Origin of the sequence: Streptomyces sp. WG7 (assembly GCF_049975785.1) — a bacterium.
GTDB lineage: Bacteria > Actinomycetota > Actinomycetes > Streptomycetales > Streptomycetaceae > Streptomyces.
Genome location: NZ_JBNGGE010000008.1, coordinates 1 through 54,826, shown reverse-complemented (window position 1 = coordinate 54,826; position 54,826 = coordinate 1). Strand labels below are relative to the sequence as shown.

Genomic DNA, 54,826 nt, shown 5'->3' with positions numbered 1-54,826 from the left:
GGCTGGTGCGCGAGGCGCGAGGCCGTGGACTGCTCATCGGCATCGAGTTCGCCGAGGAACAGGCGGTCGGTGAACTTCTGCTGGAGCTGATCTCCCGCGGAGTTCTCGTCAACCACTCCCTCAACTCGACCCGGGTGCTGCGGCTGACCCCGCCGGCCGTGGTCGAGGACTCCGCGCTCGACCTGTTCCTCACCGTCCTCGCCGAGGCCCTGCGCAGCACGGCCGACCGCATGGCCGGCTGAACACCGGCTCCTGCCGCCGGCCCGTCACCACCGGCCCGTCGCCCCCCCCGTCACCAGCTTTCTGGCACCTGCTTTTGACACCAGCGTCCGGAAACCTCCGGGAAGGAACCGAACGACCCATGCGCCATGTGGTCCTGCACGCCCTCGCCGACGGTCTGGCACCCGCCGACGTCTACCGACGCATCACCGACTTCCGCCGCTACCCCGAGTACAGCGACACCTTCCGCGAGGTGCACGTCGAGCCTCCGCTGCCCGACGGCTCGACGGTCTCGGACTGGACCGTCGAGTTCCGGGGCGGCCTGATGCGGTGGCGGGAACGCGACACCTACGCGCCAGAGACCTGCTCCCTCGCCTTCGAGCAGCTCAGCGGCGACTTCCAGACTTTCGAGGGGAGCTGGCGCTGCGAACCCGGGGACGGTGGCACGCTCGTCGTCTTCACCGCCGCCTTCGACCTCGGCATCCCCTCCCTGGCAGAGATCCTCGACCCGGTGGCCGAGTCGACCGTGCGGACCAACATCGCCCGCGTGCTCCGGGGCCTGGCGAACGCGGAGGTGATCGATGAACGCGCGGCTGCGGCTCGTGGCTGACCGGGCGACGACCGCCGGGGCCCCGCCTCCGGCCGCCTGTCCACCGCGGGAGGAACCGCCGCACGAGCGACCGCTGCTCGCGGAACCGCCGCACGAGCGCCCGTTGAACGGGGAACCGCTGCACGCGGAACCGGGACCGGGTGCCGCCCGCTGCCTCGGCCTCTACGCCAAGCTGGCCGCCGGGGTGACCGTCGTGACCGCCCGCGGCGAGGACGGCCCCCTCGGCATGACGGTCTCCGCCGTCACCTCGCTCTCCGCACGCCCGCCGCTGCTCCTGGTCTGCCTGCGCGACGGCTCCCGCACCCTCGCCGCCGTCCGCGCCCGCCGGGCCTTCGCCGTGCACCTGCTGCGTGAGGAACAACAGGAGCTGGCGGGCCGGTTCGCGTCCCCCACGACGACCGCGGCCGAGCGGTTCGCCGGGACCGGCACCCGGCAGGTGCTGGGCGCACCCGTGCTGGCCGGGGCGCTCGCCTGGTCGGTGTGCCTCACCGAGGACGTACGCCGCTACGGTGACCACCACCTCGTCGTCGGCCGGGTCGCCGCCGTGCACGTGGGCGGCGGACGGCCCCTGCTGTGGCACGACCGCCGGTTCGGCGCGCTGACCGAGCCGGTGACGGACGCCGCCGGATGAACAGCTCGCCGGCCGGAACGCCGTACTGGGACCCGGCGGAACTGCCGCCGCACCCCCAGCTGCACGGCGTGGTCACCGCGGACGTGGCCGTCGTCGGGGCCGGTCTGGCCGGGCTGTCCTGCGCCTACCACCTGGCGGAACGCGCCCCCGGGCTCGACATCGCCGTGGTGGACGCCGAACACCCGGCCGCGGGGGCCAGCGGCCGGGGCACCGGTCTGCTGGGCCCCCGGGCCGGCCCCGCCGTCGACCGGGCGGTGCGCCGCTTCGGCCCGCGGACGGCGCGCCGGATGCACCGGGCCAGTGAGCGGGCGGTACAGGACGTCCTCGACCTGTGCGCCCGGCTCGACGTGCCCTGCGGGCTGCGAACCGGCGACCAGCTCATGGTCACGCGCTCGTCCGCGGGCCTGGTGGCACTGGCCCGCCGGGCCCGCGCCTGCCGCGAACTGGGCCTGGACGTCCCCGTCCTCACCGAGGCCGGCATCCGAGACCGCGTGGGTGTGCCGTTCCGGGCCGCTCTCCTGTACCGCCCCGCCGCCACCCTGGACCCGGCCGCCCTGACCCGTGCCCTCGCCCGCGCCTGCGCCGACAAGGGCGTGCGGTTCTACGGCCACAGCCCGCTGCTGGCGCTGCGCCCCGGCGACCTGGTCGGACCGGAACTGGTCCTCCCGCACGGCCGGCTCTACGCCCGCCAGGCGGTGCTGGCCGTCAACTCCGCCGCACGGTCACTGGACCTGCCGGTCGGCACGATCCTGCCGCTGGAGGTGTACGCCGTCGCCACCGAACCGCTGAGCGCTCCGGCGTACGAGGTGCTGGGCGGGCGCGCGGGGTACTCCGTCGTCGACGCCGTGCCGATGGCGCCGTACTTCCGACTGCTCCCGGACCGCGGCCTGGTGGCGGGCGGCGGCACCGCCACGGTCCCGGCCGGGCTCGGCGCTCCCCGGCTCCAGTCCCTCCGGGAGCGCGCCTGGACCCGGCTGGAGGCATGGCTGCGGTCCCTGCACCCCGACCTCGCCCGGGTACGGGTCACCCACCGCTGGTCCGGCCGCATCGGCATGACCGGCGACGACCTGCCGGTGGTCGGGCCGGTCCACGGATTCCCCGACGTCTGGTATGTCGGCGGCTGCTGCGGACACGGCCTCGCCCTGTCCGTGGCGCACGGCGCGTACGTGGCCGCTGCCCTGCTGGGTGAGCCGGACCCCGGCGAACCGCTGCCCTGGCACCGCTCCAGGGCCCCGCGCCTGCCCGTACGCGGACCCGCCCGGCCCCTGCTGCGCGCGTACGTGGACGTACTCGGGCGCGCCGCGCGCCACGCGTGCTGACGGCCGCCCGGGACGGCGGCCGTCTCCTCCAACCGACAGAGAGGTTCCTGATGCGCCCACCCCACCCCGGCGGCGACGGCGGTCTGCCGGCGTCCCTGCCCATGGGCACCGCCGACGTCGCCTACCACCTGGCGATGGGGGGCAGACCGCTGCCGGCCGGTTTCCTGTTCGGATTCTCGGGCCCCGCCCCCACCCTGGACTCGGTACGCGCCCGCGTCGCCGAACGCGCGCCCCGCATCCCCGCGTTGCGCTACCGCATCGACAGGAGGAGCCGGACGTTCTCCCGTGTCGGACGGATCGACGTGGAGCAGCACGTGCACGAGGCCTGGCTGCCCGGGGACGACGACGGCTCGGGCGCCGGTCGGCTGATGCTGTCCCGTCCCATGGGCGGGGACACCCGGCCGCCCTGGGACGTGTGGCTGGTGCACGGGCCCACCGGCGGCCACAGCCTGTGCTACCGCACCGACCACACCTTCCAGGACGGCGTGGGAGCCGCGCACACCGCGCGGGCCCTGCTCGACGACGACCCCGGCGGCGGGCCGCCCCCGCACCGCCGCGGCCGGCCGGCCCTCGGGGGCCTCGCCGGCGCCGTCGGCGACGTGGCCGCCTCCTTCCGGCGGAGCGACAAACCGGCCTTCGACGTACCGCTCGGCGGGCGGACGGACATGTGTCAGGCGGTCGTCCCGGTGGCGCGGCTGCGGGCCGTCGGCCGAGCCCACGGCGCCACGGTGAACGACGTCTTCCTCGCAGCGCTCGCCCACGCGGTGGGCACCTGGCACCGGAAGAGCACCGGCTCCGCCCATCCGCCGCTGCCGGTCGCGGTCCCGATGTCGGTGCGCGGGCCCGGCGAGGAGTACGCCCCGGGCAACCGGCTCGTCGTCGCACGTGTCCTGCTGCCCTGCGACGCCCCGTCCCCGCAGCACGCCCTGCGGCGCGTGGTGGCCCGCACCGGGTCGCTGCGCACCGGCCGTCAGCGCGATGCCCTGCGCCTGCTGCTGATGGCAGGGCCGCGGGCGGTCGGCGCCCGGGTCGGCACCCGGATGGTGAACGGCCGGTCCGTCGCCGGGCCGGTGAGCAGCGTGAACTTCGGCAGCGCCCTCGTCCACCGGGGCAACGCCGCCCGCCGGGCCGTCGTCTACTCCGGACTCGGCGCCGGCATCCGCTGCCTGACCACGCTGACGAGCCAGCACGACACCGCCTGCCTCGCCGTGATCCACGACGAGGCCCTGCACACCGCCGGCGAACTCCCCGGCCTGTGGCTCGCGGCGCTGCTGGAACTGGAACGGCCGTAGCGGGTACGAGACACGGCAGGGCCCCGGGCGTCACCATGAGCCCGGGGCCTGCCGTGCCGTCCCGTCCCTCAGCGGCAGGAGCCGCGTACGGTCCCCGTCGCCAGGAACACGCACTTCGCCGCCGCCTCGCCGACCAGCGGCAGATACGGGGCCAGACGATCCACCGCGTACGGCAGCGTGAACAGGTCGGCCACCCGCGCGTCCCAGCCGTGCTCCCCCCACCAGCCCTCCGGCTCGGCGAGCTGCCAGTGCCAGGAGATCCCGGTCGCCGACAGCGCCTCCAGGAACGGGGCCACGAACGACGAGGAGGCGGCCCCGGCGTTCACGCACTCGGCACCGAAGGCGCTGCCCGGCGCGGAGAGATCCGTCATCGCGGCGACGATGTCCTCCACCGCGTGCGGCTGGAGGTGGTACAGACGCGTCTCGCACAGCCACGCGGTGGGCCGGCCCGGGTCCATCCCGGCGGCGAGCAGGTCCCCGCCCCAGGAGCCGGCCGGATCGGCGCCGACGGTGGTGCGCCGCCCGCAGGACGGCGGCGCCCCGTCCAGCACGTGCTCCTTGAAGGACAGCAGCGCCGGATCCTCGACCTCGAAGACATGCACGTCGGCCGGCCAGTCGAGCCGGAAGGCGCGGGTGTCGAGACCGGCCCCGAGCAGAACCACCTGGCGGCAGCCCGAACGAGCCGCTGACATCAGGTACTGGTCGTAGAAACGGGTGCGCACCACGGCCCAGTCGGGCAGCAGCCGCTGGAGGGGGCCGTCGCCCGGGGGAGCCCCGGTGAAGTCCGCCGCGCGCACGAACGCGGCGGCCCATGGATCGCGGACGTACGGCGCCGGCCTGCCGTGCTCCGCGGCGTGCGCGGACGCCGTCCAGAGGGCGACCCGGGACAGTCCGTCCGGCACGAGAACGCCAGGTCCGGGCGGGGGAGTGGGCCGTGCGGTCTCCTGCATGAGAACCCTCCGTGTCGGTGGTGTCGGTGGTGTCGGTGGTGTCGGTGGCGGCTGTGGTGTCGGTGGCGTCGAGGTGGTGGCAGTGGTGCCCGGTGATGTCGGTCCGTCGGCCGCCGGGCCCGGCTCAGGGGGATCGGCGACGGCTGAGCAGGATCGCCAGCGCGCCCAGCGCCAGCAGTCCGCCGGAGGGACGGGAGGGCCGCTGGCCGCCCATCGCGGCGGGGGTCCGCGGCTCGTGGACGTTCAGCGCGAACTGGCGGTTGGCGATGTCGGACAGCACCCCTCGGACCTGCTCGGGGCTGGTGACGGCGGTCAGCAGCAGCTCCATGGAGTTGCGGGCGAACTGGTTGCGGCCGAGGAACTCCCGGCCCAGCGCGAAGAGGATCTTCGGCACCTCGCCCTGGAACACCTCCGGCAGCGTGATCTCGGGAGCCAGACAGCGCACCGAGCCGTCGAGGTTCGCGAACGACTTGCCGAGCAGCGACACCGCCGGCGGCGAACCGATGCCCCGTTTGGTCGCCTTGGCCAGCACGGTGGTGAGCGCGACACCGAAGTTCATGTCCTCCAGGGACAGATGCGAGACCTTGGGGACGAAGGCGGCCATGTCGGCGGCGAACGCCGGCATGTTGGCCCACGGCGTCATCCGGCCCATCTCCGCCCAGTGCTGTGCCAGCCCGATGCCGTCGTTCTGTGCCAACGTCATGAAGAGGGGCAGCAGTTGCAGGCTGGTACGCCGGTCCAGGCGGCCGACCATGCCCCAGTCGATCAGCGTCGCGGGTCCGCCGGGCGCGGCGAAGACGTTGCCCGCGTGCGGGTCGGCGTGGAAGAAGCGGTGGACGAAGTACCCGTGGTACATGAAGCGCAGGAGGTCCTTGCCGATCTCGACGCGCTCGTCGTCCGTGAAGTGGCTCCGGTGGATGTGCCGTACCGACTTCCCGCCGGCGAGCGACTGGACGAGGACCCGGGGACTGGCGTGCAGCACCCGGGGCACCTCCAGCGAGCGGAACTGCCGGACGTGCTCGCGGGCCTCGTCCATGTTCTGGGCCTCGCCGTTGAAGTCCAGCTCCGGCTCCATCGCGTCGAAGACGGAGCCGAGCATCGCCTCGATGTCGATGACCTCGTTGAACCGGGGTGCGACGCGGGCCACGATCTTCGACGCCCGGCGCATCAGGGCCATGTCCGCGAGCACGCCCTCCCGGATGCCGGGGCGCTGGATCTTGACCACGGCCGGGCGTCCGCCGGGCAGCGTCACCCGGTAGACCTGGGCGAGGGACGCCGCCCCGAGCGGGGCGACGGTCTCGACGTCGTCGAAGCGCAGCTTCCAGTCCGGACCGAGGTCCCGCGCCAGCACCGGCTCGAACACCGAGAACGGCTGGACGTCCACCTGGTCGTGCAGGTTCTGCAGCTCGTCCCGGATCGACTGCGGGACCATGTCCGGCCGGGTGGACAGGATCTGCCCGAGCTTCACGTAGAAGGGCCCGAGGCTCTCCAAGGCCTGCCGCACCGCCTTGGCACGACGCTGTTCCGCCCCGGTGAACCGGCCCGGGCCGGAGCCGTCGGCGGACCCGGCGGAGGCGGGGTCGTCCTCCGCCGGGGACCGCGTGTCCCGTCCCGCACGTCTCCGCGTCCGGGCCGCCTGTCCCACCTCGTCGGCCACGAGGCCGCCCAGCACCTTGACCACGAGACGCAGCCGATCGCCGACGACAGACGCCATCGCGTGTCATCCTCCTCAGGACGGGATCCGGGACGGGCGGGCGGTCGGCGTGCCCGTCCCGGCCGGCCGGCCGGGACGACGGCACGACCGGTCAGCCCGAGGACGCGGACTGACTGCCCTGGGCCGGCGGGCCGGCCAGGTTCTGCAGGCCCTGGAGCGCCTCGATGAGCTTGGGCAGCACCTGGAGCAGCTGGGTGAGCTGGGACGGGAGCGACATGAGGTCGCCGACCCCGCCGGCGGCCTGTCCGAGGCCTCCGGCCAGCTGCCCGAGCCCGCCGAGGGCGCCGGCCGCACCGCCGACGGCGGCGAGGGGGTTGGCGGCGCCGCCCAGGACGGCGAGGGGGTTGCCCGCCCCGCTGAGCGCGGCGAGCGGGTTGGCCCCTCCCGCGGCGCCGGCGAGCGCGGCCAAGGGGTTCTGTGCGCCGCCGGCGAGCGCGGCCAGGGGGTTCTGTGCGCCGCCGGCGATGTTCCCCAGCTGGCTCGCGGCTCCTCCGGCGAGGCCCGCGAGCGGGTTGCCGCCGCCGACTGCGCCCAGCGCGGCCAGGGGGTTGCCCGCGAGGGCCGCCAGAGGGTTCGCGGCGCCCGCGAGTGCGGCAGCCGGGTTGACCGTGCCGGCCAGGGCACCGAGCACGTTCGCCGGCAGCCCGGCCAGTGTGTCGACGGGGTTGCCGGACCCGGACGACCCGGGCCTGTCGGACCGGTTGAGGATGTCGTCGAAGGCTTCCTTGCTGCTGTCGGCCATATTGCCGACCAGGTCCTTGAAAATATCCTGGATGTTTTTGTTGTTGGACATGAGTGGAATCCCTTTCCGTTTTCCTGCGATGAGATGCGATGAGAGTGGGGATGGCATCGAACGGGGATCGGTGAGGAGAGGGAGGAGGATTCGCCCCGTTATTGGGTGCAGCCTTCCAAGGCTTTCGCGCACGCGTTTTTGAGTCGGGCGCGGCCTCTGGTGAAGGCGGCCTCGGCCGCCTTGACGGAAATGTTGTGCATGCGGGCGAATTCCGCAGTGGAAATCCCCTCGGAGCGAGCGAGTATGACCTCCTGTTCCCGCCCGCGCAGGTGTTGTACCTGGCCCAGCAGCCATCTGCCGAAGTCCTCGTCGCAGACGTCCTCCTCGGTCGTCCCGGAGGCGTCCATGGGTGCCGCACGCTGCAGAAGTCTGCTGCGACGCTCCATGTCACGGTAGAAGTCGATGCAGAGGCGAAGTGCCACGGACGTCAGAAAGGAACCGAGTCGATTCTTGTCCAGCGCGGCGTGGGCGGCTGCGCGGGCCATCGTTTCCTGAACGCAGTCCTCGGCGTCCTGAAAGCTGGGCAGTCTTCGTCGAACCAACCGCATGAGGCGGTCCTGATGCTGGAAGATGTCTTCCCAGGAGCATTCAGCGGGCGATTGGCAGGTGGAATGTCTCGCCATCGTGGTTTGCAGCCCGTTGTCTCTCGTATTGAGGAGGGAGAACCGCGGCCGGCTTTCTATTTGTCGGCCATGTGGTTTTCCTACCCGAGGCCTTCGAGCGGCAAACCGGAATGTGTACCTCCCGCGGTCGGCAGGAATGATTCTTCGCGGTCATTTCCGCGGAGCCGGGCGCCGGGTCCAGTCACGGTTCCAGTTGAACCACATGTCCCGTACGGTCTGGTGCACTTGGGAGCCGCCGGCGCGCAGTTCGGTGGTGTACGCCTGGACGGCCTCCCTGCCCACCATCCGGGCGCCGCCGGTGAAGTAGGACCCGCGTACGTGCCGCGGTGAGCGGAACCTGCCCCACAGCAGGATCCTCATCAGCGGCCACAGGGTGAACACACCGGAGGGGCAGCGGTCTTCGGGATCGAGGGTGCCCCACACCGCGGGGCACAGCTCGCTCTCGCGCAGCAGCTCGTAGATGCGCGCGATGGTCCGTTCCTTCGTGGATGTCCCCGCCCGGTAAGCCAGTACGGCGTCCCGCGCCTGGTCGAACAGTCGCTCCACCCACGGGTTGTCGACTCCCTGGAGGCCCCGGTACGGGGGCAGTTCCAGCGCGTCGAAGCAGGTGGGGTCGTGCGTCTTCTCGAACGCCACGGCGGCCTGGTTCTGGGCGTTGGTTCCGTACAGCGTGGTGATGGTCCACACCCGGTTCCAGGCGTTCCACAGGTCGAAGTCGTCGAACGAGACGTAGCTGCAGGAGACCAGGTCGTCGTAGAACCGGAACATGCGCTTGGTCCAGTGGTCCAGGTACGCGAACCGGGCGGTGTCGAAGTCGTCCTGGCGCACCGCCTCGATGAGCCGGTGGCCCAGCGCGTTGAGCGCCATCACGGTGACCGCGAGGCCGCTGGAGAAGAGCGGGTCGATGAAGTCACTGGCGTGCGGCAGCAGGCACCACCGGTCGCCGACGACCTTCTGCGAGGCGAACTGCGTGCGATCGGTCGACACGTACGGCCGCACCGCCCGCGCCCGCTCGAACTGCCGCGCCACACTGGGGAACCGGCGCACATGGTGCCAGAACTCCTCCTCCGCCGAGACGTCGTCCGGACGCGGGTACCGGTCCAGATCCAGGTTGACGCCGACGCTGCACAGCTCGCTGGTGCTCGTCGACTGGTTGTCGAAGGGGATCACCCACAACCAGCCGCCCCGGAACATGTGGTGGAGCGTCCCCTGGCTGAACGGACTGGGCATTCCGTGCTGCTCGCGCGGCGGTGCCACGGTGTCGAAGGGGCGCACGTCCACCATGTGCGTGAAGATCGTGCGCGACCGGGTGCGGTACGGCGGCTCCTGCCGCAGCCCGAGCCGCTCGGGCAGCACGGCCCGCATCCCGCCGGCGTCGACCACGTACGACGCCCGGAAGGTGCCCCGGTCCCGGGTGACCAGGGTGGCGCCGTCCTCCTCGAACTTCACGTCGTCGACGAGCGTGTGGGTGTACGCGGTGACGCCGTAGGACACGGCGACGTGGAACATGTACGCGTCCACGTCCTGCCGGAAGTAGTGCGAGTCGGGACCCAGCGGCGGGCCCCAGGTGGGGTACTGGGTGCACTCGTCGGGCCGGGTCGGCTCGCCCTCGCGGTGGTAGACGAAGCTGAAGTTCCGTTTGACTCCGCAGTTCGACGACACGTGACGGCGCAGCGTCCCGTTGGTCGCCAGGTGCTCGATCTCCGGGACGCCGTAGCGGCGGGCCAGCACCCGCAGGCCGAACGTGGTCTCGGGGACGGTGGACTCTCCGATGGCGAAGCGGGGGTGTCCGCTGCCCTCCAGCAGCAGCACGCGCACACCGTGGCGTGCGAGCACGGCCCCCAGCATCGTCCCGCCGATGCCGCCACCGACGATGGCGACATCGAAAACACGCTGGTCCTCTTGCATGTCTGCGGTTCCTTTCGCGACGGGAGAAGCGAGTTGTCCGGCTCCGCGGTCACCGGCGGGCGACCACGGACGCGGGCAGCACCCGGCGCAGCCCGCAGGCCGCCACCCGGGCGGAGAAGGAGACGGCGAACCAGGGAGTGGGCGCCAGCCCGGACAGCCGGCGCCGGTCTCCCGGCACCAGGTGCTCGCCGCGCCCGGTGACGTCGAGCCACGCACCGAAGTGCAGCAGCCGCGCCTCGGGCCCGGCGTCGCGCGCGGGGAACGGCCGCATGTGCTCGCGCACCGCGCGGGTCAGGGTCCTGCGCCGTTCGGCGCCCACCGCGTGCCCGGCCAGGAAGAGGTCGAGCAACTCCGCGGAACGACCCGGGAACCCGCCGTGCCCGAGCGGGGCGCGCCCCACCAGTCCGGCGTCGTGGAACGCCGCGGCGGCCAGCAGCCCGACCCGGTCGTAGACCGTCCCCCGGGTGCGCGCACAGGCGTCCGCCAGCAGGAAAGTACGCAGGGAGTGCACGGCCACGCGGGGCGGCAGCCGGCACATCTCCGTCAGCGCGGCACCCGCGAGAGGATGCCCGAGCAGCTCCGCCAGGCCGGGCCGGCCGAGCAGGGGCTGCCACGACCCGGGCAACGCCGCCGGTGGGACGGAGGCCCGGCGCGCGCCCTCGCCACCGGACCCGGGTAACTCGGACCCTTCCTCCATGACCGACTTCCCCTCGCTGTGAGCCGTGCCGACTGTGTCCGTCTCATCTGTCCTTACGCTCGGGCCCCGCCGCACCCCCCACGCACAACAGCCCTCTCCCGACAGCGCGTTGACGCGTGGACGACGGCGCACGGCCCGGAACGCGCGCTCCGGGCGTGCTTTTGGGATGCCCTTTCGGGGGACCTCCGGACGGATGCGTGCTGGCAGTCTGGATTCCGTGATCGCCGTGCTCAACGTTCATGAACGCTCCCTGCCCGCTCCCCCCGAAGAGGTCGGCGTACTGATCGACTCGCTGGGCAGCGAGGACGACCGCCTCTGGCCGCCGGACTGGCCGCCCGTACGCTTCGAGGGGCCTCTCGCCGTGGGCGTTCCCGGCGGCCACGGACCGGTGCGGTATGTGGTGAGCCACTACGTGCCGGGTCGGTGGGTGCGGTTCCGTTTCACCGGTCCGCGGGGGTTCGAGGGCTTCCACGAGTTCAGCGTCGAATGCCTCGACGGGCGGCGGACCGTGCTGCGGAACACCCTCGTGGTCCGTCCGCGGGGGGTGCGCTGGCTGGGCTGGGTCCTGGTCGTCCGGCCGCTGCACGACGCGGCGTTCCGGCGCAGCCTGGACTGCGCCGAGCGGGCCCTGACGGGGCGGGTGGCCCGCCCGGTCAGGGAGAGCCGGTACGTGCGCCTGCTGCGCGCGGCCGCCGCACGACTGGCCGTGTGACTCATGCGAATCTGCGGCGCACGGGCGCACGGCAGGTCGTCGATGACCCTCGTCGGCTTCTCGCAGGGCGGCACGATGCCGCGCTGTCACCTGAACGCCCTGGGCGGAGGCCCCGAGGCGCACACGTTCGCCGGCATCGCGCTCGGCAACCACGGGTCACCGCCCAGGGCCTGTCGAACCTCGCGCGCCAGATCCCTGGAGCGGTCGGACTCCTCGAAGGCCGAGGGCCGCTACGTCGACACCACCTTCCGGCGGGACTTCGCCCCGGACGACCGCACGCCGCATGTGGGCATGCCCTACGACCCGGCCGTGCTGAAGGAGGTCCTCGGGGCTCGCACCTCCTGAGCGCGGCTGCCGTCCAGGAGGACGCGGGCGACCAGCGCCGGGTCGTCGTTCATCGGGACGTGACCGCAGCCGGGCAGTCGCACCAGCCGGGCCCGCGGAATGGTGCGCTTGGCGCGTATGCCCTGCCGGGGCAGGAGCAACCGGTCCCGGTTGCCCCACGCCACCGTGACGGGGATGCCGGGGACGTCGTCGGTGAACAGCACGCTCCGTCCGGCCCGGAGCGTCTCGTCGAACCCCTCGGCACGCGCGAGCGCGAGCGTCTCGGCGACCACGGCCTCGGGGGAGCGGCGGCCGGGACGGGCGTAGATCGTACTCGTCAGGGCGGTGCGGCCGATCGCCGTGCGGGAGAGCCGCTCGACGAGGGGCAGGGGCAGATTCCGGGCGGTCCGGCGCATCCCCGTCAGCACGCCGAAGGCGTAGCGCCGCTCGGCCTGCGTCCAGAACCCGGCCGGCGACAGGGCCGTCACCGAACGCGCCAGGTTCTGGCGGCCGAGTTCCAGGGCCAGCAGGCCGCCCAGCGAGTTGCCGGCCACGTGCGGCCGGTCGACTCCCAGGGCCGCGCAGAAGGCGTGGAGCAGGGCGGTCGTCGTCGGCAGATCGTGCGGCAGTCCGTGGGGCAGTGCGGCCGACTGCCCGAATCCGGGCAGATCCACGGCTATCACCTCGCGCTCGGTCGCGAGGATGTCGACCACCGGGTCCCAGGCCTGCCGGTGATGGCCGATGCCGTGCAGCACGAGCAGCGGCTCGCCGGTGCCCACGCGCGCGTAGGCGAGGGTGATGTCCCGTGGGCCGTGCTCGGTGGGGGCCGTGAAGGAGAGCGTCGCGGACATGTGGCTCCTTGTCGGGAACGCGTGTTCGTGTGACATGTGTCGTAGGGAACGTGCGTCTTGGGGAACGCGTGGACGATGGCGGCGTTGCATAGACAGAGTGTCAGCAAGAGCTACCGACGGGTAGCCCCCCGTCGCCGGCCTTCGCCGGCAGGGTGGCGGGTACGGGCGGCTCCGCCTGGACACGGCCGGACGAGTCCGCTGGGATGGGGCGGTGACCACCGACACCGCGACCGACGTCTTCGAAGAGCACCGCCCCGTCCTCCTGGGAGTCGCCTACCGCATGCTGGGCCGGCTGGCCGACGCGGAGGACGTGGTCCAGGAGGCCTGGCTGCGCTGGTCCGGTGCCGACCGGTCCGGCGTCCGCGAACCGCGCGGCTACCTGGTGCGCGTCACCACCCGCCTCGCCATCGACCGGCTGCGCCAGATCAAGTCGCGGGGCGAGACGTACGTCGGCCCGTGGCTGCCCGAGCCCTACGTCACCGACTTCGGGGACACCGTGCCGGACTCCGCGGAGCGGGCCGTCCTCGCCGACTCCGTGTCCTTCGCCGTCCTCGTCGTCCTGGAGTCGCTGTCGCCGCTGGAGCGGGCGGTGTTCGTCCTGAGGGAGGCGTTCGGATACCCGTACGCCGAGATCGCCGCCATGCTGGAGCGCGGGGAGGCCGCGGTGCGCCAGCTCGCCGGGCGGGCCCGCAAGCACGTCGACGAGCGGCGGCCCCGCTACGACGTCGATCCCGCGCAGCGCCGGGACCTCACCGAACGCTTCCTCGCCGCCGCGGCCGACGGCGACCTCGAAGGGCTGATGGCGCTGCTCGCTCCGGACGTCCGCCTGGTGGGCGACAGCGGTGGCAAGTCCAGGGCGCCGCTGCGCGTGGTGGAGAGCGCGGACAAGGTGGGCCGCTTCCTGCTCGGCGCCGCGCAGAAGGGGATTCCGGACGTCTCCTTCCGCCCCGTGGAACTCAACGGCGGCCCGGCCCTGCTGGTCCTGTCCGCGGGCACGCCCGACTCCGTGTTCCAGCTGGACGTGGCCGACGGCCGGATCCAGGCGGTGTACATCGTCCGCAACCCCGACAAACTGCGTTCCCTGGCCGCCCTCGCCTGACCGGAGCGCCTCCCCGCCGCGGCCCGAGCCCCCGCCCTGTGACGGGGGCCTCGTCGCCCTGCCGCCGGGTTGGTCTTGACCAAGGGTGTGGGCCGTTTTATCGTCGCAGAGAACTACAACAACCTTTAATAAACAAGGGCGTCAAAACGCCGCCGGACCACGGCGATTGCGGAGGACAGGGTGGGGACCACGCAGTTGGGATCGGTGGCGGAACCGAAGTACTGGCACCTCAGGACCGTCCTCAGCGAAGCCCTGGACTCGGAGTTCTCGGTGGGTGAGATCCTGCCCAACGAGCGGGATCTCGCCGCCCGCTTCGGGGTCGCCCGCGCCACGCTCCGCCAGGCCCTGGAACAGCTCGAACTGGAAGGCAGGCTCCAGCGCCGACGCGGCGTCGGCACGACCGTCGCCCCGCCACGTGTCGGCGTGGCCGTCGGCACCCGGCAGCACGTCTGGCCCGGGACCTCCGACGACGCCTGGCGTTCGGTCGACTGCACCCTGGCGGCTCCGCCGGCGGCCGTCGCCGACGCGCTGGACACCGGCCGGGACGAGCCCGTGCACACCGTGCGCCGCTCCCGCGTGACGCACGGCCAGCCCGTCGCGGCGGAGCTTCTGTACATCCCACCGGCCTCGGTGCCCGACCTCACCTCCATCGACGCGCCCTCCGGCGCCGCACGCGCGCGTGCCGTGCTCCGCGAGCTGCGGCGCGGAGAACTGGAGCGGCAGGAGAGCGCCGTGGAGCTGGGATCGGCCGGTGCGGAGGACGCGAAGGAACTGGACCGCCTTCCGGGGGCACCCGTCCTCGTGGTCACCACCCGCTACCTCGCCAAGGGCCGCACCGCCGCGCTCTCCGTCGCCACGTACCGCGCGGACACCTGCCGGCTGACGTTCGGGGACTCCGGCGACGTGGAGATCCACCACGGCCCCGAGACCAGGGCCTCCTGACCGCCCCGGACCGGGCATCGGCGGGTCAGCGGCGTGCCGTCGCGCCCTCTACCGCGAACAGCTGCTCTTCCACGTGGTCGAGGGCCAGTCGCAGCGAACCCGTCGCAACGGCGGCCTCGCCCAGGAGCGACAGGGTCACCCGCGGCGGGCGCAGGCAGTAGCGGGCCAGCTCCCGCCGCAACGGTTCCAGTACGCCGTCCAGCCCGGCCGCCCAGCCGCCGATGACGACCAGTTCCGGGTCGAGGGCCAGCACCAGCGCCGCCACGTCGTGCACCAGACGCTGGATGAAACGCTCGACGGCCGCGCGGGCCCGCTGGTCGCCCTCGCGGGCCTCGGCGAACACCTTGGCCACCGCCTGCTCGTCCAGGGGATGCAGCGGCTGGTCCGTGGTGGACAGCAGTGTCTCCGGCGTCACCTCCCGGCCCAGCAGATGCAGCGCGCCGATCTCGCCGGCCGCCCCGCCGTACCCCCGGTGCAGCCGCCCGCCGATCAGCGCCCCGGCCCCCGGACTCAGCCCGGCCAGCACGAACACGACGTCGTCGGACTCGGTGGCGGCGCCCTTCCAGTGCTCGGCGACCGCCGCCGCGTTCGCGTCGTTCTCGACCAGCACCGGGCACTTGAAGGAACGGCTCAGCCGCTCGCCCAGGCGCAGCCCCGTCCACTCGGGCAGCGCGGTGCTCAGCCGCACCGTGCCGTCCGCCTCCACGATCCCGGGCGTGGCCGCCCCCACGGCACGCAACGAGCCGCGCGCGACACCGGCCCGGCGCAGCAACTCGGCGACGGCGGTGCGCAGCCGCTCCAGCCGCTCGTCGGCCGAGGCGGTCTCGTCGACGTCCTTGGCCTGAGCGCCGATCACCCGGCCGTCCAGGCCGGACAGGAGCGCGGCGACGCGGTGCGGCCCGATCTCGAGACCCAGCAGATGCCCGGCCTCCGCCCGGAACCGGAACCGTCGCGCGGGCCGCCCCTGCCGCCGGGCCGCACCCTCGTCGGCGGCCGCCTCGACGACGAGACCCGCCTCGATGAGCCCCTCGACGACACCCTCGACGGTCGGCCGGGACAGTCCCGTCACCCGGGTGATCTCGGTCAGCGTCGCGCAGTCCGTGGCACGCAACGCGTGCAGTACCACAGCGGAGTTGATCCTCCGCAGCAGCGACGGATCCCCGCCGGTCAGCCCGCCCAACGTCAGTCCTCCCAGCTCGTGCGCGTGTTGGCCGGATCGTACTCGGCCCGCTCCGCCCCGGCGAGTGCCGGTCCGCCCCTTCCCGGAATGCCGCGGTGCCTCACCCCGGCGCCACGAAACCCGACTCGTACGCCGTGATCACCGCCTGTGTGCGATCCCGCGCCCCCAGCTTCGACAGTACGGCGCTGACATGCGACTTCACCGTCTCCGTACCCACGGTCAGCCGGGCGGCGATCTCCGCGTTCGACAGCCCGCGCGCCATCAGCCGCAGCACCTCGCCCTCCCGCTCGGTCAGCTGCGCCCGCTCCAACTCCGCGCGGGCCGCGCGGTTACCGCCGTCGTCACCGTACTCGGCGGCGAGCTGCCGCACCGAGGCCGGGAACAGCAGGGAATCGCCCTCGGCGATCAGCCGTACCGCGTGCACGATCTCGGCCGGCCGGGCCCGCTTCAGCAGGAACCCGTCGGCGCCCGCGCGCAGTGCCTCGTACACGTACTCGTCGTTCTCGAAGGTCGTCACCACGAGGATCTTCGGCGGGTCGGTCATCGTCCGCAGCAGCGCGCGCGTGGCCTCGATGCCGTCCATCAGGGGCATCCGGACGTCCATGGCGACCACGTCCGGCCGTACCTGCCGAACCAGCGGGATGACCGCCGCCCCGTCGGCGGCCTCACCGACCACCTCGATGTCGGGCTGCGCCTCCAGCACGGCCCGCAGACCTGCGCGTACGAGGGGTTCGTCATCGACGAGGAGCACTCTGACCGGCATCCGGCCAGGGTAGATCAGCTCGGCGGCAGCTCGACGCGCACCTGCCAATCGCCGGCGTCGTCGGGTCCCGTGTGCGCCCGGCCGCCCAGCAGCGCGGCACGCTCGCGTATACCGCGCAGGCCGCTGCCGCGTCCGGGGGTGACCCTCCCGTCCGGCAGCGGATTGCGCACCTCCAGGGTGAGCGCACCGTCTCTCACCTCGACGCGGACCCGCGCCGGTACGGCACCCGCGTGCCGCAGCACATTGGTCAGCGACTCCTGGAGGATGCGGTAGCCCTCCCGGGAGACGGGGCCGGGCAGGGTCTCCACGGGGCCCGTGACCTCGGCGTCGACCTTCGCCCCGGAGGCGCGGGCGGACTCCAGGAGACGGTCGGCGTCCGCGAGCGTCGGCCGGCCGCTCGCGGGTCCCTTGGTCTCCCGCAGGACACCGAGCACCCGCTCCAGGTCCTCCAGGGCCGCCCTGCCGGTCTCCTCGATCGCGGTCAGGGCCCGGTCGGTGAACTCGGGACTGTTCGCCGTGCGCGCGGCCCCCGCCTGCACGACGGCGACGGTCAGCGCGTGACCGATGGAGTCGTGCAGCTCGCGGGCGATGCGGTTGCGCTCCAGGAGCTGCTCGGTGCGTTCCTCGAGGGCGCTCAGCCGTTCGGCGGCGGACGGTCCGAGGAGCGCGCGGGCCGCCGCCGTCACCAGGACGCCGAGGCCGACCACGGCGCCGTACAGCGCGAGGAGGGGGAGCACCGCGAGGAGCGCCCACACCCAGTGCGGGTCGGTGTCCCGCAGGACCGGTATGTCGTCGACGCGGTACCCCAGGGAGTGCCGGACCATCTCGACGGAGATGAGCGGCAGCCACACGCAGACCATCGAGGTCGCGCCGCCCAGCAGCATGCGCAGCTCCAGCCACGCCACCGTGCGCAGCCGGTCGCTGCGGCTCGCCGAGGGGGTGACCGAGAACGCCGAGTCCTCGTGGCCGGGGGTGAGGAGCAGGCGCGCCTGCACCCCCTCGCCGGTCCGCACGGCCGGGATCAGGCCGACCGGGACCAGCACGAGCAGGGGCACCCAGGGCAGGTGCGGCAGGACGAACATATACACACTGAAGGCCGCCATCGGCACCCACAGGTGCAGCAGGCGTGTGTACGTCGTCCCGCGAACCAGCGGGCGCAGCAGGCGGACCATCCCGTCATCGTGCCACGCGGCACCGACAGCCCGGCTCCCCCGCACGGGGGAGAGGCTCCCCGCCCGTGGGGGAGGCCACGACCCGGTACCAACCGCCACGCTGCTTCCATGACCAGCATCGACGTCCAGAACCTCACCAAGGAGTACGGCACCCGACGAGCCGTCGACGACCTCACCTTCACCGTGCGCCCCGGCCGCGTCACCGGCTTCCTCGGCCCCAACGGCGCCGGGAAGTCCACCACCATGCGGCTCGTCCTGGGCCTCGACCGGCCCACCTCCGGGACCGCGACCGTCGGCGGACGCCCCTACGCCACCCTGCACGAGCCGTTGCGGCACGTCGGCGCCCTGCTCGACGCGCAGGCCGCGCACGGCGCGCGCACCGCCCGGGACCACCTGCGCGTCCTCGCGGCGAGCAACCGCGTCCCGTCGCGCCGGGTCGACGAGGTGATGGAGGAGACGGGCATCGCGTCGGTGGCCCGCCGCCGGGTGCGGACGTACTCGCTGGGCATGCGCCAGCGGCTGGGCATCGCCGCCGCCCTGCTGGGCGATCCCGAAGTGGTCATGCTGGACGAGCCCTCCAACGGGCTGGACCCCGAGGGCATCATCTGGATCCGCGGACTGCTGCGCGGGCTCGCGGCCGAGGGACGCACGGTCCTGGTCTCCAGCCACCTGATGAACGAGACCGCGTCCTTCGCCGACCACCTGGTCGTCCTCGGCCGGGGCCGCCTGCTCGCCGACACCCCGATGCGGGAGTTCATCGACGCGCGCGTGCAGCCGCGCGTCCGCATCCGCACCTCGGACGCCACCGCCCTGAAGGCCGCCCTGGCCCGGCACGGCCACGACGCCGTGGAACACGACGACGGGTACTGGACCGTGCACGACGCGCGCGTGGACGACATCGGTCGCGCCATGTCCGGCGCGGGAGTCCCGATCCTCGAACTGTCCTCGGACGAAGGCACGTTGGAGCAGGCGTACCTCGACCTGACGGCCGCCGAGACCGAGTTCACCGCACAGCCCCAGGAGGTCTGACCATGTCGTTCACGCCCGTACTCCGCTCGGAGGCGCTCAAGGTCCGCACCCTGCGCTCGCTGTGCGGCACCCTGCTGGCGGTGTTCGCGGTCACCACCGCCTTCTCCGCGCTGGCCGGAGTCTCCGACACCTCCCAGCCCGAGTTCGATCCGCTGTTCATGGCGCTCTCCGGTGTCATACCCGGCCAGATCGCCGCCGTCGCCTTCGGGGCCATGGCCGTCTCCTCCGAGTACCACGGCAACGGGATCCGGCTCTCGCTGGCCGCCGTTCCGCGGCGCGGACGGTGGTTCGCGGCGAAGCTCGTGGTCGTCGCCGTACCCGCGCTCGTCGTGGGGCTGTTCACCGCGCTCGCCGCCCTCGTCGCGGCCCGGGCGGGCCTCGGCCCGGCTGCGGACGGGCTCACCACCGGCGAGCAGGTGCGCGGCGTCGTGGGCTGCGGGATCTACCTCATGCTGATGGCGCTGCTCGCGGCCGGCCTCACCGCGCTGTTCCGCAGCGGCGTGGCCACCCTGTCCGTCCTGATCCCGTTCGTCCTCATCGTCTCCTTCGTGGTCGGGGACGCGGTGGGCGGCGTCACCGACTTCCTGCCGGACAAGGCGGGGCAGGTCGTCCTGTACCAGACGCACGAGGGAACTCTGGGGCCCTGGACCGGACTTGCGGTGACCGCGCTGTGGACGGCGGCAGCCCTGCTGGCGGGAGCCTGGCGGCTGCGCAGCCGGGACGCCTGACAACCCGGCCGCCGGTACCGGCCGCCGCCCGGCAGCACCGGCCGCCTGACGCCCCGCCAATTGTCAGTGGCGGCCGGTTTACTGGAGGACATGGACATCGCGCGGCACATCGCCCTCATCGACGAGCTGTGCTTCCGGCCGTTCCCGGCGGAGCACGGCCCGTCGGACGCGGGCACCGGGGGCCCCGGCCACTTCGTGGCGGTCCTGGAGAGCAGCCACGGCCTGCGCGGCGGCAACCGGGCGGAGCGGGCCGTGACGGTGGAGCAGTACGAGAAGGAACGGGACGCCCTCCACGAGCTGCTCGCCGCACGCTGGGGCCGGACGGACCCCTGGAACCTGCAGACCGTCCTGCTGCGGACCGAGCGGGAGGAGATACCCGAGCCGTGGGCCGAACTCAGCACCCGCGCGCGCGTGGCGTATCTATGGGAGGCGGAGGGCACCGGCCGCTGGGTGGGGGTGGCGGTCGCCGACCGGGACGACGAGGCGGACGAGGTACAGCTGCTGGCCGTCGTCACGGAGCAGGCACCACCGTGACGCCCGCCCGCGCCTACGCCTGGTGCTCCGCCTCCGCCGCGACCCGCAGCCGCGCGAACTCCTCCGCCATCGTCTGCGCCGTCCAGTGCGCGTTGAGCCCACTCGGATTGGGCAGCACCCACACGCGCGCGCCCCCGATCGTCCGCGCCTGCGGGCCCACGCGGGCCTTCGGCTCGTCGAACGCCGCCCGGTACGCGGTCACACCGACCACGGCCAGCCAGCCGGGACGCAACCGCGCGACCTTCAGCGCCAGCACCCGACCGCCCTCCCGGTACTCCTCCGCGGTCAGTTCGTCCGCCCGCGCGCTGGCCCGCGCGACGACGTTCGTGATGCCGAGTCCGTACGACGGCAGCTCACCCTGCTCCGACGGCTTCAGCAGCCGTGGCGTGAAACCGGACAGGTGCAGCACCGGCCAGAAGCGGTTGCCGGGACGGGCGAAGTGGTGGCCCGTCGCCGCCGTCATCAGCCCGGGGTTGATGCCGCAGAACAGCACGCGGAGACCGTCCGCGACGACGTCCGGTACGAGACGGTCGCGGGCGGCCTCCAGCTCCGCCGGGGTGAAGCGCGTCAGAGGATCGCTCCGGGGGTGTAGCCCGCGGCGGCCGGGTGCTGCTTGACGATCTCCTCGATCCGGGCGACGACGACGCCGACCTGGTCGGCGGCGGCGCCCGTGAAGGACAGCTTGTCGGCCATCAGCGCGTCCAGCCCGGCGCGGTCCAGGGGGATGCGCTCGTCGGCGGCCAGCTTGTCGAGCAGTTCGTTGCGCTCGGCGCCCTGCTCGCGCATGGCCAGCGCGGAGGCGACGGCGTTCTCCTTGATCGCCTCGTGCGCGACCTCGCGGCCCACACCGGCCCGCACCGCGCCCATCAGGACCTTGGTGGTGGCCAGGAACGGCAGGTAGCGGTCCAGTTCCCGGGCCACGACGGCCGGGAACGCGCCGAACTCGTCGAGCACGGTCAGGAACGTCTCCAGCAGCCCGTCGAGGGCGAAGAAGGCGTCGGGGAGAGCCACCCGGCGCACCACCGAGCAGGACACGTCGCCCTCGTTCCACTGGTCGCCCGCCAGCTCGCCGGTCATCGAGGCGTAGCCGCGCAGGATCACCATCAGGCCGTTGACGCGCTCGCAGGAGCGGGTGTTCATCTTGTGCGGCATCGCGGAGGAGCCGACCTGGCCGGGCTTGAAGCCCTCGGTGACCAGCTCGTGGCCGGCCATCAGCCGGATGGTCTTCGCCAGCGACGACGGCGCCGCCGCCAGCTGCACCAGCGCGGTGACGACCTCGTAGTCCAGCGAGCGCGGGTAGACCTGGCCGACCGAGGTGAACGCCTGCGAGAAGCCCAGGTGCCCGGCGATCCGCTGCTCCAGCTCCGCCAGCTTGCCCGCGTCCCCGCCGAGCAGGTCCAGCATGTCCTGAGCGGTGCCGACCGGGCCCTTGATGCCGCGCAGCGGGTAGCGGCCGAGCAGCTCCTCCACCCGGCCGTACGCGACGAGCAGCTCGTCGGCGGCGGTGGCGAACCGCTTGCCGAGCGTCGTGGCCTGCGCGGCGACGTTGTGGGAGCGGCCGGCCATGACCAGCTCGCCGTACTCGCCGGCCAGCTTGCCCAGCCGGGCCAGCACGGCCACCGAGCGGTCGCGGATCAGCTCCAGGGAGAGCCGGACCTGGAGCTGCTCGACGTTCTCCGTCAGGTCGCGGGAGGTCATGCCCTTGTGCACGTGCTCGTGCCCGGCGAGGTCGTTGAACTCCTCGATCCGCGCCTTCACGTCGTGCCGCGTGACCTTCTCGCGCTCGGCGATCGAGGCCAGGTCGACCTGGTCGAGGACGCGCTCGTAGTCGGCGATCGCGGCGTCGGGCACCTCGATGCCGAGGTCCTTCTGGGCCCGCAGCACGGCGAGCCAGAGCTGCCGCTCGAGCTTCACCTTCTGCTCGGGCGACCAGAGCGTGGCGAGCTCGGCGGAGGCGTAGCGTCCGGCGAGGACGTTCGGGATGCGGGGCTTGGCGGGAGCGGAAGTCACGTAAACGGATTCTACTGGCGATTCCTGCAGGCCAGCTCCCCGGGGCTCTTCGTCGGAACCTACGAAGGGTGCGTGGGTGCGGGGATCACGGAGTGAGGTCCTCGTACGGCAGCAGCTCCGGGCGCTTGGGCGGCAGGCCGTCCCCGGACGACCGGCCCGTCAGCCTGCGGCCGATCCAGGGCAGCAGGTACTGCCGGGCGAAACGGACGTCCGCGGTCCGGCGCACGACCCAGCCCGGCGGCGGCGTCGCCGGGATCGGCGCGTGCCACTCGGGGTCCTCGGGCTCGTAACCGAGCGTCTGCCACACGGCCTCCGCGACCCGGCGGTGCCCCTCGGCGGTCAGATGCAGCCGGTCCACGTCCCACAGGCGGGGGTCGGCCAGCGACTGGGCCCCGTACAGGTCGACGACCACGGCGCCGTGCCGCTCGGACAGGTCGTCGATGATGGCGAACAACGCCTCCATGCGCGGCCGGAACCGCTCCAGCACCGGACCCTGGCGCCCCGGACTGCGCATCAGCACCAGCTGCTCGCAGTTCGGGGCGAGCCGCTCCACCGCCTGCGTCAGCAGATCCCGTACCCGGGCCATGTCGCACTTGGGCCGCAGCGTGTCGTTGAGCCCGCCGACCAGCGTGATCACGTCGGCTCCCATGGCAGCCGCCACGTCGATCTGCTCGTCGACGATCTGCCCGATCAACTTTCCGCGCACCGCGAGGTTCGCGTACTGGAAACCGGGGGAGCGGGCGGCCATCCGCGCGGCGAGGAGGTCGGCCCAGCCCCGGTAGGAGCCGTCGGGCAGCAGGTCCGACATGCCCTCGGTGAAGGAGTCGCCGACGGCGACGAGACTGGTGTGGGTGGGATTCGTCTGCATGGCGACAGAAATGGTAGCCCCTACACATACCCGCCGGTCGGTCGCCCTTCGGGACCACGCCGCCCTTCGGGTCCGCACCCCTCTCCGAGTCCGCCGGCACCCATCCTCGCCCCCGGCTCGGTACCCGTCCTCGCCGCTCCGGCCGGCACCCGTCCTCCGCCTCCGGCCCGGCACCGCCCTCCGTCCCGCAGGCTCACGTTCGCTGCCCGAACAGTTCCCGGAGTACGTCCTCCATGGTCACCAGCCCCGCCAGCCGCCCGTCGGTCCCCAGCACGGCCGCCACGTGCGTGCGGCTGCGCCGCATCGCGGTGAGCACGTCGTCCAGCGGGGTGCGCTCCCGCACCCGGGCGATGGGCCGCATGTCCCGCAGCCGGAAGGGCAGGTCCCGCGGTGAGGCGTCCAGGGCGTCCTTCACATGCAGGTAGCCGACGATCCGCCGCCCGTCGTCCACCACCGGGAAACGGGAGAACCCGGACTCCGCCGACAGCCGCTCCAACTGCTCCGGAGTGATGCCCACGCGCGCGTGGACGACGCGTTCCAGTGGCAGTACCACGTCCCGCACCGGCCGCCGGCCCAGCTCCAGGGCGTCGTGCAGGCGCTCCTGCGCCCGGTCGTCGATGAGCCCGGCATCACTGGCGTCCTTCACGATCTCGGCCAGCTCCGCATCCGTGAAGGTCGCGGAGACCTCGTCCTTCGTCTCGACCCTGAGCAGTTTGAGTACCGCGTTCGCGAAGGCGTTGATCGTGAAGATCACCGGGCGCAGCGCCCGGGACAGCGCCACCAGCGGCGGCCCGAGCAGCAGCGCACTGCGCACCGGCTCGGCCAGCGCGATGTTCTTCGGCACCATCTCGCCGAGCAGCATGTGCAGATACGTCGCCAGCGCCAGGGCGATCACGAAGGACATCGCGTGCCCCGCGCCGGACGGCACGCCCACCGCGTGGAACACCGGCTCCAGCAGGTGTGCGATCGCCGGCTCCGCGACCACGCCGAGGACCAGTGTGCACAGCGTGATGCCCAGCTGCGCCGCCGCCATCAGCGCCGACACGTGTTCCAGACCCCACAGCACGCTCTTCGCACGCCGGTCGCCCTCCTCGGCGTACGACTCCACCTGGCTGCGGCGCACGGAGATCAGCGCGAACTCGGCGCCCACGAAGAACGCGTTGACGACGAGCGTCGCCAGACCGATCAGCAGCTGTACGGCGGTCACCGGCCGGGCTCCTCTTCGTTCGCGTCGTCGAGCGGAGCGTGCAGCAGCACCCGGGCCGCCCTGCGACCCGTGGCGTCCACGACGTCCAGCCGCCAGCCGGCGACCTCCAGGGTGTCGCCGACGGCGGGGATGTGCCCCAGCCCGGCCGCGACCAGCCCGGCGACCGTCTCGTACGGCCCCTCGGGCACCTTGAGTCCCAGGCGCGTCAGCCGGTCCACGCGGGCCGCGCCGTCGGCCCGGTACAGCGCGCGCCCCTGTTCGTCGGTGCCGGCCGGATCCAGCTCGGGCGTCTCGTGCGGGTCGTGCTCGTCCCGCACCTCGCCGACGACCTCCTCGACGATGTCCTCCAGCGTGGCCACACCGGCCGTCCCGCCGTACTCGTCGATCACGACGGCCATCGTGCGTCGCCCGGAGAGCCGGTCCAGGAGCCGGTCGACGGTCAGTGACTCCGGGACGAGCAGCGGCTCGCGCATCAGCTCGGCGACCGCGATCCGGCCCCGCCGTTCGGCCGGCACCGCGAGGACGTCCTTGACGTGCGCCGTTCCGACCACGGCGTCGAGGGTGTCCCGGTAGACGGGGAACCGGGACAGCCCGGTCGCCCGCGTCGCGTTCGCCACGTCCTCGCACGTCGCCCGGGCGTCGAGGGCGACGACCTGCACGCGCGGGGTCATCACGTTCTGCGCCGTCAGGTCGGCGAGGTTCAGGGTCCGCACGAACAACTCGGCGGTGTCGGCCTCCAGCGCGCCCTCCTTGGCCGAGTGCCGGGCGAGCGCCGCCAGCTCCTGCGGCCCGCGCGCGGACGCGAGTTCCTCGGCCGGCTCCACACCGAAGCGGCGCACGATGCGGTTGGCCGTGTTGTTCAGATGGGTGATGAAGGGACGGAAGGCCGCGCTGAACCAGCGCTGCGGACCGCCCACCCGTCTGGCCACGGCCAGCGGCGAGGAGATCGCCCAGTTCTTCGGCACCAGCTCGCCGACGATCATCAGGAAGACCGTCGACAGCGCCGTGCCCAGCACCAGCGCCAGCGAGGAGGAGGCAGAGCGCGAGATCCCGGCGCTCTCCAGCGGGCCCGCGATCAGCGCCGCGACCGACGGCTCGGCGAGCATGCCGACGACCAGATTGGTGACCGTGATGCCGAGCTGCGCCCCGGACAGCTGGAAGGTCAGGTTCCGTACGGCCTTCAGGGCGCTCGCCGCACCCCGCTCGCCCCGCGCCGCCGCCCGTTCCAGCTCACCGCGCTCGACGGTGGTCAGCGAGAACTCGGCCGCGACGAAGGCGCCGCACGCGAGCGCGAGCAGGATCGCCACCAGCAGCAGGAGCACTTCGGTCATCGGGTCACCTCGGGTCCATGATCGGCCAGGACACGGAGGTTCGCGCGATGTCGTGCGCCGAGGGGACGCGCCGGGCGACGCGCCGGGAGACGCGCCGCGGCAGGCGCCGGGAGAATCGCCGATGGGGACTGGACTCGCTCATGCGCCGGTCGTCACAGCCTTTCAGTCGGGGAGGGGCTTCACCCAGCGTCGCCACTGCTCCTCGGGCGCGTACCCGGCCGCCCGCCAGGCATGCTGGGCCCGTTCGTTGCGCCGCAGCACCATCGCGTCCCCGCGGCGCCCGCCGAGCCGGACGAACCGCTCCTCCGCGGCCGTGAGCAGGGTCGAGCCGATGCCCTGGCGCCGGTGGTCCGGGTGCACCGCCAACCGGTACAGATGGCACCGCCAGCCGTCGAAGCCCGCGATCACCGTGCCCACCAGGTCGCCGCCGCGTTCGGCCAGGATCAGCGCGTCGGGGTCGCGGGACACCAGTCGCTCCACCCCCTCCCGGTCGTCGCTGATGCTCGTCCCCTCGGCGGCCACCTTCCAGAAGGCGAGCACGGCGTCCAGATCCCCGGGCCGCCCGGCGGCCCGTATACGCAGTTCGGTCATGCGGCGATCCCATCACGCCCGCCGGACCGCCACGAGACATTCCGGCATGCGGACCGCCCGGTACGCCGGACGGCCACGCAGGCCGGACGGCCGCGCACGCCGAACGGCCACACACCCCGGACCGCCGTGCACGCTGGGCGGCTCCACCCGCCCGCCGGGGCGCCTGCGGGGCGGCCAGGCGGGCGGACGGCCGTACCCGCCGGACCGCCCCGCAGGTGCCCGGGGCACGCGTACCGGTCGTCAGACGCCGCGCAACGCCCGCATCACCGGAGCGAAAACCTCCATGTACGGCTCCAGCACCGTCAGGTAGGTGAATCCGTACCGTTCGCGCTGCGCCCGTACCTGCGCGGTGATCTGTTCCAGGGTTCCGGCCAGGAAGATGGGCAGCTCCAGCACCTGATCGGCGGTCAGGTGCGGCACGTGCTCCAGGAGGGGCCGGACGGCGGCCTCGCGGTCCTCGGTCACGACGACCATCTGGATGAGCAGGTTCAGCTCAGCCGGTTCCTCGCGGCCCGCCGCCAGCTCCCGGTACCGGGCCACGCGCTCGTCGAGTTCCTCGGCCGTGACCGGGGCGAGCTGCCCCGTCGAACTGCCCCGCACGGTACGTCCGCCGGTGAACGCGGCGATGGCGGCGTGCCGCGCGGTCAGCTCCAGCATCCGGTCGCCGTTGGCGCCGATCAGCAGCGGCACCCCGGGCCGCTGCACCGGCCGCGGCCGGTACTCCTCGTCGCCGAGCAGTCGCTCCAGCTCCTCGACGGTGCGCCGCAGATGGTCCACCCGCTCGCCGGGCGAGCCGAACGGCAGCCCCGCCGCGTCATGCTCCGCCCGTACGTAGCCGGTGCCGAGCCCGAGTTCCAGGCGCCCGCCCGTCAGGGCGTCCGTGGTCGCCACCTCCCGGGCCAGCAGAGCGGGATTCCAGAACCCCGCGTTGAGCACGAACGTGCCGAGCCGAGGCCGCCCCGTGGCCCGGGCCGCCGCGACCAGCGCCGGGAACGGCGCCGGCATGCTGAGATGGTCCGGGACCAGGATCACGTCGTACCCCAGCTCCTCGGCCCGCCGGCACTTCGCGCTCCACTCTTCGGCAGGTGCGGGCGCCATCAGATTGACGCCGAAGCGGAACGGACGCGACATGAAACCTCCTCCACGGCGGGGGACTTCGGGCCACCGGAGTCAATCACTCGTGCGCTATGGCCGCCAGCACATTCATGCGCGAGGCCCGCCACGCGGGCAGCAGCGCAGCCACCACGCCCACCACCGCCGAACCCACCACCACCGCGACGACCGTGCCCCACGGGATCGCGAACGCCGTCAGCCCCTCCAGCGCCAGCACCTGCTGCACGCACACACCCCACACCAGCCCCAGGGCCAGCCCGAGCACCGCGCCGAACACCGCGATCACCACCGACTCCAGCCGGATCATCCGGCGCAACTGACGCCGGGCGAGCCCGATGGCCCGCAGGAGTCCGATCTCACGGGTGCGCTCCACCACCGACAGCGCGAGGGTGTTGACCACGCCGAGCACCGCGATGACGATCGCCAGGCCGAGCAGCGCGTACACGAGGTAGAGCAGGACCGCGATCTGGTCGTGCACCAGCTCCTTGTAGTCGGCCAGGTCGCGCACCTGCACCTGCGGGTACGGGTCGAGCGTCCGTTCCAGGTTCGCGCGCAGTGCGTCGGCGCTCGTCCCCGGCGCGGCATTCACGTACAACGACGAGTCCTGGCCACCGGGCGCGTACCGCTCCAGCGTCTCCAGGCCGAAGAACAGCCCGCCCTCCATTCCGAACCCCTCGGCGGATTCCTGGTCGGTGAGCGCGCCCACCGTCAGGTCGGCGGTGCGCCCGCCCGGGAACTCGACGGGGACCGTGCTGCCGGCGCGTACGCCGTGCTCCCGGGCGAAGTCCGCGTCCATCGCCAGGTGACCTGGCGCGAGCGCCGCCTTCGTGTCCCCGCGCGCGTACGGGATGTTGGCGACGTCGTCGAGGCGCGGGTCGTAGCCCGTGGCGGTCGCCTCCACCCGGTCGCCGTCCGGCAGCCGCACGGCGACCGGCACGAACCGGGACCGTACGACGAGCCCGGCGCCCTCGGTCTGGCGCACCCGCTCACCGACCTCCCGCGGGAACGGCATGAAACCGCCGTTCTGCACGACGAAGTCGGCGCCCATCACCTTGTCGATCTGCCGGTCGAAGGATTCGGTCATCGAGGCGCTGGCCACCGACATCCCGCCGACCAGTGCGATGCCCACCATGAGCGCGGAGGCCGTGGCGCCGGTGCGGCGGGGGTTGCGCAGGGCGTTGCGCCGGCTCATCCGGCCGACGGCACCGAACACCACCGGAAAAACCGCGCCGAGCGCCCGGATCACCGGGCGGACGAGCAGCGGACCGGCGATGACGGTCGCGAGGAGGGTCAGGACGACGCCGAGCCCCAGCAGCGACGCCGCCGACGAGGTCCTGGTCGCCACCGCGCACCCCACGAGCGCGGCCACACCCAGGCCTCCGGCCACGGCGCCGGCCACGGCCCGGGTCCGCAGCGGCCGGCCCACCCCGGCGATCTCCGCGTCCGCGAGGGCCGCCATTGGGGAGACGGCCGCCGCACGGCGTGCCGGGAGACCGGCGGCGAGGAACGTCACCCCGACGCCGACGACGTACGCCGCCACGGGCGTCGCCCAGCCGAGGACCATCTCGCCCGAGTCGATGTTCATGCCGATCGCGTTCATCAGCCCGATCAGTCCCGCGGCCAGCCCGATGCCCGCGGCCAGGCCCAGCGTCGAGGCGACCACGCCGAGCAGCACCGCCTCGGTGAGTACCGAGCGTCGCACCTGACGCCGGTCCGCGCCGAGCGCGCGCAGCAGACCCAGCTCGCGGGTGCGTTGCGCGATCAGCATCGAGAAGGTGTTGACGATCAGGAACACGCCGACCAGGACGGCGATCCCGGCGAAGCCGAGCATGACGTACTTGATGACGTCGAGGAATCCGCCCAGTTGCTCGACGTCCGACTGGGCCTGCTCGGCGGCCGTGCGGTACTGGTAGCTGTCCGCGCCCAGGGCGTCGGCGACGCGCCGCTTGAGCAGGTCGTCGCTGGTCCCGGCCGCCGCCTCGACGGAGATGCCGGTGGCGGCGCGGGGGTCGCCCAGCAGTTTCGCCTGCGCCGTCGGTGTGTCCAGGAAGAGCAGCGCCGCGCCGGGGTTGGTCGTGGTGAACGTGGCGATGCCGACGATCTCGACGTCGAACGAGCCCGGCGGGGCGATCACGGTGAGGGTGTCGCCGATACGTACGTCCGCGCGGTCGGCGGTCTCCGAGTCGAGCAGCGCCTGCTCCGGGCCGCGCGGGGCGTGACCCGAGGTGAGTTCCACGGGGCTGCGGTCGGTCGGGTTCCAGTTGGTGCCGATCGTGGGGGCGCCGGTGGTCGGGCTCACCGACTCGTTCCCGTCGCCGACGACGGTGATGTTCTCGACCTCCGCGTCCACGCGCGCGGCGGCGACCCCGTCGACCTCGGCCAGCCGGTCGGCGAGCGCGGCCGGCACGGTTGCCGTCCTGCCGGAGGGCACCGACTCGTCGAGTCCCTCCCGCGGGCGGACGGTGACATCGGCGGCGGTGGAGGCGAACAGCCGGTCGAAGGTACGGGTGAGGGTGTCGGAGAAGACTAGACTGCCCGCGACGAACGCCACGGACAGCATGACCGCCAGCGCCGAGAGCACCAGCCGTCCCTTGTGCGCGAGGAAGCTCCTGAGCGTCGCCTTCAGCACGGCGTCAGTCCTTGTCGGGTGAGCCGGGCGTGGAGGGTGAGCCGGGCGTGGAGGGTGAGCCGGGCGTGGAGGGTGAGCCGGGCGTGGAGGGTGACCCCGCCCCGGACGGTGACCGCGCCCCGGACGCTGAGTCCGGTCCGCAGAGTGGGGCCGGCCCGGAGGGGGAGTCCGGGGCACCCGGGAAGCCCGCGCCGGTGAACATGCGCATGCGCTCCAGCACCGCCTCCGACGTCGGCCTCTCCATCTCGTCCACGATCCGTCCGTCCCCGAGGAAGAGCACCAGGTCGGAGCGGGCGGCGGCGCCCGGGTCGTGGGTGACCATGACGACGGTCTGACCCAGCTCGTCCACGGCCTCCCGCAGGATGCCGAGCACCTCCAGACCGGCCCGCGAGTCGAGGTTGCCGGTCGGCTCGTCCGCGAAGATCAATTCGGGCCGGGAGACCAGCGCCCGCGCACAGGCCACCCGCTGCTGCTGGCCCCCGGAGAGCTGGGCCGGCCGGTGCCTCAGCCGGTCCCGCAGGCCCAGGGTGTCGATGACCTGGTCGAGCCACTCCGGGTCGGGGCTCCGGCCCGCGATGTTCTGGGGCAGCGTGATGTTCTCCAACGCGTTCAGCGTCGGAATGAGGTTGAAGGACTGGAACATGAACCCGACCCGGTCCCGGCGCAGCCGCGTCAGCTCCCGATCCCTGAGTCCCGTGATCTCGGTGTCGCCGAGCCACACCTGGCCGGCCGAGACGGTGTCGAGGCCCGCCAGGCAGTGCATCAGCGTGGACTTCCCGGAGCCGGACGGGCCCATGACCGCGGTGAAACGGCCGCGCGCGATGTCCACGTCCACCGAGTCCAGGGCGAGCACCGTGGTCTCGCCCGAGCCGTACGCCTTGGTCAGGCCGCGCGCCCGGGCGGCGATGTCGTCGGCCGACGCCCGACCGGGGGCGTGCTTCGCAGCGGGTGTGGACAAGACGGCCTCCTCGGTGCTCTCCGCGGGCCGCCAGAGTAGTGTGACCCGGACCACACCCGGAATCCTCCTGTGGTACCGGTTCGCCGTTATTTCGCGGGGTTTCCGCGGGGTTTCCGCGGGGGTTCCGCGGGAGGCGGCCCTTGCCGCCGCTAGCGTTCCGGCGCTAGCTTCGAGGTATGGCGAAGCCCCAGAAGGCCCAGTTGAACGTGCGGGTGGACGAGGGAACCGCCCGGGCGGCCCGCGAACGGGCCCTGGCCCGGGGAATGAGCGTCAACCGCTACATCGAGGAGCTGGTCCGGCAGGACACCGGCGAGGCCGGCCGCACCTTCGTGGAGGCCGCGGCCGACTTCATGCGGCAGTACGAGAAGGTGTTCGCCGAGGAGGTCGGCGACGGACGCCGCTGAGCCGTCGGACGATCCCGGCCAACGATCCGGACCACACGAACTCGGATGAACGACCTCACCATCGATCTCGCCTGGCTGCTCATGCTCGCCGAACAGCGCACCCCGGGAGATCCCCAGGTCACCGACTGGGGAGCGCTCGTGGCGGCCGTCGCCCGCCACCGGGCCGAAATATTCGACACGCCTGTCTACGAGGGACCTCACGCCCGCGCCGCAGCGCTGCTCCAACTGCTGATCCACGTCCCCGCCCTGGAACGCTCCAACGCCCTGTTCGCCTCCGCGGTCGCCTACGCCTACCTGGTCGCCGGCGGGGTCAAGGTCGCCACCACTCCCGAGCAGGTGCGGGATCTCGCCCTGCTGGTCAAGAGCGGTGAGGCATCGGTCGACGACATCGCGGATGAGCTGCGCCGGTGGAGCGTGTGACTGTGACTGCGACTGCGACTGCGACTGCGACTACGCCTCGGCTTCGGCCGGTCGCCACGCCGTGCCGAGCACGCAGTAAGAACTCGGCAGCGGCGGCCCGTTCTCCGGCATCATCATCCGCCGGTAGGGGCCCAGCGCGAACCCGGCCTCCCGCAGCGCGGCCACCGGCTCGCGGGACACGTGGCAGCCGCCGGACAGCGCGGGCCACAGCGTCCGGTCCAGCGCGCGCTGGGTGAAGGTCATCACCCGGCCGCCGCCCCGGCCGTGCTCGAAGAACCGCACCTCGCCGCCGGGCCGCAGCACCCGCCTCAGCTCCCCGAGCGCCCGCGGCACATCGCGGACGCTGCACAGCACCAGCGAGACCACAGCCGCGTCGAAGGCCTCGCTCTTGACCGGCAGCGCCTCCGCCGCGCCCGGCGCGACGTCGACCGGCACCTGGGCGCGCAGCGCCGCCTCGACGGCCAACCGCCGCAGCGTGCGCTCCGGTTCGATGGCGACGATCTCCGAGACGGTGCCCGGGTAGTGGGCGAAGTTCAGGCCGTTGCCCGCGCCGATCTCGATGACCCGTCCGGACAGCCCGGCAAGCAGCCGCTCGCGCACCGGCCCCATGCCCATCCGGGTTTCGGCCCGCACACTGACCCGGGCGTAGCAGCGGGCGAACAGCGGATGGTGCACGGCGTCCCGCGGCACCCCGCGGGCACGGGTGGGTCGCAGCGCCATGGGACCTCCCTCACGAGGTGGTGCCTTACCACGATTGTCCCCCGTACAAGCGCCGTGCACCCACCGTGCGGGCGGCTCCTTCGCCGGTGCCGGACCGCCCGGAGACCGGGCCGTGCCCCGCGCCGGCGTCCCGCACGGTCCGGGCGGTCGGCCGGGGATGCCGGCCGGGACGGCACGGACCCCTGCCCCCACGGTGCGGACCGGCGGCCGGCCTCGAGCCGTACCGCCGGTCAGGACGCCTCCCGGGCGCGGAGCGTGTCCGGTCCCGGACGCGCTCCACCTGGCTCGCCGGCCAGGAAGGCCACCGGTGAGGGCGGCCGCCGCCCGGGGTGCTCGGGTGGTGGCCGACGTACGGGCGCGCGCCCTGCCGGTCGGAGTGGGTCTGGGGCCGCTCGGAGCGTGTCCGTGGTCCGGGTGCCGCGGTCCGCGCCGGCCAGGGGCTGTGTCGCCCAGGCGTTGACCGGTGTCTGCGGTACTGACCTCCCGCGGTACTGACCCGCCACCGGTCAGGGACCCTCCCGTCGCCGGAACGCGTCCGCGTCCCACGAGCCCCGCAGACAGGGCGCCAACCAGTGCGGGGCCGCCGACCGGAAGGCGGCCGGCGGCAGGGAGCCCGCTCCGGCGGGCACGGCGCCGAGCAGGGGGGCTCCGGCCACCTCCGGCAGATCCGCGAGGTTGCAGCGCGACGCGAGGTCCGGGGACCCCGGCCAGCTGCCGACCACCACACCCGTCAGCTCCAGCCCGCGCGAGAGCAGTTCACGTGCCGTCAGCTCCGTCGTGTTCAGCGTGCCCAGCCCGGCCGACGCCACCAGCAGCACCGGCGCTCCCAGCAGTCCGGCGACGTCCGCCAGCGTCCCGCCGGCCGCGTCGAAGCGTACGAGGAGCCCGCCCGCGCCCTCGACCAGCACGAGGTCGTGCTCGGTGGCCAGCTTGCCCGCGGCCTCCGCCACCTCCTCGGGGCGCACCGGAGCCCGCCCGGCCCGCCGCGCGGCCGTCCACGGCGCCAACGGCTCCGGGTAGCGGGCGACTTCGGCCGCCGTCACGGGACCCGCGAGGCGCGCCACCTCCTGGGCGTCCCCGGACTCGTCCGGCCGTACGCCCGTCTGCGCGGCCTTCAGCACGGCCACCGACCGGCCGCCCGCCAGCGCGGTCGCGGCGACGGCGGCGGTCACGACGGTCTTGCCGACCTCCGTGCCGGTGCCCGTGATCACCAGTACCGGCATGTCATCCCTCCCCTGCCGCCGCGCACACCGCGCGGGCGATCCGTGCCACGTCCGCGTCGTCGGTGACGTACGGCGGCATGGTGTAGACCAGGTCGCGGAACGGCCGCAGCCACACGCCCTCGCGCACGGCCGCCGCCGTCGCCGCCCGCATGTCGACGGCGTGGTCGAGCTGCACCACGCCGATCGCGCCGAGTACCCGTACGTCCCGCACGCCCGGCGTTCCGGCGGCGGGCGCGAGGCCCTCCCGCAGGCCCGCCTCGATCCGCTTGACCTCCGCGAGCCAGTCCTGGCCGAGCAGCAGCCCGATCGACGCGCACGCCACGGCAGCCGCCAGCGGATTGCCCATGAACGTCGGCCCGTGGGCCAGCACCGGCACCTCGCCCCGCGCGATGCCGTCGGCCACCTCCGACGTGCACAGCGTGGCCGCCATGGTCAGATAGCCGCCGGTCAGCGCCTTGCCCACGCACATCACGTCCGGCGTCACCGCCGCGTGCTCCGCCGCGAACAACGCGCCCGTACGCCCGAACCCGGTCGCGATCTCGTCGAACACCAGCAGCACGCCGTGCGCGTCGCACGCCTGGCGCAGCACCCGCAGATACGCGGGGGAGTGGAACCGCATCCCCCCGGCGCCCTGCACCACCGGCTCGACGATCACCGCGGCCAGTTCGTCGGCGTGCCGCTCGATCAGGGCGCGCAGGTGATCGGCGTACGACTCCTCGTACTCCGCCGGCGGCGCGTCCGCGAAGACCTGGCGCGGCAGGACGCCCGTCCACAGCTCGTGCATCCCGCCCTCGGGGTCGCACACCGACATGGGCTGCCACGTGTCGCCGTGGTAGCCGCCGCGCCAGGTCAGCAGACGCCGCTTGGCCGGGCGGCCCAGCGACCGCCAGTACTGCAGGCACATCTTGACCGCGACCTCGACCGACACCGACCCGGAGTCGGCGAGGAAGACGTGCTCCAGGCCATCGGGTGACATGTCGACAAGGAGCTTCGCCAGTCGTACGGCGGGCTCGTGGGTGAGACCGCCGAACATCACGTGGCTCATCCGGTCCAGCTGGTCGCGCGCGGCCTCGTTCAGCACCGGGTGGTTGTAGCCGTGGATCGCCGACCACCAGGAGGACATCCCGTCGACGAGCTCGGCGGAGCCGTCGGCCGGCCGCAGCCGCACCCCGCTCGCCGACTCCACGACGAGCGGGTCCTGCCGGCCGGGCATGGGGCCGTACGGATGCCAGACGTGCCGCCGGTCGAGCGCCAGCAACTCGTCCACGGTCAGCGCGGGCTCAGGCATTGGGCGCGAGGTCCGTTCCGGCACCACGGCGGCGTACGGCGACCAGGTCCGTACGGGCTTCGCCGGCCACCACCGGTTCGGCGGTCGCGGCGGATCCGCGGCCTCCCGCGGCCGGGGCGGAGCCACAGCCTCCCTCCGCCGGGGCGGAACCACAGCCTTCCTCCGCCGGGGCGGAACCGCAGGCCCCGCCGCCCTCGTGCGACCCGCAGCCGCCCCGGCCCGCCGCCCGGTGCTCCGGCAGGGTCTCCCGGCCGGCGCCCTCCACCTCGAAACCGGCGTCCGCGATCATCTCCAGATCCGCCTGGCCGGCCTGGCCCTCGCTGGTGAGGTAGTCGCCGAGGAAGATGGAGTTCGCCAGGTGCAGCGCGAGCGGCTGCATCGTGCGCAGGTGGACCTCGCGCCCGCCCGCGATGCGCACCTCGGCGTCCGGGCAGACGAACCGCGTCATCGCCAGGATGCGCAGGCAGCGCTGCGGGGTGAGGTGCCACTCCGTGGCCAGCGGCGTGCCCTCCATCGGGATCAGGAAGTTCACCGGCACCGAGTCGGGGTCCAGCTCGCGCAGCGAGAAGACCACGTCGACCAGGTCCTCGTCGCTCTCGCCCATGCCCGCGATCAGTCCCGAGCAGGCGGACAGCCCGGCCGCGTGCGCCTTGCGCACCGTGTCCACCCGGTCGGCGTACGTGTGCGTGGTCGTGATGTCCCCGTACGTCGCCTCGGACGTGTTGAGGTTGTGGTTGTAGGCGTCGGCGCCCGCCTCGCGCAGCCGTTCCGCCTGGCCGTCGGAGAGCAGGCCCAGGCAGGCGCACACCTCGACCGCCTCGTTCTGCTCCTTGATGGCCTTGATGGTGTCCGAGACCCGGTCCACGTCCCGGTCGGTCGGACCGCGTCCGCTGGCCACCAGGCACACCCGCTTGGCGCCCCCGGCCACCCCCGCGGCGGCGGCCTGCGAGGCCTGGTCGGGCTTCAGCCAGGTGTACTTGAGGATCTCGGCCTTGGAGCCGAGCCGCTGCGAGCAGTAGGAGCAGTCCTCGGGGCACAGGCCCGACTTGAGGTTGACGAGATAGTTGAGTTTCACCCGTCGGCCGAACCAGTGACGGCGCACCTTGCCGGCCGCGGCCACCACATCGAGCAGGTCGTCGTCGGAAGTGGCGAGGACGGCGAGCGCCTCCTCGCGGGTCGGCGACTCGCGCCGAAACCCCTTGTCCACCAGCGTGTTCAGCAGGTCCATGAGAGCCGATCCTGTCCTAAGGGGCCGCCCGGGGCCAAGGAGACTTCGCACAACAGTGACAGATCGCCGTGTGGGTATCGCCACACCTCGCGGGGGCGGCCGTACCGCTAATGTCTGTCCACTGCCTACAAAACACCGGAGGACCGACCCATGGCGTTCGGCTGGATCGACGAGCAGGCCGAGGCGCGCCGCCGGGCCGGACTCGTACGGATTCTGCGCCCCCGTCCGTCCGGCTCGCCGCTGCTGGACCTGGCGAGCAACGACTACCTCGGACTGGCCCGGCACCCCGAGGTCACCGAGGGCGCGGCGCGGGCCGCGCGGACGTGGGGGGCCGGCTCGACCGGGTCCCGGCTGGTGACCGGCACCACCGAACTGCACGCCGAGCTGGAACGCGAACTGGCCGCCTTCTGCGGTTTCGAGGCCGCGCTCGTCTTCTCCTCCGGCTACGCGGCCAACCTCGCCGCGGTCACCGCGCTGGCGCCGCACGGCTCCCTCGTCGTCTCCGACGCGGGCAACCACGCCTCGCTCATCGACGGCTGCCGGCTGGCCCGCGGCACGACCCAGGTGGTGGCGCACGCCGACCCGGACGCCGTACGCAAGGCGCTGGCGGCGCACGGCGGCCCCTCCGTCGCCGTCTCCGACACGGTCTTCTCCGTCGACGGCGACGCCGCGCCGCTCGCCGCGCTCGCCGGGGCGTGCCGTGAGCACGGCGCCGGGCTGGTCGTCGACGACGCCCACGGCCTCGGCGTCCTCGGCGAGGGCGGCCGGGGCGCCCCGCACGCGGCGGGACTCGCGGGCGCCGACGACGTCGTCGTGACGGTGACACTGTCCAAGTCGCTCGGCAGCCAGGGCGGGGCCGTGCTCGGTCCCGCCCGGGTGATCGAGCACCTGGTCAACGCGGCCCGGACGTTCATCTTCGACACCGGCCTCGCACCCGCGGCGGCGGGCGCGGCGCTGGCGGCGCTCACCCTGCTGCGCCGCGAGCCCGAACGGGCGGCGCGGGCACGCGCGGTGGCGGCCGGACTGCACGCCCGTCTGACGGCCCTGGGGCTGTCTGCGGTACGCCCCGACGCCGCGGTCGTCTCGGTGCGCGCCCCCTCCCCGGAGGGGGCCGTACGGTGGGCGGCCGACTGTCGTACGGCCGGCCTGTCCGTGGGCTGCTTCCGCCCTCCTTCCGTGCCCGACGGCATCTCACGGCTCAGGCTGACCGCTCGTGCGGACCTCTCCGGGGAACAGATCGAACGCGCTGTGCGGGTGATCGGCGAGACGCGGCCATGAGTCGGCGTGACACGGCCGTGCGTCGTCCGATGCCCGGCCGGAGTCAGCGGCGGTGGATCCCGGCCGTGAACGACGCCCAGCTCCCGGGGGAGAAGAGCAGCGCGGGCCCGGCCGGGTCCTTGGAGTCGCGCACGGCGAGCAGTCCGGCCCAGGGGCCGGACGACGGCCGTGCCGTTTCGACGCAGTTGTTCGCCCCGGTGCTGTAGCTGCTGCGCAGCCACCGCACGCCGGGCAGATCGGTACTGGACGGGATGTTCGGGGGGAGTTCGGACACGGAGTCTGTCATGGTGCCTCCTTACGCGCCTGCCGCTGTCGCGGCGATGAAGTCCAACGAGTCCTCGGGCGAAAGGGCATGGATCAGAAGGGTGTTGAAGGCCTCGGTGTAGGCCTCTAGGTCTTCTTTCCGTTCGAGGTGCAGGCTACTCGTCAAGTGGTCGAGAACAACCACGTCCAGATCAGAAGTGCTCGAAAAGGAGAAGATTACGAAAGGCCCGGTGACACCGATGTGCGCCCCGGCGGCGAAGGGCAGGACCTGGAGCCGGACATGGGGAAGGCGCGCGGCATCGACCAGCCGCGCCAGCTGACGGGACATCACTCCGGGCCCGCCCACCTCCCGGCGCAGCACCGACTCGTCCAGGACCGCGCTCAGCTCCAGTGGCGGCTGCGCCCGCAGGACGTCCTGCCGGGCCAGTCGCACCTCCACCAGGGTGTCCAGCCGCTCCTCCGGGAGCCCGTCCACCGCGGCACGCGTCACCGCGCGGGCGTACTCCGGCGTCTGCAGCAGACCGGGGACCACGGTGGTCTCCAGTGTGCGCATCGCGCTCGCCTGGGACTCCAGGCTGATGAAGTCGCGGTAGGTCGGCGGCAGCACCCCTCGGTAGGCGTGCCACCAGTGGTTCCGGCCGCCCGCGTCGTCGGAGCCCGCCAGCATCACCAGCAGCTCCCGCAGCTGCTCGTCGTCCACGCCGTAGGCGTCCAGCAGTAACCGCACGTCGGCCGGTTTCGCCCCGCTCGTCCCGGTCTCGATCCGGCTGACCTTCGACTGGTGCCAGCCCACCAGCCGGGCCGCCTCGCCGCTGGTGATACCCGCCGACGTGCGCTGGGCGCGCAGTTCCGCGCCCAGCTTCCGGCGGCGCACCACGGGGCCGTGCTGCATGGGCCACTCCTCTACTCCTTATGAGCCGCCCAAATACGCTCTGCCGTCGCAGAGTTCACCGCATCGAGCGACAGATATATGCAGATCTTGGTGGATCGCCGCCCTTACCGGGCCTGGTGGTGGCAGTCTGACGGCGAAGCACCAGTCCGGGACCGTACTCGAACCATCCGCTCCGTGTCCGGCTGCGGTCCCGTGGGAAAGGGACGACGTCGCCATGGCAGACCATCTGGAAGCATCCGTCACTCTGCCGAGCGATCCCGCCTCGGTGGCCGCCGCGCGTACCTATGTGGTCGGCACGCTGGTGGAGTGGGGCCTGCCGGCGGACACCGAGGTGTCCGAAACCGTCCGGCTCATCGTCTCCGAGCTGACCACCAACGCGGTCCAGCACACGCTCGGACAGTCACCCACCTTCACGGTGGACCTCGTGCTCGACCGCGACGAACGACTGCGTATCGGCGTCACCGACAGCCATCCGGGGTTTCCCAAGCGTCTGCCCGCCGCCGTCCAGCAGGACAACGGCCGCGGCATGGTGATCATCCGCTGGCTGACGGCGGAGTGCGGCGGCAAGCTGAGGGTGCGGCGCACGCGCGAGGGCGGCAAGACCGTCTTCATCGAACTGCCCTGGACGCCGCCGAGCAGTCCGGTGCCGCCCGAGCCGGCCACGGCCGTGGGGCGGGTCGCGGGACGGCAGGAGCCCGAACGGTGAGGCGCCGGCGGCACTCGCCGCGAGTCTGTTCCGTGTGAGGCGTCGAGGGCAGTGTCGAGGGCAGTACCGAACCGCCGCACGTGCGCGTGTGGGAGCGCGGGGCGTGCGGGGCGCGGGGCCGTCCCCGACCGGCACATCGACGGGGCGGCCGACGTCGCCAGGGCCGCCGGACCGGCGGCCTCGGCGCGTCGGGTGCGGGCAGGGCCGGTACGGGTACCGGCACAGCGCGTCGAAGCGGGGACCCGCCGAGGCCGTGGGCGGGCCGTGCCAGGAGACCCCGCCCTTCCGGGCGAGGAGCGGACGTCAATTGACCCGGCCGTACCAGACGCTGCCGGTCCAGATCTTCTGCAGACGGACCACGTCCCCGGTCTTCGGGGCGTGCCAGATCCTGCCCTTCCCGGCGTAGATGCCGACGTGGTAGACGCTGCTGCCCGAGTGGAAGAAGACGAGGTCGCCGACCTTGCGGTTCTTGGCGGAAATATGACGGGTCTTGTTGTACTGCTGAGCCGCGGTGCGCGGCAGCTTCTTACCGGCCTTCTTGAACGAATACAGGGTCAGCCCGGAGCAGTCGAACCTGCGTGGTCCGACGGCGCCCCACTTGTACGGTGAACCCTTCTTGGAGGCCGCGATCTTGAGGGCCTTCGCCGCATAGGTCGCCGCGGCCGCCTCGGAGGCGGCACCGGGGACCACGACGGATCCGCCGATCGCGGCGAGGGTGAGGGCCGAGGCCGTACCGGCACGGGCCATCAGCGACGGGACACGATTGAGCGCAGACATGCGCAACCCTTCGTCAGCCGCCTGTGAAGGATGACCTGTCGGATTCGGGCTGGCGAAGTTGCCCGGCCGCACGAGTGCGGCTTCACCCCAAGGGCTGCTCGGCCCGGCTTCTCTCTCGGAGATGACCGTTCCGGCGACCCGTCGTGCTCGGGTCCTCCACTCCTGCCGATCCACTCCTGTCGACCGGTCGTCCGGGCGGCGGCAGGACTCGGCGTCCGCCCGGACCGCCCCGCCGCTGCGGCGAGGGCTTGTCGTCAGTCACGGATCTTGTCTCGCCCAGTGGGAGAATCCCAACGGAACGTGCCCTTTGTGTTGTTACACGCCACTCGCCCGTTCGGGTGGACACCTCCGCGTTCGAGTCACAGCCGGGGGTGGTGACGAGCCCGGGACCAGCGGCGGAGCGGCTCGTTCCGCCGCGTGAGCAGCAGCGGTCGCGCAACTTCGGCCGGTCGGAAATCGAGGGTGTTCCTACGCCGAAAGGGGGTACGCCGTTTGGTCCGTTTCGGCCACCGGCGCGTCAACTGCCGGAACACGGCGGAAGGCTGACGCGCGCCGCCCGCCGTTCACCGTCCCGCACGCGCGGCGCCCGGACCAGGGTGCCGGCGTGCACTCCGGCCCTGACGCACCGGTGCGCACGGCGGCCGGGCCGGGGCCCCGCACCGTGGCGGGGTCCGCGGCCCGGCCGCGCACGGCCGGGGATCAGGCGGCCGGGGCCGGGGCCCGGTCGGGCGCCGGTGAGGCGCCGGGTGCGCGCTGTCGCAGTGCGCCGCCGAGCAGGACCGCGCCCAGGCCCAGCAGGGACCACCACGTGAGCGTGAGCGCGGGGCCGGTGGCCGCGGCGCCCTCGAAGAAGGACACCGAGCGCAGGAGCGAGCCGCCCGCGCCCGGCGGCAGCCACTGGCCGATCGCGCCGGCCGGCCGGGGCAGCATCTCCGGCGCCGAGGACGCGCCGGAGAAGGGGTTGCCCAGCAGCATGATCACGGCCGCGCCCAGCCCGACACCCGCGCGCCCGAGCAGCGCCCCGAGCCCGGCGACGCCCGCGCCCGCGGCCAGGGCCGACAGCCCGAACACGCCGGCCACGGCCCACCAGTCACCGGTGACCACCCCGAGCCAGCTGTGCGCGACCACCGCCGCGACCGCGCCTGTCGACGCGGCGGCGCCGGTCACCGCGACGGCCGCTCGCACGCCGCGCAACCCCAGCAGGGTCACCACGGCGCCGGTCGCGATCCCGGCCAGTGCGAGCGGCAGCACGCTCGCGCCCAGGGCCGCGCCGCGCGGATCCGCCTCGGGGGCGGGCACCACATCGACCACCTGGACCGGCGTCCCCGTGGCGGAGGCCTGCCCGGTCACCGCCTGCTGCAGCAGCTGGGCCACGGAGGGGCTCGCCGCGGACGCCGTGAGCAGCTTCGCGCCCCGGTCGCCGGCGACCACCGCGCCGTACACGGTCCGGTCCTCGACGGCGTCGCGGGCCGCGGCCTCGTCGGCGTAGCGGTGGATCTCGAAGGCGCCCTCGCGCTGGGTGAGCCGCTGCTCCACCTGCGTGATCGCGGCGGGCGGTCCCGCCACGCCGAGCGGCAGATCGCGGGCGGACGTACGGGCGGCCGGCCAGGCGAAGGCGCACAGTGCCAGTGCCGCCAGTACGGGAAGCAGGACGACGACGGCGGCCACACGGCGGCCGTGAGGAGCGGAGGGGCCGGACATGGGTGACTCCTCTGAGAGAAGGATCGTTCGTTTTAGTCCTGCCTCCACGGTGCGGCGGTCTCGGGCGCCTTGTCAAGAAGGAATGTTCGTTTTAGATTGGGGCCATGGCCCGCGTATCCCAGGAACACCTCGACGCCCGCCGCCGGCAGATCCTCGACGGCGCCGCGCTGTGCTTCGCCCGCAACGGCTTCCACGCCACGTCGATGCAGGACGTGCTGAAAGAGGTCGACCTCTCCGCGGGGGCCGTCTACCGCTACTTCAGCGGCAAGGAGGAGCTGATCGAGGCCATCGTCACCGAGGTGCTGGGCGCCATCCGCGACGTGTACGAACGTGCCGCGCAGGAGAACCCGCCGCCCATGCCCGACGAACTAGTCGCCCGCACCCTGGCGCACATGGCGCGGGAGCGGCCGGCGGTGACGGACAGCGGCGAGTGGCTGTTCCCGCGGCTGATGATCCAGGCCTGGTCCGAGACGCTGCGCAACGACGCGCTGTCCGCCCTCCTGGGTGAGGGGTTCGCCAAGGCGACGGCCGCCTGGGCGAAGGTCGTCATCCGCTACCAGGAAACCGGCATGATGCGCGACGACGTCGACCCGGACGCCGTGGCCCGGACACTGATGGCCACGGTGCAGGGCTTCGGGGCCCAGTACGCCCTGTTCGGCAGCTTCTCGCCGGAGGCTCTTCAGGCGGGCGTGCGAGGGCTGCTGAGTATGCGTCAGGTATCCGACGGCCCCGGTGATCAGTCGGACGAATCCGGCTGACGTGAGCGGCCGTGACGCCGCTCGCCGGGCCCGCCGCGCCGGTGACGGCCGTGGCGCGCGACGCGTCGCGGCTGCGGAGGCTGCTGGACGAGGCATCGGCCTCGCGGGGCTGAGGAGCCGTCGGCCGAACGCGTTCCTCCGCTCGTCGGACCGGCGAGGAAGCGCCGTGACGACAGCGGGCACGAGGAGGGGCGGCCCACCCCGGCCGCCCCTGTATCGTGCCCTGCCCTGCCCTGCCCTGCCCTGCCCTGCCCTGCCCTGCTCAGCCCTGCCGCGCCGCCGGCCAGGCGTCCTCCGCCGCGTAGTCGAAGAGGTCGCCGTACGCCCGGAACATCTTCGGGTACGCCTCCCGCCAGTCCCGTCCGGCCAGCCGCTCCTCGATGAAGGCGACCGTGTCCGGCAGGGTCTCGGCGTACCGGACCACCGGCCGGTAGCCCAACTCCCGCTCGGCCGCGGACATGTCGCACACGACCGGCGAGGGAACGGACCACGGCGTGTCTCCCACACCGTCCGCGGGCGGCGGCCCGTCCACCAGTACGTCCTCCGTCTCGACGCCCATCACCGCGTCGATCGCCGCCGCGATCTCCGCCACCGTCGGCGCATCCGGGTCGACGGCGTTCAGGACGCGCGTACCCGGCCGCGGGGCGGCCAGCCGGACCAGCTCCGCGATGGTGTGCGCGCTCGCCGGGTGGAAGCGGCTCGCACCGCCGTAGGCGAGGACGCGCCGACGCCTGCCGTCGAGGTTGCGCTTGACGAAGTACAGCTCGCGCGGCGTCCTGCAGTACGGCCCGTGGACCGCGCCCGCGCGCAGCAGAGTGACGGGCAACCGGTCGCCGGCCGCGAGGAGCTCCCGCTCCAGCGCCACCTTGCGGGTGGGGTACGAGGTGTCACCCGGCCGGACGGTGCGCTGCTCCTCGGTGAGCGGCACCGGGTACTCGGGGAAGCCGCCGGGTTCGGCCTGGGTGTCGAAGTTGCGGCCCTTGTCGTCCTCGTAGACCGACACACTGGAGATCACCACGGCCGAGCCGACCCGCCCGGCGAGCGAGACCAGTTGCCGCGCGTGCCCGACTCCAAAGGCCACCATGTCCACCAGGACGTCACAGCCGTCACCGACCGCCGCCGACAGGGCGGCGTCGTCCTCCCGGTCGGCCCGGACCACCCGCACGTCCCCGGGCCAGTCCTCGTCCCGCTCGCCGCCGCGCGAGACGGCCGTCACCTCCCAGCCGTCCCGGGCCAGTGCCCCCACGGCCACTCGTCCGATCTGCCCCGACGCTCCGACCACCACAGCACGTGTCATGAGGCGACCGTAGGCGCGGGCCCGGCCGCCCGGCCACGTTGTTCTGCCGACGGCAGACGACGTGCTGCCGACGGCAGACGACGTGCTGCCGACGGTGGACGACGTGCTGCCGACGGCGGCCACGCGCTGCCGACGGCGGACGACGGTTTCAACCGGGGGCGACGGTGCACGACCGCCGCCGGACGGCGGGCAACGGGTTTCTAGCGGGGCGGCAGCCGGGGGAACCTCGGCCGCTTCGCCGCCTTCGCGGCCTCCTCGGCCTTCACCTCGGCCGCGTACCGGTCGACGTACTCCTGTCCGGACAGGGTCAGGACGGCGTACATGATCTCGTCGGTGACGGCGCGGAGCACGGCCTTCTCCCTCTCCAGGCCGGCGTAGCGGGAGAAGTCCAGGGGCTCGCCGAAGCGGATCACCACGGGATGCAGCTTCGGGATCTTCCGCCCCGGCGGCTGCGCCTCGAAGGTGCCGATCATCGCGCAGGGCACGACCGGCACCCCGGCCCTGAGCGCCATCACCGCGACGCCGACCTTGCCCTTGTACAGCCGGCCGTCGTGCGAGCGCGTCCCCTCCGGATAGATGCCGAGCAACTCGTCCTTGCCCAGTACGCCGAGCCCCTCGCGGATCGCGGCCTGCCCCGCCTCCTTGCCCGAGCGGTCGACGGGGATCTGCCCGGCGCTGCGGAAGAAGAACGCGGTCAGCCGGCCCTTGAGGCCGGGGCCGGTGAAGTACTCGGCCTTGGCGAGGAAGGTGATGCGGCGCCTGAGCACCGCGGGCATCAGGAAGTGGTCCGCGAACGAGAGGTGGTTGCCCGCGACGATGGCCGCCCCCGACGCCGGCACATGGTCCAGACCCTCGATCCGGGGGCGGAAGACGACGCGCAACAGCGGGCCCAGCAGTACGTACTTGAGGACGTAGTAGAACACGGCGTCGCTCCTCACCCCGGCGGGACGGCTCGTTCGCCGTTGTTCTCACTGGTCAACCGGCGTCCGCCGGGGTGCCAGTGTAGGTGCGGGACGGGCCCGCCCGGAACCGGACGTACCCGGCCCGCCGGCCGTGCCGCCGCTCAGAACCTCGGCGTCGGGGCCTGCGCCTCCACCATCTCCGCCGCCTCCTCGTCGGTCTGCACCGAGGGCGGGGAGCCCTCGAGGGGCTGCTGGGCCGTCTCCTTCATACAGGCCACCGCCACGACACCGATCAGCGCCGCGGCCATCGCGTAGTAGGCCGGCATCATGTCGGAGCCGGTCACGCTGATCAGGGCGGTGATGACCAGCGGCGTGGTACCGCCGAACAGGGACGCCGACAGGTTGTAGCCGACCGACAGGGACCCGTACCGGACGTTGGTCGGGAACATCGCCGGGAGCGCCGCCGACATCGTGCCGAGCAGGCAGACCAGGGAGAGACCGAGCATCAGCATGCCGGCCGAGACGGCGAGCAGGCTGCCCTCCTGCACCAGCACGAAGGCCGGGGCGGACAGCACGAAGAAGCTGACCATGCCGGTCATGAGCAGGGGCTTGCGGCCGAAGCGGTCGGACAGGCGGCCGACCTGGTTGATGATCAGCATCAGCACCACCATGGTGGCCACCAGGATCATCAGACCGTGGCTCTCGCTGTAGTGCATCTCGTCCGACAGGTACGTCGGCATGTACGACAGCAGCATGTAGTCGGTGATGTTGTACGCGCCGACGAGCGCGATGCACAGCACCAGCGAGCGCCAGTGCGTACGGAAGATCTTGGCGAGGTCGCCCCGGGCGGTGGTCTCCACCGCGGTCGCCGCCTCCGCGATGTGGACGTTGGCGTCCTCCAGTTTCAGGAACGCGGGCGTGTCGTCCAGCTTCAGCCGCAGATAGATACCGACGATGCCGAGCGGCGCCGCGATCAGGAAGGGGATGCGCCAGCCCCAGGCGTCCATGGTGTCGCTGCCGAGCCAGGCCGTGAGCGCGGTGACCAGACTGGCGGCGCCGGTGTACCCGGCCAGCGTTCCCAGCTCCAGGAAGCTGCCGAAGAAGCCGCGCCGCTTGTCGGGCGCGTACTCGGCGATGAAGGTGGAGGCACCGCCGTACTCGCCGCCGGTCGAGAAGCCCTGGAGCAGGCGGAACACGATCAGCAGGACGGGGGCCCAGAAGCCGATGGAAGCGTAGCTGGGGATGAGCCCGATGGCGGCGGTGCCGATCGCCATGAGGATCATCGTCAGCGCCAGCACCTTCTTGCGGCCGACCTTGTCACCCATCGGGCCGAAGACCATGCCGCCGAGCGGGCGCACCAGGAACGCCACGGCGAACGTGGCGAACGAGGACAGCAGTTGCACGGTGTCGCTGCCGGACGGGAAGAACACGCGGCCGATGGTGCCCGCCAGATAGGCGTAGATGCCGAAGTCGAACCACTCCATGGCATTGCCGAGAGAGGCCGCCTTCACGGCCCGCTTGACCGCGGCCTCGTCCGTGACAGTGATGTCCGACCGGCGGAGCCGCGGGTTCTGCCGGCGTCTGACGGCCCGGAAAAGGGCCGGGTGGCGGCGGACCGCGGCGGTGTCGGATTCCTGGCCGTTCTCGGTGGGGGACGTGGCGGCCTCCCTTTCCACGCGCAAACGCCCCTGGCGGAGCGCTGCTCGGTCGTACGGTTTCCAGGTCGTACCGTTCCCCCGATCATCGTGGGTATGGTCGTGACTTCGGTCATGCGGTTGAGCCGATGAGGTGAGTACCCTTCCCCCATGCGGATCTCCGTCTCCTCCGACATGGACGAACCCGTGGCCCGCCTCCTCGTCGAGGAGCTGCGCGGGCGTGGCCACGAGGTGGTGACGCACGGCGCGCTGCGCCCCGGGGCGGACCCGCGGTGGGCGGTGTGCTCGGAGCGCGCGGCGCGCGAGGTCGCCGACGGCACGGCCGACCAGGCGGTGGTCTGCTGCTGGACCGGTACGGGAGCGTCGATCGCCGCGAACAAGGTGCCGGGCGTGCGGGCGGCCCTGTGCACCGACGCGTACACGGCGGACGGGGCCCGCCGCTGGAACGACGCCAACGTGCTCGCACTCGGCCTGCGGCTGACCTCGGCGCCGCTGCTGCGGGAGATCCTCGACGCCTGGTTCGCGGGCGGGTCCGGCGCGGACGCCGAGGACCGGGACAACGTGGCGCACGTGGAGCGGCTCGACCGGGGCCGAGCCGCTCCGTGACAGCACCTCGAGCCGAGGTCAGGACGTCAGGACCTTCTCCAGCGTCCCGAGCACCCCTTCCAGCTCCTCCCCGGTGACGGTCAGCGGCGGAGCCAGGCGGATCGTCGAGCCGTGCGTGTCCTTGACGAGGACGCCCTCGCGCATCAGGCGTTCGCTGACCTCGCGGCCGGTGCCGAGCGCCGGGTCGACGTCGACGCCCGCCCACAGCCCGCGCGCACGGAAACCGACGACGCCCCTGCCGACCAGGGCGGTCAGGCCCTCGCGCAGCACCACGCCCAGCTCGGCCGCCCGGCGCTGGAAGTCGCCCGTCTCCAGCAGCTCCACCACCGCCGTGCCGACCGCCGCCGCCAGCGGATTGCCGCCGAACGTCGAACCGTGCTCGCCGGGGCGCAGCACACCGAGCACCTCCCGGCTGCCGACCACCGCCGAGACCGGGACGATGCCGCCGCCCAGCGCCTTGCCGAGCAGCACCACGTCCGGCACGACCGACTCGTGCTCGACGGCCAGGGTGCGCCCCGTGCGCCCGAGACCCGACTGGATCTCGTCCGCGATGAACAGGCACCCGGCCCGGCGGGTCAGCTCCCGTACGCCCGCCAGATAGCCGTCGTCCGGGATGTTGACCCCCGCCTCGCCCTGGATCGGCTCGATCAGCACGGCCGCCGTCGTCTCGTCGACCGCCGCCTCCATGGCCGCCAGGTCGTTGTAGGGGACGACCCGGAAGCCGGGGGTGAAGGGACCGAAGCCCGAGCGGGCCGTCTCGTCCGTGGAGAAGCTCACGATCGTCGTCGTACGGCCGTGGAAGTTGTCCGCCGCGACCACGATCGTCGCCCGGTCGGCCGGGACGCCCTTCACCTCGTAGGCCCACTTGCGGGCCACCTTGACGCCGCTCTCCACCGCCTCGGCGCCGGTGTTCATCGGCAGCACCATGTCCGTGCCGGTCAGCGCGGCCAGCCGCTCGGCGAAGTCCGCGAGCCGGTCGTTGTGGAAGGCGCGGGAGGTGAGCGTGAGCCGGTCCAGCTGGCGGTGGGCGGCCTCGGTCAGCGCCGGGTGGCGGTGGCCGAAGTTGAGCGCCGAGTACCCGGCCAGCATGTCCAGGTAGCGGCGGCCCTCCACGTCCTCGACCCAGGCGCCCTCGGCGCGGGCCACGACGACGGGCAGCGGGTGGTAGTTGTGCGCGAGGACGGGCTCCTCCGCGCGGATGAGCTCCTCGGAGCCGCGGGTGCGGGCGGGTGCGGTCATGAGCGGATCTCCCGGATCTCCTGGGTGCAGCACTTGATGCCGCCACCGGCCTTGTGGAACTCGGACAGGTCGACGGGGACGGGGACGTAACCGAGGCCGGCGAGCTGGCCGGCGAGTCCCCTGGCCCCGGGCGAGAGGAACACGTGCCGTCCGTCGGAGACGGAGTTCAGCCCGAACGCCATGGCGTCCTCGCGGGTGGCGATCACCGCGTCCGGGTAGAGCCGTTCGAGCACTTCGCGGCTGCCGGGCGAGAAGGCCCCGGGGTAGTAGGCGATGTTCCCGCCGGTTCCGCCGGTCCCGTCGTCGAGCACGAACAGCGCCGTGTCCAGATGGTAGAAGTACGGGTCCACGAGCGTCAGCGAGATCACCGGCACGCCGAAGAACTCCTGCGCCTCGCGGTGCGCCTCGCGGGAGGTACGGAATCCCGTGCCGGCCAGGATCCAGCGGCCGGCCGGGACCAGGTCGCCCTCGCCCTCGCAGACCGCCTCGGGGTGGTGGACCTCGAAGCCCTCCGTCTTGAACCACGCCTCGTAGGGCACGGACTCGGGACGTCGCTCGGGTGCGTGGAAGCGGGAGCCGAAGACGCGGCCCTCGACGACGACCGCGCAGTTCGCCGCGAAGACCATGTCGGGCAGGCCCGGGACCGGCCCGACGGTGTCGACGGTGTGGCCGTGGGCCCGGTAGGCGTCGACCAGCGCCTGCCACTGGTCCAGGGCGCGGAGGACATCGACGGGCCGGCCGGTGCTCATCCACGGGTTGATCGCGTACTGCACGGCGAAGTGTCTGGGTTCGCAGACCAGGAAGCGCCGCCGGCGCGGCACACGGGATTCGGGCACAGAGGGGTTCCTCCGCTTCCTGACGGGGTGTGACTGGGTGATGACACCACGGTAGGAAGGGGAGGAGACGGACGACAAGCGACAATGGCTGCGTGTTGGCGCAGGAACGCTGCGTCCTGCGCCAGGTCAGCGCACGTCTGCTGCGCCTCCGGCCGCTCCCCGGGGCGAGCCGTCGGGCGCCGGATGGCTCGCGCCCGCCTCCGGACTGTCCGCGATCAGATGGGACAGCACCATCACACTGATCGTCTTGCGGATGAAGGGCTCGGCCCGGATCCGTTCCAGCACCTCCTCGAAGTGCTCCACGTCCCGTGCCCGCACGTGCAGCAGCGCGTCCGCGCCACCGGTCACCGTCATCGCCGCCGTGATCTCCGGATAGCCCCGCGCGACCTCCGCCAGCCGTCTGGGCGGCGCCGCTCCCTCGCAGTAGACCTCCACGTACGCCTCGGTGCGCCAGCCCAGCGCGGAGGGCCGCACCGTCGCCGTGAACCCGGTGATCACACCGGTCTCGCGCAGCCGGTCCACCCGGCGCTTGACCGCCGTCGAGGACAGCCCGACCTCCGCGCCGATCTCGGCGAAGGACGTCCTGGCGTTCGCCATCAGGGCGGTGACGATCTTCCGGTCCAGTTCGTCGAACGGTGTGGGCCTGCTGCTCATGAGGGCACTGTATCCAGCGGATACGTCCACCTCGGGGGCGTGTGCAGGCGTACGGATTGCTCCTACACTCCACCTTCATGCTGCGCGCCCTTGCTGTCGACGACGAACGCCCCACGCTCGAGGAACTCGTGTACCTGCTGAACGCCGACCCCCGCATCGGCACGGCGGAGGGAGCGGAGGGCGCGACCGAGGCGCTGCGCCGTATCAACCGCGCCCTGGAGTCGGGCCCCGACGGGCCGGACGCCATCGACGTCGTCTTCCTCGACATCCAGATGCCCGGCCTGGACGGACTCGACCTCGCCCGGCTGCTGAGCGGGTTCGCCCGGCCGCCGCTGGTCGTCTTCGTCACCGCGCACGAGGACTTCGCGGTGCAGGCCTTCGACCTCAAGGCCGTCGACTACGTCCTCAAACCCGTCCGCCGGGAGCGGCTCGCCGAGGCGGTCCGCCGCGCCGTCGAGCGGCGGGGCACCGCGGCCCCCGCCCCGCGCGTGCCCGTGCACGAACCCGACCCCGACCACATCGCCGTGGAACTCGGCGGCGTCACCCGCTTCGTTCCCGTCGACGACATCACCCACGTCGAGGCCCAGGGCGACTACGCCCGCCTGCACACCGACAAGGGCAGCCACCTCGTCCGCATCCCCCTGTCCACCCTGGAGGAGCGCTGGCGCGCCCGCGGCTTCGTCCGCATCCACCGCCGCCACCTCGTCGCCCTGCGCCACATCGGCGAGCTCCGCCTGGACACCGGCACCGTCAGCGTCCTGGTCGGTACCGAGGAGCTCCAGGTCAGCCGGCGCCACGCCCGCGAACTGCGGGACCTGCTCATGCGGAGGCCGTGACCATGCCCCAGGACCCCACCGAACGCCGCGTCACCGTCACCGGCCCGCCCAGGCGCACCCGACGGGCCTCCGGCTACTACCGCCCGCGCACCGAGATCGACGAGCAGACCACCCTCGGGCACACCTACGTCCGCTCCCTCATGCGCAGCCAGCTGCGCGCCGGCCTCGCCGCGTTCGCGGTCCTCGGGCTCCTCGTCGCACCGCTGCCGCTGCTGTTCGCGGCGATGCCCGACGCCCGCCACCTGGAATGGACCCTCCTCGGCTTCTGCCTGTACGCCCCGTTCGTCCTCCTCGCCCGCTGGTACGTGCGCCGCGCCGAGCGCAACGAACGCGACTTCGTGCGCCTCGTCGAGGACCGGTGACCTTGCGGACGACCCTGTGTGACGAGGCACGATGAACTCCAGCTACGCCATACCCGCCGTCGCCCTGGTCGTCGTGGCCACCGTCCTCGTCGGCGCCTTCGGCCTGCGCATCTCCCGCACCACCTCCGACTTCTACGTCGCCTCCCGCACCGTGGGGCCCCGCCTCAACGCCGCCGCCATCAGCGGCGAGTACCTCTCCGCCGCGTCCTTCCTCGGCATCGCCGGCCTGGTCCTCGTCCAGGGCCCGGACATGCTCTGGTACCCGGTCGGCTACACCGCCGGCTACCTGGTGCTGCTCCTCTTCGTCGCCGCCCCGCTGCGGCGCTCCGGCGCGTACACGCTGCCCGACTTCGCCGAGGCCCGGCTCGCCTCCCAGGCGGTACGGCGGCTCGCGGGGGCCTTCGTCGTCGGCGTCGGCTGGCTGTACCTGCTGCCCCAGCTCCAGGGCGCCGGACTGACCCTGGCCGTCCTGGGCGGGGCGCCCGACTGGCTCGGCGGAGTGATCGTCGCCGTCGTCGTCACCGCCATCGTCGCCGCCGGCGGCATGCGCAGCATCACCTTCGTCCAGGCCTTCCAGTACTGGCTGAAACTCACCGCGCTGCTCGTCCCCGCCCTCTTCCTGGTCCTGGCCTGGCAGGGCGACGGCGCCCCCGGCCGCCCCTTCGAGGAGCCGGCCACCTTCCGCGAGCAGCGCTCCGTCCGGGTCGACGACAGCCTCACCCTCAAGCTCGACCGCCCCCTGACGGTCACCGTCGACGGCACCGTGGACGGCCGCGCCCACGAAGACACCCGCCTCGGCCTGTCCACCGGCACCCACCGCATCGAGGCCGGCACCCGCCTCACCTTCGCCGAGGACACCCCCGTCCCGGCCGCCGGACGCGGCGCCGACGACGCCCTGTCGCCCTCCCGCGCCGAGAGCCGCACCGAACGCCCGCTGTACGCCACGTACGGCCTGATCCTCGCCACCTTCCTGGGCACCATGGGCCTGCCGCACGTCGTGGTCCGCTTCTACACCAGCCCGCACGGCGTCGCCGCCCGCCGCACCACCGTCGCCGTCCTCGGTCTCATCGGCGCCTTCTACCTGCTGCCGCCCGTCTACGGGGCCCTCGGCCGCATGTACGCCCCCGAGCTGACCCTCACCGGCGACGCGGACGCCGCCGTCCTGCTGCTGCCCGACCGGGTGATCGGGGGAGTGGGCGGCGACCTGCTCGGGGCACTGGTCGCGGGGGGCGCCTTCGCCGCGTTCCTGTCCACCGCGTCGGGGCTGACCATGGCCGTCGCGGGCGTCCTCACCCAGGACGTGCTGCCGTCCCGAGGCGTACCGCACTTCCGGCTCGGCACCCTCCTCGCCATGGCCGTGCCGCTGGCGGCGAGCGCGCTGGTCGGCGGGCTGCCGGTCGCCGACGCCGTCGGTCTGGCCTTCGCCGTGTCCGCCTCCTCCTTCTGCCCCCTGCTCGTCCTCGGCATCTGGTGGCGGCGGCTGACCCCGCCCGGCGCGGCGGCCGGGATGCTGGTGGGCGGCGGCTCCGCCCTGCTCGCCGTCGCCGCGACCATGGCCGGCTTCCCGGGCGGCGGCGGTGTGCTGCACGCGCTGCTGGCCTGGCCGGCGCTCTGGTCGGTGCCGCTGGCCTTCCTCACCATGGTGCTGGTCTCCCTGGCCACACCGGGCCGCGTACCGGCCGGGACGGCGGCGATCCTGGCCCGCTTCCACCTGCCGGAAGAGCTGCGCACGGACGAACGGCGCTCGGACGAACCGCACAAGGAGGTGACCCCGTGAGCGGCTCCGTGAGCGGTTTCCTGGCGGGCCTGGTCGTCGCCGTGCTCCCGCTGCTGGCCGCGGGCTTCTGGCTGGGGCGGCGGACGGCCCGCCCGCAGAACAACCTCGGCGGTCTGGGCACCCCGGTCGAGCACGCCACCTTCCAGACCCTGCACACCGCCTCCCTGGCCACGCCCCCGCTGCGGGCGGGACTGACCGAGGAGACCGCGGGCAAGTCGGCCCGCAAGCTGCGCTCGCTGCTGGGCACGGACGCGCTGTGCCTGACCGACCTGAAGGAGGTCCTGGTCTGGGACGGCGTGGGCGCCCACCACCGCACCGAGATCATGGAGCGTCTCGCGGGACCGCTGGAGACGGGCCGCGGCGAGGCCTTCCCGCTCAGCTGCGACACCCCCGACTGCGCGGTGCGCTGGGCGGTCGTCGCCCCGCTCACCGTCGACGACCGGGTGCACGGCGCCCTCGTCGCCTGCGCGCCCCGCGAGTCCGCCGTCCTGGTCCGGGCCGCCGGCGAGGTCGCCCGCTGGGTCTCCGTCCAGCTGGAACTGGCCGACCTCGACCAGTCCCGCACCCGGCTCATCGAGGCCGAGATCAAGGCCCTGCGCGCCCAGATCTCCCCGCACTTCATCTTCAACTCGCTGGCGGTCATCGCGTCCTTCGTGCGCACCGACCCCGAGCGCGCCCGCGAGCTGCTCCTGGAGTTCGCCGACTTCACCCGCTACTCGTTCCGCCGGCACGGCGACTTCACCACCCTCGCCGACGAGCTGCACGCCATCGACCACTACCTGGCGCTGGTGCGGGCCCGCTTCGGCGACCGCCTCGCCGTCACCCTCCAGGTCGCCCCCGAGGTGCTGCCGGTCGCCCTGCCCTTCCTCTGCCTCCAGCCGCTGGTCGAGAACGCCGTCAAGCACGGCCTGGAGGGCAAGGCGGACCGGTGCCGCATCCAGATCACCGCGCAGGACGCGGGTGCCGAGGCCCTGGTGGTCATCGAGGACGACGGCGCCGGCATGGACCCCGGCCTGCTGCGCCGCATCCTGGCGCGCGAGGTCAGCCCGTCGGGCGGCATCGGTCTGTCCAACGTCGACGACCGCCTCCGCCAGGTCTACGGGGACGACCACGGCCTCGTCATCGAGACGGCCGTCGGCGCGGGCATGAAGATCACCGTCCGGCTGCCGAAGTACCAGCCGGGAGTGCACTCGGCGGGCCGGCTCGGCCGCGAGTGACCTCCGGTCCGCCCCGGCGCGGGCCTCAGGTGCTGTGCGTGGCGACCAGCCCCAGCGTGATCAGCCCCAGCACGACCCAGCCGAACCACAGCCAGCCGTTGCTCCCGAGCGCCACCGTGTAGGCCGTCACCGCGACCAGGCCCCCGATGGTGAGCGCCCCCATCGTCTTCGTCGAACTGTCCGTGGAACCGGGCATCGCAACACCCTCCTCATGGTCCGTTCCCCTCCATGGTGCCCCCGTTCTGCCTCCGTACGGTGCAGACGACGAGATGTGAGCCGGATTTCCACGCGCCGGCGGCCGTCCGGGAGCCGGCCTCGTACAGGGAGGGGTCGAATCCGTAGTCGCGCGGCGGCACCTGACGCGCACACGCCGTGTCCGCCGCCGCGGGCGCCTCGGAGAGCGTCACACCGGCGGCCAGCCGGGTGAAACCGAGCACCTGTGCGTCGTACCGGCCCGCGCAGGACACCAGCCGGACCTCCCGCGCCGAGCGCACGTCCAGGCAGTCCCGGCGCTGCATCGTCGCGGTGTCCGCGAACACCGAACCGGGCTCACGGTGCCGGCCGAGCGGCCCGTACACCGGCCCGTGCGCGCCCAGCACCAGGCACGCCGTGCGCCTGAGGGCGGTCTCGAAACCACCGTCGGCCGGCACGACCGCCACACTGCGCACGTCGGCCAGCCGGGCCCGGAGCTCCCGCGTCCGCTCCTCGCACCGGGCCGGCCCCAGCTCGCGGGCCTCCTCGGCGGAGGCGGCGGGCACGAAGGCCATCACCTGGCCGTCGGGCGCCCCGCCCCGGCAGGCCGGGTCCACGGTGAGGTGCGGCGTCCCCGTGAACCGGGCGCCGCCCGGCCAGCGGGCGCGCACGCAGTCCCCGTCCCGCAGCGGCGCCGCGAGCCCCACGGCGTCGCCGTACGGCGCTCCGGTCCCGTCGGCCGCCCGGTCGGCCAGGGCGGCCCGCCGGGCCCGCGGGCGCCGACGCCGGTGCCCGCC

General features: G+C 73.1%; 57 protein-coding genes and 1 riboswitch (1 of these 58 cut by a window edge). Of the genes, 22 read left to right on the top strand and 35 right to left on the bottom strand.

Annotated elements, in window-relative coordinates; translation table 11 throughout:
• From ACP4J0_RS11390 to ACP4J0_RS11370, 5 genes are all read left to right on the top strand, one after another.
• On the top strand, positions 1-242 hold the end of the coding sequence (locus tag ACP4J0_RS11390) for an aspartate aminotransferase family protein (RefSeq protein ID WP_426598515.1). The gene continues 1,204 nt to the left of window position 1, outside the view; 242 of the gene's 1,446 nt are visible here — the last part of the coding sequence; the start codon falls outside the window, past its left edge; the stop codon is at positions 240-242.
• Between the two features lie 119 nt (positions 243-361).
• Positions 362-829, top strand: a complete 468-nt coding sequence (locus ACP4J0_RS11385) for an aromatase/cyclase (protein WP_426598514.1) — start codon at positions 362-364, stop codon at positions 827-829.
• The gene (locus ACP4J0_RS11380; protein ID WP_426598513.1) at positions 801-1,460 is read left to right on the top strand and encodes a flavin reductase family protein; all 660 of its coding nucleotides are present in this window, start codon (positions 801-803) and stop codon (positions 1,458-1,460) included. The genes ACP4J0_RS11385 and ACP4J0_RS11380 overlap by 29 nt, the downstream gene beginning before the upstream one ends.
• A complete protein-coding gene (locus tag ACP4J0_RS11375; protein ID WP_426598512.1) occupies positions 1,457-2,779 on the top strand; it encodes an NAD(P)/FAD-dependent oxidoreductase in 1,323 nt (440 codons plus the stop codon). Before ACP4J0_RS11380 ends, ACP4J0_RS11375 begins: the two co-directional genes overlap by 4 nt.
• A 50-nt stretch (positions 2,780-2,829) precedes the next feature.
• Complete coding sequence (locus tag ACP4J0_RS11370) at positions 2,830-4,071, top strand: wax ester/triacylglycerol synthase domain-containing protein (RefSeq protein WP_426598511.1); 1,242 nt, start codon at positions 2,830-2,832, stop codon at positions 4,069-4,071.
• A 68-nt stretch (positions 4,072-4,139) separates the two neighbouring features.
• On the opposite strand, the gene ACP4J0_RS11365 is transcribed toward ACP4J0_RS11370, so the two are convergent.
• The 6 genes from ACP4J0_RS11365 to ACP4J0_RS11340 all read right to left on the bottom strand — a co-directional run bounded on the left by ACP4J0_RS11365 (position 4,140) and on the right by ACP4J0_RS11340 (position 10,756).
• Positions 4,140-5,021, bottom strand: a complete 882-nt coding sequence (locus ACP4J0_RS11365; protein WP_426598510.1) for an SAM-dependent methyltransferase — start codon at positions 5,019-5,021, stop codon at positions 4,140-4,142.
• A gap of 124 nt (positions 5,022-5,145) precedes the next feature.
• A complete protein-coding gene (locus ACP4J0_RS11360; protein WP_426598509.1) occupies positions 5,146-6,735 on the bottom strand; it encodes an ABC1 kinase family protein in 1,590 nt (529 codons plus the stop codon).
• A 91-nt stretch (positions 6,736-6,826) separates the two neighbouring features.
• The gene (locus ACP4J0_RS11355) at positions 6,827-7,528 is read right to left on the bottom strand and encodes a hypothetical protein (RefSeq protein WP_426598508.1); all 702 of its coding nucleotides are present in this window, start codon (positions 7,526-7,528) and stop codon (positions 6,827-6,829) included.
• A 98-nt stretch (positions 7,529-7,626) separates the two neighbouring features.
• The gene (locus tag ACP4J0_RS11350) at positions 7,627-8,151 is read right to left on the bottom strand and encodes an RNA polymerase sigma factor (RefSeq protein WP_426598507.1); all 525 of its coding nucleotides are present in this window, start codon (positions 8,149-8,151) and stop codon (positions 7,627-7,629) included.
• A 150-nt stretch (positions 8,152-8,301) separates the two neighbouring features.
• Positions 8,302-10,059: an NAD(P)/FAD-dependent oxidoreductase gene (locus ACP4J0_RS11345; protein ID WP_426598506.1), complete on the bottom strand. Its 1,758-nt coding sequence runs from the start codon at positions 10,057-10,059 to the stop codon at positions 8,302-8,304.
• 49 nt (positions 10,060-10,108) lie between these two features.
• The gene (locus ACP4J0_RS11340; protein WP_426598505.1) at positions 10,109-10,756 is read right to left on the bottom strand and encodes a hypothetical protein; all 648 of its coding nucleotides are present in this window, start codon (positions 10,754-10,756) and stop codon (positions 10,109-10,111) included.
• 220 nt (positions 10,757-10,976) lie between these two features.
• Between ACP4J0_RS11340 and ACP4J0_RS11335 the strand changes: the two genes are divergently transcribed.
• Both ACP4J0_RS11335 and ACP4J0_RS11330 read left to right on the top strand, forming a co-directional pair.
• Positions 10,977-11,468 carry an SRPBCC family protein gene (locus ACP4J0_RS11335; RefSeq protein ID WP_426598653.1) on the top strand — a complete coding sequence of 164 codons (492 nt, stop codon included), beginning with the start codon at positions 10,977-10,979 and terminating at the stop codon, positions 11,466-11,468.
• A 42-nt stretch (positions 11,469-11,510) separates the two neighbouring features.
• Positions 11,511-11,813, top strand: coding sequence for a hypothetical protein (locus ACP4J0_RS11330; RefSeq protein ID WP_426598504.1), 303 nt, complete (start codon positions 11,511-11,513; stop codon positions 11,811-11,813).
• On the opposite strand, the gene ACP4J0_RS11325 is transcribed toward ACP4J0_RS11330, so the two are convergent.
• Positions 11,765-12,643, bottom strand: coding sequence for an alpha/beta fold hydrolase (locus ACP4J0_RS11325; RefSeq protein WP_426598503.1), 879 nt, complete (start codon positions 12,641-12,643; stop codon positions 11,765-11,767). The two genes, ACP4J0_RS11330 and ACP4J0_RS11325, sit on opposite strands and share 49 nt — an antisense overlap.
• A gap of 211 nt (positions 12,644-12,854) precedes the next feature.
• Between ACP4J0_RS11325 and ACP4J0_RS11320 the strand changes: the two genes are divergently transcribed.
• Both ACP4J0_RS11320 and ACP4J0_RS11315 read left to right on the top strand, forming a co-directional pair.
• Positions 12,855-13,742 carry an RNA polymerase sigma-70 factor gene (locus tag ACP4J0_RS11320; protein ID WP_426598502.1) on the top strand — a complete coding sequence of 296 codons (888 nt, stop codon included), beginning with the start codon at positions 12,855-12,857 and terminating at the stop codon, positions 13,740-13,742.
• A 180-nt stretch (positions 13,743-13,922) separates the two neighbouring features.
• Positions 13,923-14,684, top strand: a complete 762-nt coding sequence (locus ACP4J0_RS11315; RefSeq protein ID WP_426598501.1) for a GntR family transcriptional regulator — start codon at positions 13,923-13,925, stop codon at positions 14,682-14,684.
• A gap of 25 nt (positions 14,685-14,709) precedes the next feature.
• Here the strand turns inward: ACP4J0_RS11315 and ACP4J0_RS11310 are convergent, their stop codons facing one another.
• The 3 genes from ACP4J0_RS11310 to ACP4J0_RS11300 all read right to left on the bottom strand — a co-directional run bounded on the left by ACP4J0_RS11310 (position 14,710) and on the right by ACP4J0_RS11300 (position 17,799).
• Positions 14,710-15,864 carry an ROK family transcriptional regulator gene (locus ACP4J0_RS11310; RefSeq protein WP_426598500.1) on the bottom strand — a complete coding sequence of 385 codons (1,155 nt, stop codon included), beginning with the start codon at positions 15,862-15,864 and terminating at the stop codon, positions 14,710-14,712.
• A gap of 100 nt (positions 15,865-15,964) precedes the next feature.
• Positions 15,965-16,627 carry a response regulator transcription factor gene (locus ACP4J0_RS11305; protein WP_426598499.1) on the bottom strand — a complete coding sequence of 221 codons (663 nt, stop codon included), beginning with the start codon at positions 16,625-16,627 and terminating at the stop codon, positions 15,965-15,967.
• A 14-nt stretch (positions 16,628-16,641) separates the two neighbouring features.
• On the bottom strand, positions 16,642-17,799 hold the full coding sequence (locus tag ACP4J0_RS11300; protein WP_426598498.1) for a sensor histidine kinase: 1,158 nt from the start codon (positions 17,797-17,799) through the stop codon (positions 16,642-16,644).
• Between the two features lie 108 nt (positions 17,800-17,907).
• Here ACP4J0_RS11300 and ACP4J0_RS11295 point away from each other — a divergent pair, with 108 nt between their 5' ends.
• From ACP4J0_RS11295 to ACP4J0_RS11285, 3 genes are all read left to right on the top strand, one after another.
• The gene (locus ACP4J0_RS11295; protein WP_426598497.1) at positions 17,908-18,828 is read left to right on the top strand and encodes an ABC transporter ATP-binding protein; all 921 of its coding nucleotides are present in this window, start codon (positions 17,908-17,910) and stop codon (positions 18,826-18,828) included.
• A 2-nt stretch (positions 18,829-18,830) separates the two neighbouring features.
• Positions 18,831-19,556, top strand: coding sequence for an ABC transporter permease (locus ACP4J0_RS11290; protein WP_426598496.1), 726 nt, complete (start codon positions 18,831-18,833; stop codon positions 19,554-19,556).
• Between the two features lie 90 nt (positions 19,557-19,646).
• Positions 19,647-20,090, top strand: a complete 444-nt coding sequence (locus ACP4J0_RS11285; protein ID WP_426598495.1) for a hypothetical protein — start codon at positions 19,647-19,649, stop codon at positions 20,088-20,090.
• A 13-nt stretch (positions 20,091-20,103) separates the two neighbouring features.
• Here the strand turns inward: ACP4J0_RS11285 and mug are convergent, their stop codons facing one another.
• From mug to ACP4J0_RS11240, 9 genes are all read right to left on the bottom strand, one after another.
• Positions 20,104-20,661, bottom strand: a complete 558-nt coding sequence (mug, locus tag ACP4J0_RS11280) for a G/U mismatch-specific DNA glycosylase (RefSeq protein WP_426598652.1) — start codon at positions 20,659-20,661, stop codon at positions 20,104-20,106.
• Positions 20,658-22,100, bottom strand: a complete 1,443-nt coding sequence (gene purB, locus ACP4J0_RS11275) for an adenylosuccinate lyase (RefSeq protein ID WP_426522222.1) — start codon at positions 22,098-22,100, stop codon at positions 20,658-20,660. The genes mug and purB overlap by 4 nt, the downstream gene beginning before the upstream one ends.
• Positions 22,101-22,185: 85 nt before the next feature.
• Positions 22,186-22,968, bottom strand: coding sequence for an SGNH/GDSL hydrolase family protein (locus ACP4J0_RS11270; RefSeq protein WP_426598494.1), 783 nt, complete (start codon positions 22,966-22,968; stop codon positions 22,186-22,188).
• Between the two features lie 193 nt (positions 22,969-23,161).
• Complete coding sequence (locus ACP4J0_RS11265; RefSeq protein ID WP_426598493.1) at positions 23,162-24,175, bottom strand: hemolysin family protein; 1,014 nt, start codon at positions 24,173-24,175, stop codon at positions 23,162-23,164.
• Entirely contained in the window at positions 24,172-25,506 is a 1,335-nt protein-coding gene (locus ACP4J0_RS11260) for a hemolysin family protein (protein ID WP_426598492.1), read from the bottom strand. Before ACP4J0_RS11260 ends, ACP4J0_RS11265 begins: the two co-directional genes overlap by 4 nt.
• Before the next feature lie 162 nt (positions 25,507-25,668).
• Positions 25,669-26,097 carry a GNAT family N-acetyltransferase gene (locus tag ACP4J0_RS11255; protein ID WP_426598491.1) on the bottom strand — a complete coding sequence of 143 codons (429 nt, stop codon included), beginning with the start codon at positions 26,095-26,097 and terminating at the stop codon, positions 25,669-25,671.
• Between the two features lie 240 nt (positions 26,098-26,337).
• Complete coding sequence (locus ACP4J0_RS11250; protein ID WP_426598490.1) at positions 26,338-27,228, bottom strand: LLM class F420-dependent oxidoreductase; 891 nt, start codon at positions 27,226-27,228, stop codon at positions 26,338-26,340.
• 43 nt (positions 27,229-27,271) lie between these two features.
• Positions 27,272-29,839: an ABC transporter permease gene (locus ACP4J0_RS11245; RefSeq protein WP_426598489.1), complete on the bottom strand. Its 2,568-nt coding sequence runs from the start codon at positions 29,837-29,839 to the stop codon at positions 27,272-27,274.
• Positions 29,840-29,843: 4 nt separating this feature from the next.
• On the bottom strand, positions 29,844-30,797 hold the full coding sequence (locus ACP4J0_RS11240; protein ID WP_426598488.1) for an ATP-binding cassette domain-containing protein: 954 nt from the start codon (positions 30,795-30,797) through the stop codon (positions 29,844-29,846).
• A 176-nt stretch (positions 30,798-30,973) separates the two neighbouring features.
• Between ACP4J0_RS11240 and ACP4J0_RS11235 the strand changes: the two genes are divergently transcribed.
• Positions 30,974-31,201: a toxin-antitoxin system HicB family antitoxin gene (locus ACP4J0_RS11235; RefSeq protein ID WP_426598487.1), complete on the top strand. Its 228-nt coding sequence runs from the start codon at positions 30,974-30,976 to the stop codon at positions 31,199-31,201.
• Between the two features lie 45 nt (positions 31,202-31,246).
• Complete coding sequence (locus ACP4J0_RS11230; protein ID WP_426598486.1) at positions 31,247-31,621, top strand: fic family toxin-antitoxin system, toxin component; 375 nt, start codon at positions 31,247-31,249, stop codon at positions 31,619-31,621.
• A gap of 30 nt (positions 31,622-31,651) precedes the next feature.
• On the opposite strand, the gene ACP4J0_RS11225 is transcribed toward ACP4J0_RS11230, so the two are convergent.
• The 4 genes from ACP4J0_RS11225 to bioB form a co-directional block, all read right to left on the bottom strand.
• Positions 31,652-32,341 carry a class I SAM-dependent methyltransferase gene (locus ACP4J0_RS11225; protein ID WP_426598485.1) on the bottom strand — a complete coding sequence of 230 codons (690 nt, stop codon included), beginning with the start codon at positions 32,339-32,341 and terminating at the stop codon, positions 31,652-31,654.
• Positions 32,342-32,847: 506 nt separating this feature from the next.
• Positions 32,848-33,564, bottom strand: a complete 717-nt coding sequence (gene bioD, locus ACP4J0_RS11220) for a dethiobiotin synthase (protein ID WP_426598484.1) — start codon at positions 33,562-33,564, stop codon at positions 32,848-32,850.
• 1 nt (position 33,565) lies between these two features.
• The gene (locus ACP4J0_RS11215; protein WP_426598483.1) at positions 33,566-34,852 is read right to left on the bottom strand and encodes an adenosylmethionine--8-amino-7-oxononanoate transaminase; all 1,287 of its coding nucleotides are present in this window, start codon (positions 34,850-34,852) and stop codon (positions 33,566-33,568) included.
• Positions 34,845-36,080, bottom strand: coding sequence for a biotin synthase BioB (bioB, locus tag ACP4J0_RS11210; RefSeq protein WP_426598482.1), 1,236 nt, complete (start codon positions 36,078-36,080; stop codon positions 34,845-34,847). Before bioB ends, ACP4J0_RS11215 begins: the two co-directional genes overlap by 8 nt.
• A 150-nt stretch (positions 36,081-36,230) precedes the next feature.
• Between bioB and ACP4J0_RS11205 the strand changes: the two genes are divergently transcribed.
• Positions 36,231-37,358, top strand: a complete 1,128-nt coding sequence (locus tag ACP4J0_RS11205) for an 8-amino-7-oxononanoate synthase (RefSeq protein ID WP_426598481.1) — start codon at positions 36,231-36,233, stop codon at positions 37,356-37,358.
• A gap of 43 nt (positions 37,359-37,401) precedes the next feature.
• Here ACP4J0_RS11205 and ACP4J0_RS11200 read toward each other — a convergent pair whose 3' ends face one another.
• A complete protein-coding gene (locus tag ACP4J0_RS11200) occupies positions 37,402-37,644 on the bottom strand; it encodes a DUF397 domain-containing protein (protein WP_426598480.1) in 243 nt (80 codons plus the stop codon).
• Positions 37,645-37,653: 9 nt separating this feature from the next.
• Positions 37,654-38,514 carry a helix-turn-helix domain-containing protein gene (locus tag ACP4J0_RS11195; RefSeq protein WP_426598479.1) on the bottom strand — a complete coding sequence of 287 codons (861 nt, stop codon included), beginning with the start codon at positions 38,512-38,514 and terminating at the stop codon, positions 37,654-37,656.
• A 214-nt stretch (positions 38,515-38,728) separates the two neighbouring features.
• Between ACP4J0_RS11195 and ACP4J0_RS11190 the strand changes: the two genes are divergently transcribed.
• Positions 38,729-39,220 (top strand): ATP-binding protein, encoded by a 492-nt coding sequence (locus tag ACP4J0_RS11190; RefSeq protein ID WP_426598478.1) that lies wholly within the window; start codon positions 38,729-38,731, stop codon positions 39,218-39,220.
• A gap of 303 nt (positions 39,221-39,523) precedes the next feature.
• On the opposite strand, the gene ACP4J0_RS11185 is transcribed toward ACP4J0_RS11190, so the two are convergent.
• Both ACP4J0_RS11185 and ACP4J0_RS11180 read right to left on the bottom strand, forming a co-directional pair.
• On the bottom strand, positions 39,524-39,997 hold the full coding sequence (locus tag ACP4J0_RS11185; RefSeq protein ID WP_426524647.1) for a C40 family peptidase: 474 nt from the start codon (positions 39,995-39,997) through the stop codon (positions 39,524-39,526).
• 3 nt (positions 39,998-40,000) lie between these two features.
• A riboswitch (cyclic di-AMP (ydaO/yuaA leader) is annotated at positions 40,001-40,143 on the bottom strand.
• A 553-nt stretch (positions 40,144-40,696) separates the two neighbouring features.
• Positions 40,697-41,698 (bottom strand): ABC transporter permease, encoded by a 1,002-nt coding sequence (locus ACP4J0_RS11180; RefSeq protein WP_426598477.1) that lies wholly within the window; start codon positions 41,696-41,698, stop codon positions 40,697-40,699.
• Positions 41,699-41,802: 104 nt separating this feature from the next.
• On the opposite strand from ACP4J0_RS11180, the gene ACP4J0_RS11175 reads away from it, so the two are divergent.
• Entirely contained in the window at positions 41,803-42,456 is a 654-nt protein-coding gene (locus ACP4J0_RS11175; protein WP_426598476.1) for a TetR/AcrR family transcriptional regulator, read from the top strand.
• A 262-nt stretch (positions 42,457-42,718) separates the two neighbouring features.
• Here the strand turns inward: ACP4J0_RS11175 and ACP4J0_RS11170 are convergent, their stop codons facing one another.
• The 3 genes from ACP4J0_RS11170 to proP all read right to left on the bottom strand — a co-directional run bounded on the left by ACP4J0_RS11170 (position 42,719) and on the right by proP (position 46,331).
• Positions 42,719-43,753, bottom strand: coding sequence for an NAD-dependent epimerase/dehydratase family protein (locus ACP4J0_RS11170; RefSeq protein WP_426598475.1), 1,035 nt, complete (start codon positions 43,751-43,753; stop codon positions 42,719-42,721).
• 200 nt (positions 43,754-43,953) lie between these two features.
• On the bottom strand, positions 43,954-44,676 hold the full coding sequence (locus ACP4J0_RS11165) for a lysophospholipid acyltransferase family protein (RefSeq protein ID WP_426598474.1): 723 nt from the start codon (positions 44,674-44,676) through the stop codon (positions 43,954-43,956).
• Positions 44,677-44,816: 140 nt separating this feature from the next.
• Entirely contained in the window at positions 44,817-46,331 is a 1,515-nt protein-coding gene (gene proP, locus ACP4J0_RS11160) for a glycine betaine/L-proline transporter ProP (protein WP_426598473.1), read from the bottom strand.
• Between the two features lie 129 nt (positions 46,332-46,460).
• Here proP and ACP4J0_RS11155 point away from each other — a divergent pair, with 129 nt between their 5' ends.
• Positions 46,461-46,916 carry an RpiB/LacA/LacB family sugar-phosphate isomerase gene (locus ACP4J0_RS11155; RefSeq protein ID WP_426598472.1) on the top strand — a complete coding sequence of 152 codons (456 nt, stop codon included), beginning with the start codon at positions 46,461-46,463 and terminating at the stop codon, positions 46,914-46,916.
• 18 nt (positions 46,917-46,934) lie between these two features.
• Here the strand turns inward: ACP4J0_RS11155 and rocD are convergent, their stop codons facing one another.
• The 3 genes from rocD to ACP4J0_RS11140 form a co-directional block, all read right to left on the bottom strand.
• Positions 46,935-48,155: an ornithine--oxo-acid transaminase gene (gene rocD, locus ACP4J0_RS11150; protein WP_426598471.1), complete on the bottom strand. Its 1,221-nt coding sequence runs from the start codon at positions 48,153-48,155 to the stop codon at positions 46,935-46,937.
• On the bottom strand, positions 48,152-48,991 hold the full coding sequence (gene ddaH, locus ACP4J0_RS11145; protein WP_426598470.1) for a dimethylargininase: 840 nt from the start codon (positions 48,989-48,991) through the stop codon (positions 48,152-48,154). Before ddaH ends, rocD begins: the two co-directional genes overlap by 4 nt.
• 126 nt (positions 48,992-49,117) lie before the next feature.
• Entirely contained in the window at positions 49,118-49,645 is a 528-nt protein-coding gene (locus ACP4J0_RS11140) for an Lrp/AsnC family transcriptional regulator (RefSeq protein ID WP_426598469.1), read from the bottom strand.
• A gap of 77 nt (positions 49,646-49,722) precedes the next feature.
• Here ACP4J0_RS11140 and ACP4J0_RS11135 point away from each other — a divergent pair, with 77 nt between their 5' ends.
• Genes ACP4J0_RS11135 through ACP4J0_RS11120 form a run of 4 tightly spaced genes read left to right on the top strand, consistent with a single transcriptional unit; the run spans position 49,723 to position 53,837 of the window.
• The gene (locus ACP4J0_RS11135; RefSeq protein WP_426524667.1) at positions 49,723-50,481 is read left to right on the top strand and encodes a LytR/AlgR family response regulator transcription factor; all 759 of its coding nucleotides are present in this window, start codon (positions 49,723-49,725) and stop codon (positions 50,479-50,481) included.
• A 2-nt stretch (positions 50,482-50,483) separates the two neighbouring features.
• A complete protein-coding gene (locus ACP4J0_RS11130) occupies positions 50,484-50,843 on the top strand; it encodes a hypothetical protein (RefSeq protein ID WP_426598651.1) in 360 nt (119 codons plus the stop codon).
• 31 nt (positions 50,844-50,874) lie between these two features.
• On the top strand, positions 50,875-52,620 hold the full coding sequence (locus ACP4J0_RS11125; protein WP_426598468.1) for a cation acetate symporter: 1,746 nt from the start codon (positions 50,875-50,877) through the stop codon (positions 52,618-52,620).
• 8 nt (positions 52,621-52,628) lie between these two features.
• Positions 52,629-53,837: a sensor histidine kinase gene (locus ACP4J0_RS11120; protein ID WP_426598650.1), complete on the top strand. Its 1,209-nt coding sequence runs from the start codon at positions 52,629-52,631 to the stop codon at positions 53,835-53,837.
• Positions 53,838-53,862: 25 nt separating this feature from the next.
• Here the strand turns inward: ACP4J0_RS11120 and ACP4J0_RS11115 are convergent, their stop codons facing one another.
• Both ACP4J0_RS11115 and ACP4J0_RS11110 read right to left on the bottom strand, forming a co-directional pair.
• A complete protein-coding gene (locus ACP4J0_RS11115; protein ID WP_426524671.1) occupies positions 53,863-54,033 on the bottom strand; it encodes a hypothetical protein in 171 nt (56 codons plus the stop codon).
• 13 nt (positions 54,034-54,046) lie between these two features.
• On the bottom strand, positions 54,047-54,826 hold a 780-nt coding region (locus ACP4J0_RS11110), incomplete at its 5' end, for a septum formation family protein (protein WP_426598467.1).

Bases quoted from the DNA above. Each gene is read 5' to 3' on its own strand.
- ACP4J0_RS11385 (WP_426598514.1), top strand. From the start codon at position 362: ATGCGCCATGTGGTCCTGCACGCCCTCGCCGACGGTCTGGCACCCGCC.
- ACP4J0_RS11380 (WP_426598513.1), top strand. From the start codon at position 801: ATGAACGCGCGGCTGCGGCTCGTGGCTGACCGGGCGACGACCGCCGGG.
- ACP4J0_RS11375 (WP_426598512.1), top strand. From the start codon at position 1,457: ATGAACAGCTCGCCGGCCGGAACGCCGTACTGGGACCCGGCGGAACTG.
- ACP4J0_RS11370 (WP_426598511.1), top strand. From the start codon at position 2,830: ATGCGCCCACCCCACCCCGGCGGCGACGGCGGTCTGCCGGCGTCCCTG.
- ACP4J0_RS11365 (WP_426598510.1), bottom strand. From the start codon at position 5,021: ATGCAGGAGACCGCACGGCCCACTCCCCCGCCCGGACCTGGCGTTCTC.
- ACP4J0_RS11360 (WP_426598509.1), bottom strand. From the start codon at position 6,735: ATGGCGTCTGTCGTCGGCGATCGGCTGCGTCTCGTGGTCAAGGTGCTG.
- ACP4J0_RS11355 (WP_426598508.1), bottom strand. From the start codon at position 7,528: ATGTCCAACAACAAAAACATCCAGGATATTTTCAAGGACCTGGTCGGC.
- ACP4J0_RS11350 (WP_426598507.1), bottom strand. From the start codon at position 8,151: ATGGCGAGACATTCCACCTGCCAATCGCCCGCTGAATGCTCCTGGGAA.
- ACP4J0_RS11345 (WP_426598506.1), bottom strand. From the start codon at position 10,059: ATGCAAGAGGACCAGCGTGTTTTCGATGTCGCCATCGTCGGTGGCGGC.
- ACP4J0_RS11340 (WP_426598505.1), bottom strand. From the start codon at position 10,756: ATGGAGGAAGGGTCCGAGTTACCCGGGTCCGGTGGCGAGGGCGCGCGC.
- ACP4J0_RS11330 (WP_426598504.1), top strand. From the start codon at position 11,511: ATGACCCTCGTCGGCTTCTCGCAGGGCGGCACGATGCCGCGCTGTCAC.
- ACP4J0_RS11325 (WP_426598503.1), bottom strand. From the start codon at position 12,643: ATGTCCGCGACGCTCTCCTTCACGGCCCCCACCGAGCACGGCCCACGG.
- ACP4J0_RS11305 (WP_426598499.1), bottom strand. From the start codon at position 16,627: ATGCCGGTCAGAGTGCTCCTCGTCGATGACGAACCCCTCGTACGCGCA.
- ACP4J0_RS11300 (WP_426598498.1), bottom strand. From the start codon at position 17,799: ATGGTCCGCCTGCTGCGCCCGCTGGTTCGCGGGACGACGTACACACGC.
- ACP4J0_RS11295 (WP_426598497.1), top strand. From the start codon at position 17,908: ATGACCAGCATCGACGTCCAGAACCTCACCAAGGAGTACGGCACCCGA.
- ACP4J0_RS11290 (WP_426598496.1), top strand. From the start codon at position 18,831: ATGTCGTTCACGCCCGTACTCCGCTCGGAGGCGCTCAAGGTCCGCACC.
- ACP4J0_RS11285 (WP_426598495.1), top strand. From the start codon at position 19,647: ATGGACATCGCGCGGCACATCGCCCTCATCGACGAGCTGTGCTTCCGG.
- ACP4J0_RS11270 (WP_426598494.1), bottom strand. From the start codon at position 22,968: ATGCAGACGAATCCCACCCACACCAGTCTCGTCGCCGTCGGCGACTCC.
- ACP4J0_RS11260 (WP_426598492.1), bottom strand. From the start codon at position 25,506: ATGACCGAAGTGCTCCTGCTGCTGGTGGCGATCCTGCTCGCGCTCGCG.
- ACP4J0_RS11255 (WP_426598491.1), bottom strand. From the start codon at position 26,097: ATGACCGAACTGCGTATACGGGCCGCCGGGCGGCCCGGGGATCTGGAC.
- ACP4J0_RS11250 (WP_426598490.1), bottom strand. From the start codon at position 27,228: ATGTCGCGTCCGTTCCGCTTCGGCGTCAATCTGATGGCGCCCGCACCT.
- ACP4J0_RS11235 (WP_426598487.1), top strand. From the start codon at position 30,974: ATGGCGAAGCCCCAGAAGGCCCAGTTGAACGTGCGGGTGGACGAGGGA.
- ACP4J0_RS11230 (WP_426598486.1), top strand. From the start codon at position 31,247: ATGAACGACCTCACCATCGATCTCGCCTGGCTGCTCATGCTCGCCGAA.
- ACP4J0_RS11225 (WP_426598485.1), bottom strand. From the start codon at position 32,341: ATGGCGCTGCGACCCACCCGTGCCCGCGGGGTGCCGCGGGACGCCGTG.
- bioD (WP_426598484.1), bottom strand. From the start codon at position 33,564: ATGCCGGTACTGGTGATCACGGGCACCGGCACGGAGGTCGGCAAGACC.
- ACP4J0_RS11215 (WP_426598483.1), bottom strand. From the start codon at position 34,852: ATGCCTGAGCCCGCGCTGACCGTGGACGAGTTGCTGGCGCTCGACCGG.
- bioB (WP_426598482.1), bottom strand. From the start codon at position 36,080: ATGGACCTGCTGAACACGCTGGTGGACAAGGGGTTTCGGCGCGAGTCG.
- ACP4J0_RS11205 (WP_426598481.1), top strand. From the start codon at position 36,231: ATGGCGTTCGGCTGGATCGACGAGCAGGCCGAGGCGCGCCGCCGGGCC.
- ACP4J0_RS11200 (WP_426598480.1), bottom strand. From the start codon at position 37,644: ATGACAGACTCCGTGTCCGAACTCCCCCCGAACATCCCGTCCAGTACC.
- ACP4J0_RS11195 (WP_426598479.1), bottom strand. From the start codon at position 38,514: ATGCAGCACGGCCCCGTGGTGCGCCGCCGGAAGCTGGGCGCGGAACTG.
- ACP4J0_RS11190 (WP_426598478.1), top strand. From the start codon at position 38,729: ATGGCAGACCATCTGGAAGCATCCGTCACTCTGCCGAGCGATCCCGCC.
- ACP4J0_RS11185 (WP_426524647.1), bottom strand. From the start codon at position 39,997: ATGTCTGCGCTCAATCGTGTCCCGTCGCTGATGGCCCGTGCCGGTACG.
- ACP4J0_RS11180 (WP_426598477.1), bottom strand. From the start codon at position 41,698: ATGTCCGGCCCCTCCGCTCCTCACGGCCGCCGTGTGGCCGCCGTCGTC.
- ACP4J0_RS11175 (WP_426598476.1), top strand. From the start codon at position 41,803: ATGGCCCGCGTATCCCAGGAACACCTCGACGCCCGCCGCCGGCAGATC.
- ACP4J0_RS11170 (WP_426598475.1), bottom strand. From the start codon at position 43,753: ATGACACGTGCTGTGGTGGTCGGAGCGTCGGGGCAGATCGGACGAGTG.
- ACP4J0_RS11155 (WP_426598472.1), top strand. From the start codon at position 46,461: ATGCGGATCTCCGTCTCCTCCGACATGGACGAACCCGTGGCCCGCCTC.
- rocD (WP_426598471.1), bottom strand. From the start codon at position 48,155: ATGACCGCACCCGCCCGCACCCGCGGCTCCGAGGAGCTCATCCGCGCG.
- ACP4J0_RS11140 (WP_426598469.1), bottom strand. From the start codon at position 49,645: ATGAGCAGCAGGCCCACACCGTTCGACGAACTGGACCGGAAGATCGTC.
- ACP4J0_RS11135 (WP_426524667.1), top strand. From the start codon at position 49,723: ATGCTGCGCGCCCTTGCTGTCGACGACGAACGCCCCACGCTCGAGGAA.
- ACP4J0_RS11130 (WP_426598651.1), top strand. From the start codon at position 50,484: ATGCCCCAGGACCCCACCGAACGCCGCGTCACCGTCACCGGCCCGCCC.
- ACP4J0_RS11125 (WP_426598468.1), top strand. From the start codon at position 50,875: ATGAACTCCAGCTACGCCATACCCGCCGTCGCCCTGGTCGTCGTGGCC.
- ACP4J0_RS11115 (WP_426524671.1), bottom strand. From the start codon at position 54,033: ATGCCCGGTTCCACGGACAGTTCGACGAAGACGATGGGGGCGCTCACC.